Below are 57,671 nucleotides of genomic sequence, written 5' to 3'. Positions count from 1 at the left end.
CGGGGGCTGGGCTACCGCTTCAACGCGGCCGGGCCGGTGACCGACGGCGTGACGCCGCTCGGGTGGGCGTTCGTGCTCGCGCCGTTCGCGTCCGGAGGCCCGCTCGCCGCGCTCGCGGCGGCGAAGGCGCTCGGCGTCCTCGCGTGGACGCTCGCCGCCGGGGCGCTGGCGCTCGCTGTCGATCGGACGTCCGCGCGGCGTGCGCGCTTCGCGGCGCTCCTGCTCCTGCCCGCGTCGGCCCCGCTCGGCGCCTGGAGCGCGGCGGGCATGGAGACGGGCGTCGTCGCGGCGCTCGGCGCGCTCGCCGTCGCGCTGCCTGCGCTCGGCAGGGCCCTCGCCGGCGCCGCCTGCGCCGGGGTCGCGGCGGCGCTCCGGCCCGAGCTGCTGCCGTTCGCGCTGGTGGTGGCGCTCTCGACCCAGGCGGCGCCGCGACGCGAGCGCGAAGAAGGCGGAGGCGAGGCGCCGCCGCGGCTGGCCCGGCCGGCGTGGGGGCGAGCGCTCGCCGCTCTCGCGCTCGCGGGCTTGCCCTTCGTCGCCGTGGCCGCGGCGCGGCTCGCGTTCTTCGGGCGGGCGGCGCCGCTCGCCGCGCTGGCGAAGGCGCCGGACGCGGCGCTCGGGGCCCGGTACGCGCTCGCGTGCTTCCTCCTGACCGGGCCGGCGGCGCTCGTCGCGCCGCTCGCGTGGCGATCGCTCCCGGCGTGGCCGCGCGGGCTGCTCGCGGCGGTCGCGGTGCACTTCCTCGCCGTCGCGGCGGCGGGCGGCGACTGGATGCCGCTGTCGCGGCTCGTGGTGCCGGCGCTCCCCGCCGTGGTGCTCGCGGCGGCCCACGTCGCCTCCGTGGCGGACGCGCGCGCGACGGCGCTGCGGATCGCGCTCGCGCTCGCGGGACAGCTCTTCGTGATGGTCCGGGTCGGGCCCACCGCCGCGCGGGTGGGCGGCGAGCGGCTGCGCGTCGTCGAGGAGCTCCGCGGCGCGCTCGCCGGGGCAGAGGTCGTCGCCGCGCTCGACATCGGCTGGCTCGGGGCCGCGACGGGCGCGACCCTCGTCGACCTCGCGGGGGTCACGGATCCGGCCATCGCCGCGCTGCCCGGCGGGCACACAACGAAGCGGATCCCCGGAGCGCTGCTGGACGCGCGCAAGGTGGACGCGCTGGTGCTGCTGCTCGCCGAGGGACAGGCGCTCGCGTCCCCGTGGACCGCGTCGCGGTTCGCGCGCGGGGTGGAGCAGCACCTCGCGCGCCTGCCCGGCGCCGGCGAGGCGTTCGCTCCGGTGGCGGTGAGCGGCGTCCCCCACCTCCGGTACGTGGTGCTGCGGCGCACAGGCGACGCGCCGCGCTGAGGCGGGCGCCGGCGAGGCGCGGCGTCGTGTGCGCCGCGCTGCTCTGCGGGCGCCGTCGGGCCGTGGCGTCGTGTGCGCCGCGCTGCTCTGCGGGCGCCGTCGGGCCGTGGCGTCGTGTGCGCCGCGCTGCTGCGGGCGCCGTCGAGCCGTGGCGTCGTGTGCGCCGCGCTGCTGCGGGCGCCGTCGAGGTGGGGCGCCGTGCGCCCGCGCCGCGCGGCGTCGGAGCAGGCGACAGTGGACTCCGGATGCGCGCAGCTGGCACGCTGTGTAGAAGCGGCAGAGCGCCCGCCAGGAGCGCGTCAGCTCGATGCAGTCAGGAGAGGTCGTCGACGACCGGTTCGAGATCGAGGAGCACGCCGCCTCGGGCGCGACGGCGCGCGTGTACCGCGCGCGCGATCGGCGCTCCGGCGGGCTCGTCGCGCTCAAGCTCCTGCAGACGGCCGCGACGCCGGCGCTGAGCGCCCTCGCGCGCGAGGCGCTCGCCCTCGCGACGCTCGAGATCCCGGGCACCGCGCGCTACATCGCGCACGGCGCGACCGCGGGAGGCCGGCTCTATCTCGCGACGGAGTGGCTCGACGGCGAGACCCTCTCGGAGCGGCTCGACCGCGCGCCGCTCACGATCGCCGAGAGCGTGACGCTCGCCGCGTGCCTGGCCGAGACGCTCGCCGCCGTCCACCGGCTCGGGTTCGTGCACTGCGACGTGAAGCCGGCGAACCTCATCCTCGAGGGCGGCGATGTGCAGCGCGTCAGGCTCATCGACTTCGGCGTCGCGCGCCTCTCCGGGGACGAGGAGGAGTTCCCGTCGCTCGGCGAGATCCACGGCACGCCGCAGTACATGGCCCCGGAGCAGGCCCGCGGCGAGCCCCACATCGACGCGCGCGCCGACGTGTTCGCGCTCGGCAGCGTGCTCTTCGAGTGCCTGACCGGGCGCACCGCGTTCACCGGAAGCGACCCGCTCTCGGTGCTCATGAAGGTCCTCCTCGAGGAGCCGCCGCGGCTCAGGGAGCTCCGCGACGACGTCCCCGCCGGGCTCGATCGGCTCGTCGCGCGGATGCTGTCGAAGGCGCGGGAGGCCCGGCCGCGCGACGGCGGCGCGGTCGCGGCGGCGCTCGCCTCCGAGGCGTTCGATCCGCGCCTCGACGCGGGCCCGCCGCCGCTGTCGCAGCCCTCGTCGTCCCACCCGCCCTCGCACCGCGCGCGCGAGATCACGGCCAGCGAGCGGAAGGTGATGTGCCTCCTCCTCGCCCGCGAGGGCCACGCCGACGCGGAGGCGACCCTCTGCGCGATCGAGGACGAGGGCCGGTCGCGGGCGATCCGCGAGATCGTCGAGCGCCACCGCGGCCGCGTCGAGCTCGTGGACGCGCGCTGGCTGCTCGTCACGCTCTCGGGCTCCGCCGCGCCCACCGATCTCGCGGCCCAGGCGGCCCGCTGCGCGCTCGCGCTCCGGGAGCTGCTCGGCGGCGCGCGCCTGTCCCTCGTCACCGGCCGCGCCGAGGTCGCGGCGCGGATGCCCGTCGGCGCGGTGATCGATCGGCTGGTGCAGCTCGTCCAGGGCTGCCGCGAGCCGCTGCGCCCGTCGGCGATCCGCATCGACGACACGACCGCGGGCCTGCTCGGCGCGCGCTTCGACGCGACCCGGGACGCGTCGGGGTGCTGGCTCCACGGCGCGCGCGAGGAGCCCGAGACGCCGCCCCCGCTCCTCGGCCGGCCGACGCCGTACGTCGGGCGCGAGCGCGAGTTCGCGCTGATCGAGGCCGAGATCGACGCCTGCCTCCGCGCGAAGGCTCCGGGCGCCGTGCTCGTGACCGGCGCGGTGGGCTCGGGCAAGTCGCGGCTCTGCTACGAGCTCGTCCGCGCGCTCCGCGGGCGGGGCGAGCCCGTCGAGGTGTGGATCGGGCAGGCCGACCCCATCAGCGCGGGCTCCGCCTTCGGCCTCCTCCAGCGCGCGCTCCGCCGTGGGCTCGGCCTGCGCGACGGCGAGCCGATCGCGTCGCGGTGGCGCAAGATCCGCGCGCGCGTCGAGCGCCGCTGCGTCGCCGCGGCGGCCGCGCGCGTCTCGCCCTTCCTCGGCGAGCTGGCGGGCGCGCCGTTCCCGGACGACGACGACGTGCAGCTCAGGGCGGCGCGGCGGCGCCCGATGCTGATGAGCGACCAGCTCCGCCTCGCGTGGGAGGACTTCCTCGACGCCGAGTGCGCCGCGCAGCCGGTGCTCCTCGTGCTCGACGACCTGCACTGGGGCGATCTGCCGACCGTGACGCTGGTCGAGGCCGCGCTGCGCAACCTGAAGGGCAGGCCGTTCGCGGTGCTCGCGCTGGCCCGGCCCGGCGTGCACGACCTCTTCCCGGGGCTCTGGGGGTCGCACCTCCTGAAGGAGGTCCGCCTCTCGCCGCTGCCGCCCGCGGGCGGCGAGCGGCTCGTGCGCGAGGCGCTCGGCGACCGGGTGAGCGCGGAGCTCGTGAGGGCGCTCGTCGAGCGCGCCGACGGCAACGCGCTCTACCTGGAGGAGCAGATCCGCGCCGCGGCCCGCGGCAGGACCGCGGCGCCGCCGGAGACGGTGCTCGCGATGGTGCAGGCAGGGCTCGACGCTCTCGACCCGGAGGCGCGCCGGGTGCTCCGCGCCGCGAGCGTCTTCGGCGAGGCGTTCTCCGAGGCGGGGGTCGCCGCGCTCGTGGGCCGGGCCGAGATCGCGCGCGAGCTCGACGAGCTCGCGCGGCGCGAGATGATCTTGCGGCTCACGCCGCCGGGGGCCGGCGGCGGCGCCGCGTACCGCTTCCGCCACACGCTCATCCGGGAGGCCGCGTACGGCATGCTGACCGAGGGCGACCGGCGGCTCGGCCACGCGCTCGCCGGCGGCTTCCTCGCGCAGCGCGGCGAGGCCGATCCCATGGCGCTCGCCGAGCACTTCGAGCGCGGCGGCGAGCCCGCGCGCGCGGCCACGGCGTACCTCGTGGCGGCGCGGCAAGCGCTCCGGGGCAACGATCTCGGCGCGGTGCTCGCCCGGGCGGCGCGCGGCGTCGCCTGCGATCCGGCGCCCGCGACCGTCGGCGAGCTGCGCCTGCTCGAGAGCCAGGCGCACTTCTGGCGCGGCGATCTCGCGCTCGCCGAGGCGCGGGCGGCGGCCTCGGCGGAGGACCTCGTGCCGGGCTCCGCCGCCTGGTTCTCCGCGCTGACCCAGATCCTCATCGCCGCGGGTGCCACGGGCGGCCACGAGCGCGTCGAGCGCTGGGCCGGCGTCGCGCGCGACACGCCCGCGTCCGTCGAGGAGGGGAGCTCGGCGAAGAGCGTCTGCCTGAGCTCCGCGGCGCTCATGCTGGTCTTCGGCGGGCGCTACGCGCTGGCCGACGCGCTGCTCGAGGGCGCGGAGAGCGCGATCGAGGGCGCCGCGGCGCCGGATCTCGACGCGGTGGCGAACCTGCACGAGGCGCGGGCGATCCGCGCGCACGCGAGCGGCGATCCCGGCGCGAGCCTCGTGGGCATCGAGGCGGCGCTCGCGGCGTTCGAGCGGGCTGGCGACGTGCGGCGTGCCTGCCTGGCGCGGATGAACCTGGGCTATTCCTACGGCCAGGCGGGGCAGCTCGAGGAGGCCGAGGCGGCGCTGCGCCAGGCGCTCGCGGAGTCGGAGCGGATGGAGCTGCGCGGCACCACGGCGTACGTGCTCCAGAACCTCGGCCTGGTCCTGGCGTACCGCGGCCGGCTCGACGAGGCGAGGGCGGTGGAGGAGACCGCGTGCGAGATGCTGGAGCGCCACGGAGACGCGCGCATGGAGGGGTGCGCGCGTATTTACCTCGCGAGCATCCTGGTGCTCGCGGGCGAGCCCGAGGCGGCGGCGCACGAGGCGCGGGCCGCGGAGGCGATCCTCGAGCGGGCCCCGCCGCTGCGCGCCTACGCCGTCGCGGTGCTCGGGCGCGCGCTGCTCCACCTCGGCCGCGCCGGCGACGCGCTCGCCGCCGCGCAGCGGGCCCGCGCGTTGCTCGACGAGGTGGGCGTGGAGGAGGGCGAGTCCGTGGTGCGCCTGGTGCACGCCGAGGCGCTCTGGGCCTGCGGGCACGGCGCCGAGGCCGCGCAGGCGATCGCCGCCGCGCGCGCGCGGCTGCTCGAGCGCGCCGCCAAGATCCGCGACGCCGTGTTCCGGGAGCACTTCCTTGTGCGCGCGGCCGACAACGCGCGCACGCTCGAGCTCGCGCGCGAGTGGCTGGGCGAGGCGGCCGAGTAGGAGCGCTCGCGCGTGCTCCCTGGCGAGGCGCGGCTGGCGAGGCGCGGCCGATCGTCCTGCCGGTGTGCCGTGGCGCGCAGCGCCGCCGGCAGCAGGGGCTTGTTGGGTGGGAGACAGAGACCGAGAAAAGAGAGAGAACACAGGGAGGCGGGGAGGCGGGGAGGAGAGAGAAAGCACAGACAAGAACCACGGATCCCGGGTTTCTCCTCCCGGGTTTCTCCTCCCGGCTCTCTCCTCCCCGCCTCCCCGCCTCCCCGCCTCCCTGTGAATCTCTTCCTCTCCAATCTTCCTCTCCGCCCAAGGAGACGTTCGGCGGCTCGCGCGGGGCGGCAAAATGCCACCTGTCGATGCAAGGCGCGCGGGCCTTGCATCGCTCGAGGTAGGGTCGATAGGCCGGCGCGGAGCCCGAGCTCGATATGCGACAGCTCTCCCTCTTCGAAGGCCGCACGCTCCCCGCGGAGCCGCTCGACGGGGCGGCGGGGCTCGCGCCCGGCGGCGGCGGCGTGCGCGCCGGTCAGCTCGACCTGTTCGCGCAGCGCACGCTGCACCTCTCGCTCGCGGCCGAAGCGATCGCCGCGGGGGAGCTCGGCGAGGCGCGGCGGATGCTCGCGGAGCTCGTGGCGCTCCACCCGTCCGACGCCGAGATCCGCCGCCAGTCCGAGCGGGTCGCTGCGCTGGACCAGAGGCTCGAGCGGGCGAGGGCATCGGACGCGCCGGCGGCCGCGCTGCTCGCGATCGCGCGCGGCCTGGAGCCCGCGAGCGGCGCCTTTGCGTCGCTGCACCGCGTGTTGCTGCGCCGGACGGCGGATGCGCTCCGCGAGGCGGAGGGCGACGACGGCCGGCTCGAGGGGCAGCCTCCGGGCTACTACTGGCTGGCAGCGGGCGACGTGGCCGAGGCCCACGCGTCGCTCGTGGTCGCGGCGCAGGCGCGGCGGAGCGCGCGCACGCTGTTCCTGCTCGCGGACGCCGCGACGTCGCTCGGGGAGCCCGCGGCCCGGCGGCTCTATCTGGAGGCGCTCCTGCGCGATCCGTTCGACGCCGCGCTCGCGTCGGCGCGCGACGAAGCGGTGCGCGCCCTGCCCGACGTGGCGCGCTACGAGCTCGAGATCGAGGACGAGCCGGCGGCGTGGTCGGCGCCCGCGGGCATCGTGACGGGGTTGCTGCCGCTGCCCGTGGGGATCGCGCTCGACGAGGTGAGCTCCGGCGGTGCTGACGTGCCTGGGGGAGCTGCGGTCGAACGCTCGAGATCTGCCGAGCAGGAGGAGGCGCTCGGGCGCGCGCGGAATTTCGTCGCGGCGCTCGCGACGGCGTCGTCGCGCGAGGCGCGCCGGTCCGGAGAGGCGGTGATCGAGGCCCGGCGCGCGATGAAACAGCTCGCGCCGGCGCTGTTCGCGGCGTACATGGCGCGCGGGGTAGGGGCGCTGCAGGGCGGGTAGGTCGTGTGTGTCGTGAGATGGCCGGCGCTGCTCGGCGCGGCGGGCGGGCATGGCGCGACAGGCCCAAGGGCGCGCAAGCCAGGGACGTGGTCGGGATCTACCCGGAGTGCACGCGGAGCCCTTCGATTGCGCGTCGGATGCCGAGGGCCACGTCGGTCCATGCTTCGTCGCGGTCCTGCCAGAGGGTGACCGGCCTTCCGTCCTTCGGCAGCGCCTGGAGCCTGGCAAACGGCGCGCTGTGCCAGTCGGTCTTCCGGAGGATGACCGGGATCACGTGGGCCTGGCCGGCGTCGTGGCGCGCGAGGGCGCGCTTCATCTCCTTGTCGAAGCAGTAATCCGACGCAAGGAAGTCGGCGCTGACCAGGAGGAGGATCACCTCGGCTTCGTCGAGGTTCCTGTCGATCTGGTCGGCCCAGTCGTCGCCGGCGCCGATGCGGCGGTCGTGCCAGCTCTGGAGGAGACCCTCGCGCATGAGCAGGGCGAGATGGGTCTCCAGCTCGTCGCGGAGGGCTTCGTCTTGGTGGGAGTAGCTGAAGAAGAGACGGATGGGCCTCTTCGTAGGAAGGCCCTTCTCTTGAGGTTCAGAGGTTATGAAATACAAATTCCAGAGGTTGCCGTTTGCGTCGCCTGCGCAAAGAAGATGTTGTGATACGGCCACGCTCAGGAATCGGCCGACTCCGCGCACGGTACCGAGGCATTCCCCTGTGGCGATATTCCACACCTTGATCGTCATGTCTTGCGAGGCGGAGACGACGCGCTGGCCATCGGGGCTGAGTGCGCAGGCTTTGACCCAACCGGAGTGGCCCTCGAGGGTGGCAAGGAGGTTGCCGGTCGCGAGGTTCCAGACCTTGAGCGTCCTATCGTTGGAGGCGGAGACGATACGCTGGCCATCGGGGCTGAGCGCGCAGGCATTGACCCCGCCGGCGTGGCCTTCGAGGGAGAAGAGGAGCTTGCCGGTCGCGAGGTCCCAGACTTTGAGTGTTGTGTCACCGGAGGCGGAGACGATGCGCTGACCATCGGTACTGAACGCGCAGGCGTTGACCCAATCGGAGTGGCCTTCGAGGGTGGAGAGGAGGTTGCCGGTCGCGAGATCCCAGACCTTGAGCGTTGTATCGCCGGAGGCGGAGACGACGCGCTGGCCATCGGGGCTGAGCGCGCAGGCAGTGATCCAATCGGAGTGGCCTTCGAGGGTGGCGAGGAGGTTGCCGGTCGCGAGGTCCCAGACCTTGAGCGTTCGATCGTGGGAGGCGGAGACGACGCGCTGGCCATCGGGGCTGAGTGCGCAGGCATTGACCCAATCGGAGTGGCCTTCGAGGGTGGCAAGGAGGTTGCCGGTCGCGAGGTCCCAGACCTTGAGCGTTCGATCGTGGGAGGCGGAGACGACGCGCTGGCCATCGGGGCTGAGTGCGCAGGCATTGACCCAATCGGAGTGGCCTTCGAGGGTGGAGAGGAGCTTGCCGGTCGCGAGGTCCCAGACCTTGAGCGTTCGATCGTGGGAGGCGGAGACGATGCGCTGGCCATCGGGGCTGATCGCGCAGTCAGTGACCCCGCCGGCGTGGATTTCGAGGGTGGAGAGGAGCTTGCCGGCCGCGAGGTCCCAGACCTTGAGCGTTGTATCGTTGGAGGCGGAGACGATGCGCCGGCCGTCGGGGCTGAGCGCGCAGGCGTTGACCCGATCGGAGTGGTCTTCCAGGGTGGAGACGAGCTTGCCGGTTGGGAGGTCCCAGACCCTGAGCGTCCGATCGTTGGAGGCGGAGACGATGCGCCGGCCGTCGGGGCTGGGCGCGCAGGCAGTGACCGAAGCGGAGTGGCCTTCGAGGGTGGAGAGGAGCTTGCCGGTTGGGAGGTCCCAGACCTTGAGCGTTGTATCGTTGGAGGCGGAGACGATGCGCTGGCCATCGGGGCTGAGTGCGCAGGCTTTGACCCAATCGGAGTGGCCTTCGAGGGTGGCAAGGAGGTTGCCGGTCGCGAGGTCCCAGACCTTGAGCGTTGTATCGTTGGAGGCGGAGACGATGCGCTGGCCATCGGGGCTGAGCGCGCAGGCTTTGACCCGATCGGAGTGGCCTTCGAGGGTGGATAGGAGGTTGCCGGTCGCGAGGTCCCAGACCTTGAGCGTTGTATCGTGAGAGGCGGAGACGATGCGCTGGCCGTCGGGGCTGAACGCGCAGGCAGTGACCCAAGCAGAGTGGCCTTTGAGGGTGGAGAGGAGCTTGCCGGTCGCAAGGTCCCAGACCTTGAGCGTTGTGTCGTGGGAGGCGGAGACGATGCGCTGGCCGTCGGGGCTGAACGCGCAGGCATTGACCCAATCGGAGTGGCCTTCGAGGGTGGAGAGGAGCTTGCCGGTCCCGAGGTCCCAGACCTTGAGCGTGCTATCGTCGGAGGCGGAGACGATGCGCTGACCATCAGGGCTGAGCGCGCAGGCATTGACCCAATCGGAGTGGCCCTCGAGGGTGGAGAGGAGCTTGCCGGTCGCGAGGCCCCAGACCTTGAGCGTGCTATCGCCGGAGGCGGAGACGATGCGCTGGCCGTCGGGGCTGAGCGCGCAGGCAGTGACCGAAGCGGAGTGGCCTTCGAGGGTGGAGAGGAGCTTGCCGGTCGCGAGGTCCCAGATCTTGAGCGTTGTATCGTGGGAGGCGGAGACGATGCGCTGGCCGTCGGGGCTGAGCGCACAGGCAGCGACCCGATCGGAGTGGCCGTGCAGCGTGCGCTCCGCTCCGGTCCAAATCCGTACCGGATGCCGCAGCCGGACCTTCGGCAGGCCCCGTGGGAACCGCAGCGTCCGCGCGATGCGCTCCGCCTCCCATCCGGCCGAGCACAGCCGGTTGTAGACCAGCTCCGGCAGCGCCTCCGGCGCCTCGCGGAGCCAGTGCGATTCGGCCCGCACCGCTCGGTGGAGCAGGTCGAGTTCGCCGTCCCCGAGCTCCTTCGCGCCGAGGCGCAGCGCATCCTCGAGCGCCGCCGGCCCATCCTCGCGGCAGAGCGTCTCCAGCAGCTCGAGGTCCCGGCAGAGCCCCCGCACCTTCTCCCGCTCGCCCGCCGCGAGCGCATGCGCGACCGCGTGCCGCACGGCATACCGCCTCCGGAACTCGCTCTCCCCCTCGGCCACCGGCCACCGCGCCGTCGTCTCCAGGAGCCGCCGATGCAGCTCGGCCCTGCGCTTCGGCCCGAGCTTCTCCGCGACGAACGCACGAAACGCCTCGTGGTACGGCCGGTACGCCCGCGCGCCGCGCCACGACGCCGGCTCCTCGAGGAGCAGCGCTCGTGCGGCGCGAAGGAAGTCCTCCCCCGTCTCCACGTCGTTCCACCCCCACGCCGCCTCGATCTCCTCGAGCGGCAGCGCCTCCAGCGCCGCGCAGATCAGCCCGAGCCCGTTCGCGACGAGCCCGAATTGCTCACGCGGCAGGCTCCGGAGCTGCTGCCAGATCTGCTCCAGAAACCCGCTCAGCCCGCGCGGCAAGCGTTCCACACGACGTTGCTCGAGCGGCTGCTCCTCGAGCCATTCCCGCAGCTTCACCGCATAGAGCAGGTTCCCCTCCGCCCGCGCGACCGCCTCCTCGACGAGCTTTGAGTCGAGCCGCGGCGTGAACCGCGGCGCCTGATCGCCCCAGAACGCGCGGCAGGCGTGCTCGTTCGAGCCCGTCCACTCGGGCGCGTCGAGATCGATCCGCCGCACGTTCCCGCGGCTCTCCAGCCATCCGAGGTGCGGGTACTGCGGGCGCGAGGCGCAGAGCGCGTGCACGCGCGGCGGCAGCGCGTAGGGCAGGAAGCCGGGCAGCGGGTTCTGCCCGGCGCCATCGCTCCGCGCCTCGTCGAGGCCGTCCACGACGAGCACCAAGCGCTCTCCGCGGGGGGCGAGCTCGTGCTTCGAGACCTTCGCCAGGAGCTCGATCAACCGGCTCTCCGGCCGCGCCTCGGGGTCCTTCTGCGCCGGGTAGAGCGCCTCGATCTGCGCCGACAGGGAGCGCGCGACCGCCTCGGGGCGGTCCCAGTCCATCACATCGCGCCGAATGAAGTGGTGCGGCGCCCTCTGGCCGCGCTGCTCCTGCACGTCGAGCCATCGCGAGAGGATCGCGCTCTTGCCCATGCCGGGCCCGGCCGTGACGAGCACCCAGCGGCCCGACGTGCCCGCGCTATCGAGGTGGCGATCGATGGCCGAGAGCACGTCCTCTCGACCGAAGAAGTGCTCGTGGCGACCGCGCTCGATGCCGAAATCGATGAGGTCTGCCGGCACGGCGCCAGTCTAACAGACGACCTCCTCGCGCCGTCGCCTGGCCTCCCGAGCCGCGTGACGCCTCGGGCGCTCCCGCCGCTACCGCCCGATGCGCGCGCGGATGGCGGCGCGCGTCTCCGCCGAGAGCGTCTCGAGGTAGGCGTCGGACAGCGCGCGCAGCGCGTCGTCCGGCAATGCGAGCAGCACTTGCTCCGGCGGCAGCCCGGCCACCCGTTGCTCCGGCGGTAGCCCGGCCACCCGTTGCTCCGGCGGCAGCCCCGCAACCCGCTGCTCGGGGGCGTAGGCCGCGAGCACCTGCTCGGGGGTGTAGGCCGCGAGCACCTGCTCGGGGGTGTAGGCCGCGAGCACCTGCTCGGGGGTGTAGGCCGCGAGCACCTGCTCGGGGGGGAGGGTCGCCAAGAGCTTCCGGACGACCTCGTCGAAGCCTTCCAAATCCTGTATCTCCATGGCCATCTCCTCGGCGCCAAGCTGCTGAGCCAGCCACCGGCGGGCCTCGCGCGTCCGGGCCTCGCCGTGACCAAACAAGCGTAGCAGATCGTCGTCCTCGGCCTCTGCCACCGGGTCGATCTCGGCGACGACGAGCGCGAAGGCCGCGCCCCTGAGCCGCCAGTAGCCGTCGCCGAGGTCGTCCCATTCCAGGCCGAGCGCCGCCACGTCCGCGTCGAGCGACCTCGTGCGCGACGGAACGAGCAGCACCCCACACAGGTCGCTCCGCTGCTCGATCCGCTCCGGGTTGTCCGCGAAGTACAGGTGCAGGTAACTGAGCAGCCGGTCGAGGTTACGGCGGCGGTAAGGACGGCCGATGCTCTTGAACTCGACGATCGCCTCGCTGGGCAGGAGGTCCCACAGCCTCCTGAGCGTGCCGGCCGGCTCGCTGGACTCGGCGCTCTTGCGCAAGAGCAGGTAGTCGGCCCGGAGCGGCTCGGCGGACAGCGGCACCTCGCTGCGCACCTCGAACCGGCGCGAGCCGCGCTGGCTCAGCAGCGCCACGAGCAGCACGTGCCACGCCGTCCTCGTCGTGCCCACCGGGCGCTCTCTATCGCCGTGCCGGGACCTGGGACAAAAATCCGCTACGCCGGCGCGTCACTGCCTCCGGCAGCGGGTCGCAGGTCGCGACATCGAGCGTGGTCCCGGCGCGCGGCTCGCCCGACCATGGCCACATCCCGGACCTGGTCCGCCCTGCACCGGTCTTGGACAACGGGCCACGGCGTCTCCGGTCGGAGGGGCTCACCCCGAACATCCGGCGGAAGGTCCGGGTCATGTGCGCCGCGTCCGCGAAGCCGGCCGCGCCGGCTTCGCGCGAGGTCGAAGCGCGCAGGGCGAGAGCGCGCGCTGCGGGCAGACGGGCGGCCGCAGACAGAGGGAGCGCGGTCGCGACGTCCGTCGGTTACCCTCGAGGCCGGTGAGGAGTCGCCCCTTCATTGCGCTGCGCCTGCCCGAGGTCGCGCACCCGGGCGAGACGTTCGACGTCGAGCTCTCGCTCGACAGCGCCTCGGAGACGCCGATCGACTTCGTGCGCGTGAGCTTGCAGTCCACGCAGACGCTCTGGTCGATGGGCCGCGGGGAGATCCTCGCGGTTCGCGAGCGGCTCCTCGCCAGCGAGGAGGTGGCCGGGCGGGGGCGGCTCGGGGAGGGCCTGCACCGCTACCGGGCCTCGTTCCCGCTGCCCGACGACATCCCGCCGACGCACCTGGGGCTCGTCGCCGAGCTCCGGTGCGGGGTCCGCGCGCTCGTGTCGATCCCGTGGTGGCTCGACGCCGAGGAGAGCGGGGACATCGTCGTGCGGCCGCCGATCGGGCCGCGGCCGAGGAGCGAGCCGTTCACCGGCGCGAGCGCGCGGGGGAGCGGCGCGTTCGTCGAGGTGTCGCTGCCGGATCGCACCTTCGCCCCTGGCGACACGCTGACCGGGGCCATCGCCTTCGGCGGGCTCCTCGGGGGCCGCGCCAGCGCCCTCGAGGTGGCGCTGGTCGGCGTCGAGCGGGTCCATGTGGCGGGGCAGAGCGCGTCGAGCGAGGTCCACCGGCTGTCGTTCTTCCGGGACCTCGCGGGGACCCACGAGGGGCGGGAGGTGCCGTTCCGCATCGAGGTGCCGGGCGATCTCGCGCCTGCCTTCAGCGCCGCGCAGGTCTCCCTGGAGTACGCGCTCGAGGCGGTGCTGGAGCACTCGGACGGCCGGGTGGTGCACCGCATCCCCGTGGTCATCGGCGCGTTCGCGCCGCGGAGCGGGGGCGACGGGAAGCGTCCTCGTGTGGGCGTGGCCCGATGGCGGGCGGTCTGGGCGCGCGCGGGGCAGAGGGCTGGTCTCTCGGTGCGCGAGGGGGCGAGCGGGCTGGGGCTCCGCGGCGTCCAGGCTGGCTGCGTCGTGGAGGTGGCTCCTGCCGAGGAGCGCTCGGCGCCCGGCCTGAGCGCGACGGTGCATTTCGCCGAGCCCTGGGGGCTAGATCTCCACGTGCGGCCGAGGCGCGCCCTGGAGCGCATCGGCGTGGTCACCGGCGATGCCCCGTTCGACAGGCACCTGCGTGCATCCGGGCGGGAGGACGCGCAGGTGCTGGGGGCGCTCACGCCTGCCTTGCGGGCGGCGCTGGCGGCGTTCCCCGAGGTGGACCTCGACGACGCGCGGGCGCGGGTGCGGAGCGCCGTGGGGGCGTTCGACGAGTCGGTGCTCGACGTGTTCCTGAGTCAGGTCGAGGCGCTCGCGCGGGCGGTCGCAGAGGCCGGCGCGTCGCTGCCGCCCCCGGCGGCGATGGAGGGGTGGCTGCCCGCGTGGCGCCGCTTCGCGGAGGACAGCGACGGGGCGCTGCAGGTCGGGCCGATGCGGCTCACGGGGACCTTCGAGGGAGCGAAGTTCGAGCTGAGGACGCGGTTCGAGCGGGCCACGCCGGCCGGCGCGCGGCTTGCGTTGCAGCTGGATCCGCCGATCGGGGGCGCTTCTGGGCCGATGAAGGCGTCGGGAGAGGCGCTCGCGGCCGCGATCCTGGCGCAGGCGTCGCGGCTCGGGGAGGTCGCGGAGGGGGCGGTCGCGGTGCAGCCGGGGGAGATCGCCGTGACGATCGTGACGCCGCTCGCGGATCCGGCGGCGGTGCGGGAGGTGCTGCGGTCGATGCTGGCGCTCGCACACGAGCTGCGGGGCGAGCGGCGGGGCGGGCCGTACCGGTGAGGGCGGCGCCGCGCATGGGGTCAGTCGCCTTCGAGATCGAGGTCTTCCCACCAGATGGAGAGCTCGATCTCCACCTCCTCGAAGGGCTCGGCGCGCACCCGTTCCGTCGGGCCGTGAACGCCCAGCTCGAGCCACCTGCCGTCGACGAGACGGCTGACCGCGAGCGATCTCGCCTCGGGGTCCACGTACCAGAGGTGGCTCACCCCGATCTCGGCGTAGAAGCGCCGCTTGACGATGAGGTCATAAGCGCGCGTCCGGGGAGACAGGACCTCGCAGACCCAGTCCGGCACGACGCGGATGGGCTCCTTCACGGGCAGGCGAGGCAGCCGCTCGCGCCGCCACCCCGCGACATCCGGCGAGATCTCCGGGGCGCGAGGGAGCTCGACGCCCGGCTCGGCGAGGATCCACCAGCCGCCTGGACCGTTGCGCCGCTTCTGAAAGGGGCCGTGAAGGTCGGAGGCGATGCTGGTCTCAAGGCTTCCGTGCGGGGCGCGCGGGCGGGGGAAGGCGTAGAGCTCGCCGTCGATGATCTCGCCGCGCATCGTGTCAGGCAGCGCTTCGAGGTCCGCCCTCGTGGCGGGGTGATCCAGCTTCCGGGCAAGGCTCATCGGGATGCTCCAGGTGCCACGGAGCTTACCCCAGCCGCGGCGCGCCGCGCGAACACCAGCACGGCTGCGATGCCGGCCGCGCGCGACTCCCCTGGGAGCTGCGGGCCTGGAGGACGTACGCGCCTCGAACGGGATTGGCCAGGAGCGGTCGATCTCTCTACAACCGGCGCTCAATCCAGACCAAGCGCAGACCGGACCGAGAGTAGCGGCTCGTCGTCCGGGATACGCAGGCCGGGCATGAGCTCGTCGAGCTCACCCGGCTCGAAGCGGCAGAGGTTGGTGGCGTGCCAGAAGCCACCCCCGACGTTGCCACCGAGCTTGTAGCGGCCGTCGGGGCGGAAGGCGACCCAGCCCTCGGGCAGCTTGAGCAGCACGGCGCGGCACGTGCCGGTGCGCGTGTCCCAGAGGCGCATCGTGTCATCGCGAGAGCAAGAAAACAGGGTCGCGCTGTCGGGACTGAACGCCACACGCGTAACTGAATCGGAATGGCCGATCAGAACGCGAACGAAGTCACCGGTCGACGCGTCCCATAGACGGATGCTCTCGTCGGATGAGCCTGACGCGATGAACGCTCCGTCAGGACTGAAGGCAACGCTGGTGACGTGGGCGGAGTGACCCAGCAGCGTGCCTGTCGCTTCGCCAGTCGCGTCTCGCCATAAGAGCACACTATGATCGGAGCCGCCCGATGCCAACGTGGCACCGTCGGCGCTGAAGGCCACGCTCATGACGCTGCTGGCGTGCCCGCTCAGCTCGTGTCTCATTCCCCCGTCCGCCGCTCGCCAGACTCGAACGGTTCCATCTCCCGAGCCAGAGGCCACTGCCGAACCGTCAGGACTGAACGCCACGCTCCTGATGCCGTGCGTATGACCCTGGAGCACATGCAACAGGGTGCCCGTCGTCACCGCCCATAGCCGCACCGTATGGTCCTGGGACCCGGAAGCCAGCGTTGCGCCATCTGGGCTGAATGCGATACTGGACACCAGGTGTGAATGCCCTTGAAACTTGCGCGCCAGCTTGCCCGTCTCAATGTTCCAGAGCTGTACTGTGTTGTCGTGCGCGCCGATAGCCATGCTCGTGCCATCGGGGCTGAAGGCGAGATCCATCAAGTAGTCGCCGTGCCCCGACTGAACGCGTGACACGTTCCCCCTCGACACGCTCCAGAGCTGAATGCTGCCACCGGCGGAGGTGGAAGCGACCGTCGTACCGTCACGGCTCAGAGCCATGCTCATCAAGAGCGGGGATCGACCCTCCAGCACGCGCAGCGTTTCTCCTGTCGACACCCGCCAGAGCCGCACCGTGCCGTCGCGAGCCCCCGTAGCCAGTGTCTCTCCGTCAGGGCTGAACGCCACGCTCAGCACCAGGTCTGAATGGCCCTCCAGCACGCGCAGCGTCCCTCCCGTCGATGCCTGCCAGAGCCGCACCGTGCCGTCGCGGGAACCGGAAGCCAGCGCCACGCCGTCGGAGGAGAACGCCACGCTCATCACCGCATCCGAATGGCCCTCCAGCACGCGTAGCGTTTCTCCTGTCGACACCCGCCAGAGACACACTTTGCCATCCCGGGCGCCGGAAGCGAGCATCGCGCCGTCAGGACTGAACGCCACTCCCGTCAGAAAATCTGAGTGGCCACCGAACTCTCGCAGCAGTCGTCCTGTCGACGCCTGCCAGATGCGCACCGTGGCGTCGCGGGAGCAGGAAGCCAGCGTATCCCCCAAAGGACTGAAGGCCGCAAACGATGTTCCATGCGGCTGGTTTCGCAGCAACCTGGCCTCGGTGAGGGTGATCACCTCCCAGAGACGGACATCCTGATCCGATGAGCCGGAAGCGAGCGTCGCGCCGTCAGGGCTGAACGCCACGCTCATCACGGCGCGCGCGTGCCCTTTCAGCACGCAGAGCGCATTGCCTGTCGAAACATCCCATAGCCGAACGGTGCCATCCTTCGAGCCGGAAGCGAGCGTCGCGCCGTCAGGGCTAAACGCGACGCTCATGACCAGACCGGTGTGCCCCTTCAGCATGCGCAGCGCGCTGCCGGTCGCCAGGTCGTACAAGGCGAGCCCGTCAGCATGGCCGGAAGCGAGCAATTCCCCGTCAGGGCTGATCGTCACAGCATGGCATTCGCCGAAGTGCACCCAGGTCGGCTCGAACCTCGCCGCCTCCGGCATCGCCGCGCCGAACGTGTCGCACCCGTCGAACCGCGCCCCGCGCACGCCTACGAGCTTCGCCCCGCGAAGCTTCACCGCTTCCAGCCTCGCCCCCGTCAGGTCTGCGCCGACAAGCCGCCCCCGCACCGCCGTCGCCCCCGTCAGATCCGCCCCCGAGAGGTCCGCCCCCGAGAGGTCCGCCCCGTCGAGCAGCGCCCCCTCCAGCCGCGCCCCGCTCAGGTTGGCGCGCACGAGCTTCGCCTCCCTCAGATCCGCCCCCCGGAGGTCGCACCCGCTGAGGTCCTTCCCCGAGAGGTCCTGCCCGCGCAGGTCCGCCCCCGCGAGGTTCATCCGCTCGTGCACCCCGAGCCCCATCCGCCCGTCGAGCCGCAGCGCGTTCGCCGCCGCCACCGTGCCCCACGCCCCGCCGAGCGCCCCCTGCGCCCACCTCGCCGCCGCCTCGCGCCCCGCGAGCGCCCCGAAGAAGTCGGCCATCAGGTCGCTCACCTCCCGCTGCGCGAGCGCCGCCGCCTCCCCGGCGCGCTGCACCTCCTCGGCCGCCTCCCGCGCCACGAGCCACTCGAGCACCGACTGGTGGATGAACCGGAAGTTCTCCTGGTCGTCCCACACGAGCAGCGTCCCCGACCCGATCTGGTGCGCCGCCACCCCCACATCGAGCTCGTGCCGCCCGAGCGCCTGCAGCGCCGCGATGAGCTCCGCGGGCAGCTCGCGGATGCTCACGCTCTGCTCGGTCCGCTGCCACAGCCGCGTCGCGAGCTCCGTCACCGCCCGCCACCGCTGCGCCACCGACAGCCCCGGCTGCGCGCCCTTCGGGTGCGCGCGCTCGTACTCCCAGACGAGCCACCGGTCCAGCAGGAGCCGGTACAGCCCCGCCGAGGTGATCTCCCCGTCGCCCGCCTTCGCCTGCCGGAGCTGCGCCTCCTCGATCTCCGCGATGAACCCCAGCATCCGCGGGTTCGCCGACAGACCGAGCAGATCCTTCACGTCCGCGAGCAGCCGCATGCGCGCGTCGGCGGCCTCCTCGCCGCCGAGCCGGTTCACGAGGAACCTGTGGATCTGCGCCTCGGTGAACGGCAAGAGGCGCGCGAGCCGGTAGCCGGGCAGCAAGGCGGCCCTCTCCGCGAGCGCCGACCGCACCTGCTGCTCCGACATGAAGTGCTGGCTCCGGCTCGTGACCACCACCTTCGCCGCCTTGCCCTGCGCCGCCTGGATCAGCGTGTCGAAGTGCTCGACCGCGCGGTCATACGTGACGCGAAAGGCGAGCTCGTCGAAGCCGTCGAACAGGAGCGCGATCCGCCCCTCGGCGAGCATGTGCCGGAACGCGGGCAGATCGATCTTGCCGAGCCCCGCGAGCGCGAGGTGCTGCGCGATGAGCGCGTTCAGGTCGCGCGCCTTCTCCAGCGCGCGCATCTCGATGAGGACCGGCGTCAGCGCGCCGCCGGCCTTGCCCATGCGCCGCGCGAGCTCGTGCAGGAGGAACGTCTTGCCCGTGCCGAAGTCGCCGAGCACCAGCACGAACCGGCTGTGCTCCGAGTCGAGCAGCTCGGTGAGCGCGTCGAGCGCGCGCTCGCGCAGCGATTCCGTCTGGCCCGTCGTGAGCGCGACACGCTGGTCGACGTAGAGCGCCGGCGGATAGGTGGGGTCCCGCTCGAGGCTCGCGCTCTGCCACGCCAGGTAGCCGCGGAAATCGACGAGCCCCTGGTACTCGAGGAACCGCGCGAGGCGCACCCGCCGCGCGCTCGCGTACCGCACGAGCTCCTCCGGCGCGGGCTCGCCGCCGTAGACGAGCGTGGAGACGAGGCCGGGGTCGTCGCGCCGGTAGGAGGCGTCGATGCTCTCCAGGAAGGCGGAGACGGCCTCGGTCGAGATGCCGCTCTCGAGCGCCGCCAGCGGCGCGATCCGGACGATGCCGCCCTCGTTGACCGAGACGCGCAGGTAGCAGCCGAAGGGCAGGGGCGCGTCGAACCACTCGATCTCCACGCCCTCGGGCTCGCGCAGCCTGCACACGCGCTCGACGCGCGAGAGGAAGTCGTCGCTGCGCCCCTCGCCCGGCAGGAGGATGTCGTCGCCGTGCGGCTCCGCGCGGCCGCCCCGCACGCGCGCCGGGAAGCGGCGTGGCGCCCGGCCTCGCCCGGCGGGCTCGGGCGAGAGGTAGCGCCGCAGGAACGCGAACAGGAACTCCGCCGACGCGCGGCACGCGAACGCGCGGAAGCTGTCGTCCTTCTCGTGGTCGCCGTGATCCGAGACCGCCTTCGCGATGATCGACCGCCGCCCGAGGCGCTCCGCGACGTAGCCGATCGCCGCGGCCTCCATCTCGACGCCGAGCACCCTCCGCCCGATCGGCTTCAGCCGCTCGAACAGGCCGGCGTCCTCCTGCACCGCCTTGCCCGTGGCGATCGGGCCGATGTGTACGCGGAACGGCCGGGCCGGCGGCGGGCCGTCGGGGTGGACGACGCGATCCCGGCGGACCTGCGCCACGCCCGCCTCCGTGAGCTCGAGGCCGGCGTCGCCGATGCGGAGCACGCCCTGCGCCTCCAGCTCGCCGATGCGCTCGGTCCAGCCCGGGCACCGCGCGGCGCGCTCCGGCAGCGAGACCGGCGGCGGTCCGCCCTCGACCTGGCTCGCATAGAGCGCGTGCCGGAGCCACCACGCCTGCGACGCCGCAGGCGGCGGCCGCTCGCGCGCGAGGGGCGCCTGCCGCTCGAACTCGCGCGCGAAGAGCGCGGCGTCCATGTTCCACGTGCGCTCGAGGTTGTACGTCTCGATGTCGTGGAAGAACTCGGCGGCGCCGTCGCCGCCGGGCGCGACGCGCTTGCCCTCGTCGTGGCTGTAGACCCGATCCGCGACGATCACGTCGCCGAGCGACACCTCGCCGCGCCTGCCGGCGCAGATGCCGCACATCGCGAGGCACCCCGGGTCGAGCTCCTCGATGAGCCCCTGCGCCCGCGCCGCGGCCGCGCTCTCGCCCATCCGCCCCGACCACGCCGCGGCGACGCGGAGCGGCTGGCCGCGGTCGTTCGGCAGCTCGCGGACGTAGTACGGAAACCCGGCCGGATCCCGCGCTTCCCGCCAGCCGTCCCGGCCGCCCTCGCCGAGCGCGAGCACCGCCTCGAGCTCGTCCTGCAGCGCGGTCACGACCAGCGCGTCGACGCGCCCTGTGAGGATGTCCGCCGGCACCGGGCCACTCTAACAAACCGAGCCCCGGCCTCCAGGTCCCCGTCCGGGCGGCGACCTGGCCGATTTTCTTGGACGACCGCCCTCCGCCGGGGCTTTCATCCGGCCCATGGCGAGGCTCGTCGAGGCGCTGAACCGGTTCTTCGGGCGGGTCGAGATCCTCGCGCTCGGCCTCGAGAACGAGCGCAGCGCCGCCGAGGTCGCGCTCGCGAAGGGCATGCCGCTCGAGGCCCGCGAGCACGCGCGCTCCATCCTCTCGGTCCTGCCCGACTCGGCCGTCGGGCTCGCGCTCTGGGCCGACGCCGCGGAGGATGCCTGGCTCGACGAGGAGGTGGTCACCGCGCTCGCGGACCTCACGAAGCGCGTGCCGTGGCGCGCCGACGTGTGGCTCCGCCTCGGGCGCGCGGGGCAGCGCATCGGCTGGGACGGCGCGCGGGGCGCGCTCGAGCGGGCCGCGTCGGCGCCGGAGGAGCGCGACGCCGCGCGCCTGGCGCTGCTCGACCTGTGCGACCTCGACCTCGCCGCCGGCGACCCGGCCCGCGCGCAGCGCTGGCTCGACCGCATCCCGGCGCCGCTCTCGACCGCGCCCGATCGCGACGCCGCCCTCCGCCGCGCCGCGTGCGCGCTCGCGCGCGGCGATCTCGACGGCGCGCGCGCCGCCGCGGAGACCCTGGGCGAGCCCGCCGCCATCGAGGGGCGCGCCGCGCTCGTCCTCGCCCGGCTCGCGCTGGCCGAGGCGAGCGCCGCGGCGGGCGCCTCCGCGGCGGCGCTCCCGCCCGCCGTGGTGGCGCGCGCGCTCGACCTCGGGCTCCGGGCGCTCGTGCTCGACGTCCCCGGCGCGGCGGAGCTCTGCGCCTCGCTCGTCGCCGCCTCCCGCGACGTGCTCGTCGTCGACCGCGTGCGCCGCGTCGTCCGCGCCGCGGGCGCGCTCGACGAGCCGACCTGGGCCGCCGCGTTCGCGTTCGCCGAGGGGCGGCGCGACGACGCGCGGCAGGCGCTCGCGCGCGGGCTCTCCGCCGGCGACCCCGCGGCCGCGGCGGCGCTGCTCAGCATGGCGGTCGAGACGCGCGACCTCGGCGCGCTCGACGCGCTCGCCGCGCGTGCGAAGGAGCGCGGCGCGGCGGCGCCGCTGCTCTCGCCCGACCTCCTCCGGCTGCGCGACGCCGCGGCGATGGCGGCCGAGGGGCAGGGGATCAAGGCGCTCGACGCGCTCGACGCCGTGACGGGCGAGGGCGCGGCGTGGGCCGAGGACATCCGCCGCTCGATCGCGCGCGGGTGGCTCCCCGCCGCGGAGGGCGGCGCCGCGCCGCGCCCCGCCGCCTGGAGCGACGTGCTGCGCGAGCTCGCGCGCACGGCCAAGCTCCTCGATCGGCTCGACCTGCTCGCGGCGACCGAGGCCCTCGCCGTCGAGCGGGAGCGCCCGCTCCGGGCCGCCGTGGTCGGCGAGTTCAACGCGGGCAAGAGCACGTTCCTGAACGCGCTGCTCGGCGAGGACGTCGCGCCGACCGGCGTGCTGCCGACGACCGCGACGCTCCACTGGGTCGCCTGGGCGCCCGACCCGTTCGCGCGCATCGTCGTGCGCGGCGGCCAGGACCGCGTCGTGCCGCACGCGGCGCTGAAGGACACGCTGCGCGCGCTCGCGGCCGACGGCAGCAAGGTCTCGCGGGTCTTCATCTACGCGCCCATCGAGCGGCTCAAGCGCGTCGAGATCCTCGACACGCCCGGCTTCAACGCGCCGGACCCCGACCACATCGCGGAGGCGCGGCGGGCGTTCGACGAGGCCCACGTCGCCATCTGGCTGCTCGACGCGCCCCAGGCGATGAAGGAGTCGGAGCGGCGGGTGCTCTCCGAGATCAGCGCCCTCGGCGTGCCGGTGCAGATCCTCGCGAACAAGGCCGATCGGCTGAAGCCGGACGCCCTGGAGACGGTGCTCGCGCACGTGCGCGACAGCCTCGCGGCGAGCGCCATCACGTCGCTGACGCCGCCGATCGCCTTCTCCGCGCGGCTCTCGCTCCGGGGGCGGCTCGGCGACGAGGCGGCGCTCGCGGCCTCGGGGTGGGCCGAGGTCGAGGCGCTCTTCGCCGAGCAGATCGTCGACGCGAGCGACGCGCTGCGCGAGCGCGCGCTCCGGCGCAAGGCGGGTCGCATCGCGGTCGAGCTCGCCCACGCGGCGTCCGCGCGCGCCGCGGAGGACCGCGAGGCAGGGCGCCGGGCGCGCGCCGAGGCCGATCGGCTCCGCGCGAGCGCGGCGTACCTGCGGCGCGAGCGGCGGACGATCGCCGCGGCGATCGACAAGGCGCTCGAGCCCGCGCGCCGCGAGCTCGCGGCCGACCTGCGCCCGATCGCGGCGCTGCCCGAGGAGCGCAAGCGCACCGACGCGAGCGTCCGCGCCTACGTGCAGGAGCGGCTCGTGACGCGGCTGAGCTGGCCTCTCTCGGTCGAGATCGCGAGGGCGGCCCACGCCGGCGGCGAGACGGGCGCTCGCGGCGCGCGCGTGGCCGAAGGCGCCGAGGAAGCGAGCGCCGCGCGCGGGGCGCCCGGCGCCGAGCCGTCGCCGCGGGCGGCGGCCCACGTGCGCGCGGTGCTGATGGGCATGGTGGCGGTGCACGACGCCCCCGACGAGCTCGCGGCGCGCTCGATCGAGGGCGTGGTCGAGGCCGCGATCGACGCCTTCGCGATGGCGCTGTCGGCCGAGGCGGAGGTGCCGGTGCCGCCGCCGGCCTCGGCGGCGGTCGAGCAGCGCGCGCAGGCGCTCCGGGCCGCGCTCGAGGCGCCCGCGACGCCCGCCGGCGCCTGAGCGCCCCGCGGGGACCTCGGCGCGCGTCAGACACGACGACCGGCGTTCCGGCTGGCCGATCCTTCGGCCTCGCTGGTGCTCTCGCGCGCCGGCGGCCGCGGCGCGGAGACCGCGAGGGTCAGCGGCTCAGGAAGAACGCGAGCACGCCGAGCGCCAGCCCGATCAGGAGCGCCAGCGGCACGACGAGCCGGACGAGCCACATGTCCGTGGTGCGCGCGGGGGGCCGGCGGTCCCGCCGGACCCGGAACGACGCACCGGTGATCTCGCCGACGACCGTGGGCAGCCCCGGAGGCCGCGGCAGCGCGGCGGCGCCTTGCGGCGCGGAGGCGTGCGGCGCGGCGGCGTGCGGCGCGGCGGCGTGCGGCGCGGCGGCGTGCGGCGCCGCCGGTCGGGGGGACGGCGCGCGCGCGCCCGTGGGGGAGAAGAGCGGCCCGAAGTCCTTGCGATCGTGGATCACGATGTCGCTCGACGGCGGGTCGCTGGACGGCATGCTGAGCCGCGCCTGCGGGAGCGTGCGCGAGAGGTCCTCCGACGTCGGCCCGGCGAGCGCGCCGCCGGGCAGCGTCGCGGCGCGCGACGAGATCGCGCTCGACGGCGGCCCCTCCGTCAGCACGCCCTCGCGGAACATCGCCTTCGCCAGCACCTCGCCGCGCTGCGCCGGCGGCGGCGGCGGCACGTCGATCTCGCGCAGCGGCGGCGCGGCCGTCATCGTGCTCCGGATCGACACCGGCATCGCCGACTCGATGGTCGGCGCGTCCTCGGGCGCGCTCGCCGACGCGGCGGGGAACAGCGCCTCCGACAGGTGCGGCAGGAGCCGCTCGAGCTCGTCGCGCAGCTCGCGCGCGGTCTGCTGCCGCTGGCCCGGCAGCTTCGCGAGCGCCGTGAGGATGATCGCCTCGAGGCCGGGGTGGATCTGCGGCACGAACAGGCTCGGCGCGGGCGGCCGCTTCCGGACGTGATCCATCGCCACCTCCCACACGACGGACGTGGGCGGGAAGGGGAGCCGGCCCGTGACCAGCAGGAAGAGGAGGATCCCGCACGCGTACACGTCGCTGCGCCCGTCGATGGCGTCACCCCGGCACTGCTCCGGGGACATGTACGCCGGCGTGCCGACGACGACGCCCACCGTGGTGACCGAGCCCCAGACGCTGATCGGCGCGCTGTTCGGTCCGTCGTCGCCGGCCCGGGTGCCGCCCTCGACCATCTTCGCGATGCCGAAGTCGAGCACCTTCACGCGCTCGACCGACGGATCCGCGGGATCCCGCAGGATCATGACGTTCTCGGGCTTGAGGTCGCGGTGCACGATGCCGCGGTCGTGCGCGGCGGCGAGCGCGTCGGTGATGCCGATCAGGATCCGCGCGGCGCGGGCCTCGGAGAGCCGGCGCTCGGCGAGGAGGAGCTCGAACAGGTCCTGCCCGGAGACGAGCTCCATCACGATGTACGGCAGGTGCCCTTCCACGCCGGAGTCGACGATCTGCACCGTGTTCGGGTGGCGGAGGCGGGACGCGGCCTTCGCCTCCCGCTCGAAGCGCGTCACGAACGTCGCGTCGCCGAGGAGCTGCGGGTGCATGATCTTGATCGCGACGTCGCGCGGCTCCGCGTCCTGCGCGCCGCGGTAGACCGCCGCCATCGCGCCCTCGCCGATGAAGCCCGTGATCTGGAAGCGCCCTGCGATCGTTCGGCCGATGAGTTGCGGGCCCGCGCTCATGAGCGAGACTTCACCATAGATAGAGTCCTCTGGGAGAGCTACCCCCGGCCTTCGCGATCTACGGCCTCGCCGGCGCGGGCCGTGGCTCCGTCTTCGTCCCGAGGATCGCCTCCAGGATCGGCCGCGACCCCTGCACCGCGGTGCGCTGCGAGTAGAAATGGAGCCCGCGCAGCCCGCCGAGCTCCTCGCCGCCGCCGGCGCGGCCCGGGCCGCCGTGGATCGTCTGCGGGAGGACGGTGCCGGGGCCGGGCGCCTGGTCGGCGATCCGCTCGCTGCCGAGCACGACGCGGCCGTGGTAGGGCGCGACGCCGAGCAGCACCTCCGCCGTGAAGCCGCGGTCGTCGCTGTAGACCGCGCAGACGAGGCTCCCGCGCCCGCGGCGCAGCAGCGTGACCGCGTGCGCCGCGCCGCCGTCGTAAGGGAAGAGCGTCGCGACCGGGCCGAAGACCTCGTGCTCGTGCGCGGCGGCCGCGCCGTCGGGGCCGCTCGCGACGAGCAGCGTCGGCGGCACGAAGTACCCCTTTCCGTCAGGCACCCCGAGCCTCTCGAACGGCCCGGTGCCGCCGAGCGCCACCGCCGCGTCCGCCGCGAGGCGCTCGATGCCCGCGCGCACGCCGCGGAGCTGGTCGGCTGTGGTGAGCGGACCTACCGTGACGCCGTCCTGCGCCGGGTCGCCGACGCGCGCGTCGCGGAGGCGGTCGACGAGGTCGTCGCGCACCGTCTCGATGACCGACGCGGGCACGAAGATGCGCCGGATCGCCGTGCACTTCTGGCCGGCCTTCTGGGTCATGTCGCGGACGACGTCGCGGAGGAACATCGCGTACGTCTCGGAGCCGGGGTCGACGTCGGGGCCGAGGACCGCGCCGTTCAGGCTGTCGGCCTCGACGTTCACGCGGACGCTCTCGCGCGCGAGGGCCGGCAGGAGCCGGAGCGCCGCCCCGGTGGTGCTGGAGCCGGTGAAGGCGAGGACGTCCTCGCCGCCGAGGTGGTCGAGGAGATCGCCCGGCGGGCCGGCGACGAACGAGAGCGCGCCGCGCGGCAGCGGGGCGCGCTCGGTGAAGATCTTCATCAGCCGGAGCGCGACGAGCGCCGTGCTCGTCGCCGGCTTCGTGATGACGGGCATGCCCGCGAGGAGCGCGCACGCGGCCTTCTCGGCGAGCCCCCACGCGGGGAAGTTGAAGGCGTTGATGTGCACCGCGACGCCGGGGCGCGGCACCAGGATGTGCTGGCCGAAGAAGCGAGGCGAGCGCCCGAGCTGCACGCCGTCGCCGTCGGCGAGCAGCCGCGCGTCGCCGAGCTGGGCGCCGAGGTCGGCGTAGTAGGCGAGCGTGCCGATCGCGCCGTCGATGTCGAACTTGGCGTCGCCGCGCGTGTTGCCGCCGTTCTGGATGGCGACCTCGATGAGCGCGTCGCGGTGCGCGTGCGCGGCGCGCGACATCGCGCGCAGCAGCTCGCCGCGCTCGGCGAACGTGAGCGCGCGGAGCGAGGGGCCGCCCTCCGCCCGCGCGAACGCCACGGCGGCCGCGAGGTCGAGCCCGTCCGTGCTCGTCTCGGCGAGCGGCTCCTCCGTCGCGGGGTTGACCAGCGCGTGCGGGGCGCCCTGACCGGCGCTCCACTGCCCTGCGACGTAGCTCTCGAGCCGCTCCATGGGCGCGTAGCCTACTCGCGCGGTCGCTCGGCACAACCCCCACGCGGGCGGCGCGCGGCGCTCTTCGCTCGCCCGTCCATTGCTCGAGCGTCGCGCGACGCGCCGCGACTTGCCGCGCCCGTCACCGTGCCCGTCACCGTATGTATTACTTGCACGAGGCGGACGCGAGCAGCGCCGTGATCTTCGCCCTGACCACCTCGAACTCCCGCACCGCGAGATCGATCTCGGCCTCGCGCTGCCTGCGGCCGGACTCGACAAGATCGAAGCTCGTCACGGTGCCGGCCTCGAACGCGACCTGCGTGAGGCGCGCTGTCTCGCGCGCGAGGTCTCGCGCCTGCTCGGCGACGGCGCGTGCCTGCTCGGCGACCGCGACGCCCCGCACCGCCTGCGACGTGTCGAGCTCGGCCGCGCGCTCCGCCAGGCCGATGCGCGCCCGCTGCTGCTCGACCAGCGCCCGGTTCACCCGGAGATCGCCGTAGCGCGCGCCGCCGTCCCAGATGGGGACGGTGAGCACGGCGCTGATCGACCACTCCCACGACCGCGTGCTGATGCCCTGATCGTTCCCGAACGCGGTCTGCCCCTGCAGCGTGCTCGACAGCTCCGCGTACGGGGCGAACGCGAGCTTCGCGTCGGTGAGGTTGCGCTCGGCGATCTCCAGCTCGGCCCGGGCCGCGCGGACGTCGGCGCGCTGATCCGAGCGCCCCTGGGAGCACTGCGACTGCATCTCCGCCGCGATCCCGTTGAGCGAGAAGGTCTGCGGGACGCCGACCTCGCCGCGCTCGCCCAGCACGGCCCCGAGCGCCTCGCGCGACCTGCGCAGCGACTCGTCGCCGGTGACGAGCGTCGCGCGGGCGAGCGCGACGTCCTGCTCCGCGCGCACGACGTCGAGCTTCGTGCCGGTGCCGAGGCGCTCGCGCCGCCGCGTGAGCTCCAGCCGCTCCAGCGCGCTGCGCAGCCCGACGCGGTTGACCTCGCTGACCCGCTCGGCCGTGATGATCGAGACGACGGCGTCCGCGACCGCGCCGATCGTGACGCGGCGGCGATCCTCCAGGCTCAGCTTGGCGACCTCGACCGACAGGTTGGCGGTGCCGATGCCGTACCACGCGCGCGGGGCGAGGATCGGCTGGCTGAGCGTCAGGGACGCCGAGGCGCTCGTCGGAAAGAGATCGGAACGCGAGGTGCTCGGGGCCGTCGGATCCGGGTCCGCCGGCACCCCCACCGTGGTCTGGTCGCCCGCCAGGCGGTGGGTCAGGCTGCCCCTTGCGTCGAGGCTCGGCAGCGCCGCGGCGAGCGCCCGCCGCGCGATGCCCTCGGCGCGGGCGACCTCCTGCACGGCGATGACGAGATCGACCGAGCGCTGGTCGATGATCGCGCGCGCGTCGTTCCAGTTCGCGAGCGTGCGCGCCGGCGGCGGGACGGGCGCGAGCGCCGGGTCGTTCACCTCGATGCGCTGCAGCGCCGGCGTCGCGGCCGGCGCCGGCGCCGCTGCCGGGGCCGCCGCGGGGGGCTGCTGCCCGGCCCGCCCCTGAGGCTGCTGGCCCGGCTGCCCCCGGGGAGGCGCCGGCTGGGCGAGGGCGACCCCTTGATGCAGGGCGAGGAAGGCGAGAGTGCGGACAGCGACCATGCGGAGCCGGCGACGAGGCATGCGCGACTCGATGCGCCGTCCGGCGCGCGACGACAAGCCCGAAGCCGACGGGGCACGGTCCGGGCCTGCGCGCGTGTGAGAAACCGTGGGCGGGGCGACGGCGCGGCGGGCCGCCGGGAGGGGCCAAGTCATGGCGACGAAACGCGGATGCGGCACTATTCTGGACCACCGATGCCAAGCCGGTTGCCCCCGAATGACATCTGCCTCGGCTGCGGAAGGCGGCGGCGATGCGGCGCCGCGGATCCCTGCGCGCGCTGCGGCGAGCCCCCTCACCGCGCCGCGTGGCGCCGGTCCGAGCAGCACGGGGCGCCGCCGAAGATCGAGCTGTTCCTGAGCGCGATCACGAGCGGCCTGCTGCTCGCGTACACGGCGCTCTACGTGCTCCTCCTGACAGGCTTGGCCGAGTCCGCGGACAGCTCCTTCCCGGCCGCGGCGCTGTTCGCCGTGATCCTGGCGCTCGGCGTGCGGCTCTCGCGGTGGATCGTGCGCTCGCTGTTCGAGCTCTGGGGCACCACGTGGGCGTACCGCTCCGCGGACGGCGCGCGCTGGGGCACCGTGAGCACGCTCTTCGGGTGGTACGGCGCCGGCGAGGGCGTGAGCCTCACGGCGTTCCACCCCACGAGCGCGGGCTCGACGCTCTTCTGCTCCTCGGACGCGATCGACGCGGGGCTCCCCGTCGTCGCCGCGAACCTCTCGCGCATCGTGGGCGCGAGGGGCAGAGACGCCTTCTCGCCTTTCGAGGTGCTGATGCTCAGCGCCTTCACGGGCCTCGTCGCGCGCGGCGAGGCGACCATCAGCAAGGCCACGGCGGTGCGCTGGCGCAAGGACTGGCTCGGCGGCGCGCGGCGCGGCGCGCCGCACACGGCCTTCACGATCGAGCGCGCGAGCGATCGCGAGGAGGGCAGCGCGATCGAGCGCGAGATCCTCTCGGCGCTGCAGGCCAAGGCGGACGGCCTCGCGCCCCTCGCGGAGCCCGCGCGGCCAGGGGGCTACCGCGACGCCGCGTGGCGGCCGCCGCCCGTGCGGCTGCGCATCGAGGAGGTGCTGCGCCCGCGCGCGCTCGCGCTGGCGGCCAGGGCGCTCCGGCGGGAGCCCCGCGGCGGCGCGCCCGTCGCGGTCGCCGCGGCGCTCGACGAGTTCGGCAAGCGCGATCCTGCGCGGATGAGCCACCTCCGCGCGCTCCTCGCGGAGCACCGCCGCGGCGCGCTCTCGGCGTGAGCGGCGGCGCGCCGCTCAGTGCCAGACGCCGATGCCGGCGCTCACGCTGTCGTAGCGGGGCGCGAAGTCCATGGACGCCTGCAGCGTGTACGCGACCTCGGGCAGCAGGCCCCAGAAGGTCGTCGACAGCACGCGGATGTCCGCGCCGAACGTGAAGTGCTGCCGGCCCACGCGCCCGCTCCCCAGCCGCCCGAAGCGGTTCGGCTCGTAGTAGCTGCCGAACCGCGTGTGCACGCGGCCAGGGATCGGCTCCGTCTCGATCCCGAACCGCGGCGAGAAGCTCACGTGCGCGCCCGAGGTGCCCACCGCCGAGGCGCCTTGATCGCTGCCGGGCTGGTTCTGCGCCAGGAACCGCTCCAGGCTGACGCCGTTCGACACGGCGCCCGTCACGAGGAGCTCCGCGGTGATGAGCAGGTGCTCGCGGGGCCAGTTCCAGTAGCGGGCGCGCCGCTCCCGCTCGAGGACGGCCGGGCCCGCCGCGAGCTCGCGCTCGTCGGCGGCGCGCTCGCGCGCCCGCTCCACCGCGAAGGCGCGCTCGCGCTCGGCGCGCGCCGCCGGCTCCTCGATCGCGCCGAGCTCGAGCTCCCGCCGCGCCTCCCGCTCGGCGCGCCGGCGCGCGATCATCGCGCGGAGCTCCCGCTCCTGATCGTGCGGGTTGATCCACGCCGGGTTGAGCGGGCGCGGGCCGACCTGCACGGCGAGCCCGACCTCGAGCTCCCAGGGGAGGACGACCTCGTTGGGGAGGATCAGGCCGCCGGCGCGCCGGACGCGTCCGTCCGTGATCACGCCCTCGCCGAGCAGCCTCCCTCCGTTCACCGGCAGCCGGAGCGTGGCGCCGAGCCGGTACGACGCCCAGTCGGGGCGGATGAGCAGCCCGAGCTCCGGGGAGATGCCCGCGATCGTCAGGTTGGTCTGCTCGGCGTCGAGCCCGAGCGTCACCGCGCGGGCGCCGGCGCCCAGCACGAGCGTGTCGCCGAGCAGGCGGACCCCGCCGAGGAAGTGGTACTTGCCGATCACGACCGTCGTCTCGGCGCCGGCGGCGTCCGTGAGCGAGTACCGCTGCAGCTCGGCGTTGACGCCGACGCCGAAGTCGCCCGCCTGCAGCTGGCCGCCGAGCGTCAGGTAGACGAAATTCGAGTAGTCGAGGTCGATGTCGCCGCTGTTGTCGAAATCGTTGTTCTCGAAGAGCTCGATCGGTATCGAGATCGACGCGGCGACGTCGCCCTCCAGCCAGCTGTGGCTGAAGGGCTCGCGGAGCGCGGGCGCCGCGGCGTTGGCCACCATGCCGGCGATCCCCTCGGCGTACCCGGCGTACGCGCCGGCGATCCCGGTGACACGGAGCGGCGCGAGGATGGGCCCCTGGAAGAGGTCGATGGCGTAGGCGTTGTCCTGGAGCGGCTGGGCCGACGCGGCAGGCGGCAGGCCGGCGGCGAGCGCCAGCGCGGCGAGCGCGGCGGCGGAGCGGCGGGCGGCGTGGAGGGCCGCGGTTCTCTCGCTCACCTCGCGCTGCTCCGGTCCAACAGCATCTCGTCGCGCCCGCGGCGAGGTGATAGCACTGCCCCGCACGGAAGGGACCGCGGAAGCGGAGCCCCGACCCGCGGCGGCTGGGCCCACGGCTTCAGGGCTCCCCGGCTCACAAGAAAAAAGAGGGGCCCGCCCGCCGCGCACCACCGCCCGCCCAAGGAATCGCCGCGCTCATGCCTGCCCCCGCCCCCGCGCCCACCGCCCCTGCCTCGGCCTCGCCAGGGACCGACGCGCGAGCGCGCCGCCCGGCGACGGCGCGGCGCCCCGGCGGGCCCCGCGCGCGCGGCCGCCGCATCGCCCTGGTCGTCTATTACAGCGTCGCCGCGCTCATCATCGTCGCGTGCACCCTCCAGCTGATCCGGCAGGTCTTCTTCCTGCCGGCGGCGCCGTCCCCCTACGGGAGCTGCCAGGAGGGCCTGCTGGCCCTCGTCCGGGCCGTCGAGCGCGCCAGGGACGCCGCCCCCGGGACCGACGGGGAGGACGCCGCCCTCGCCCGGTTCCGGAGCAAGCTCGCCCCGGAGTGGACGTACCGGGACGGGGTCGCCGCGTCCTGCCTGGGCTCCGCCGAGGACGAGCGCGCTCTCGACGCCATCGAGCGGCTCCGCTATGCGGAGGAGCACGCAGCGCGGCGCGAGGCAGGCGATCTGGCTCCGCTACGGCGCCGGGTCCGGGCGATTGTCGATGGCCAGCTTGGGCCCGCATCCCCGAGATAATCCCCCGACGCGGCGATCACGCAGGACGATATGACCGACATGACCGTTCCTTCTCCCCCTGCCGCAGTGGCGGGTGAAGCGCAGACCGGCGAAAAGCCCCAGCCGCTGCCCACCTTCGATGTGCTGCCCCTGTCGTCCGAGCTGCGCGAGACGCTCGCGGAGATTGGCTACGTCCACCCGACGCCGGTGCAGCTCGCCGTGTGGGAGCCGGTCACGCGCGGGCGCGACGCGGTGGTGCAGGCGCGCACCGGCACCGGCAAGACGGCGGCCTTCGGGCTGCCGATCGTCGACCACGCCGTGAAGCGCTCGCTCGCGCAGGCGCAGGTGCTCGCGCTGTGCCCGACGCGAGAGCTCGCGCTCCAGGTCTCCGCGGAGGTCGAGCGCCTCGGCAAGCGCAAGGGCGTCAAGGTCGTCGCCGTGTACGGCGGCGCGCCGATGCAGCGGCAGATCGACGCGCTCGCCGCGGGCGCGCAGGTCATCGTCGGCACGCCGGGCCGCGTGCTCGACCACCTGCGCCGCGGGACGATCGTCGCCAAGCACATCCGGCTGCTCGTGCTCGACGAGTGCGACGAGATGCTCTCGATGGGGTTCGAGCGCGAGCTCACCGCGATCCTCGCCGAGCTCCCGCCGGAGCGGCAGACGCTCCTGTTCTCGGCGACGCTCCCGCCCGACATCGAGCGCATCGCGCGCAGCAAGCTGCGCTCCCCCGAGTTCATCACCCTCTCGGGCGACGCCGTCGGCGCGCTCCAGATCCAGCACTTCGTCTACCTCGTCACGGGCGACAAGCACGCCGCGCTCATCCGCATCATCGAGGTCGAGAACCCCGAGAACGCGGTCGTCTTCTGCAACACCAAGGACGAGACGGAGGCGGTCGCCGCGGCGCTGAAGCGCCAGGGCTACGACGCCGACTGGCTGAACGGCGATCTGCCGCAGTCCGACCGCGAGAAGGTGATGAGCGCGACGCGCGAGGGGCGCCTGCGCTTCCTCGTCGCCACCGACGTGGCCGCGCGCGGCATCGACATCTCGCACCTCACGCACGTCATCAACTACGACTTCCCGCAGGACGCCGAGGCGTACGTGCACCGCACCGGCCGCACCGGCCGCGCGGGGCGCACCGGTACGGCGATCGCGCTGATCACGCCGCAGGACGTCGGCCCGCTCTACATCCTCCGGCTGACGTACAAGATCCGGCCGCTGGAGAAGCAGCTCCCCTCGGAGGGGGAGCTCAAGACGCGCGCCGAGGCCGATCTCGTCGCGCTGCTCGCCGAGGCGTTCCTGCCGAAGGGCACGCACCCCGACGATCTCTCGCTCGCGCGCCGGCTGCTCACGCACGACCAGTCGGAGGCGATCGTGGCGGGCCTCCTGCGCGACCACCTCGGCGCGCGGCCGACGGCGCAAGAGGAGGCGAGCGCCGCGCGCCGCGCCCAGCAGCCGCAGCGCGCGACGGCGCGCGAGGGCGCCGAGCGCCCAGCGGGCCCGTCGACCAGGCCCGAGCCCGCCGCGCGCGGAGGGGGCGAGCGCGGCGAGGGCCGCGCCTCGCGCGGAGGGAGCGAGCGGGAAGCGATCCCGCGCGCGGCCGACTCCGCCGATCCGCGCTCGCCGGAGACGGAGCGCAGCAGCGAGCGCGAGATCGCGCGCGAGGCCGAGCGCGACCGCGGGCGGGAGCGCGATCGGCGATCGCTGCGCCTGCGGCGGGACGACGGGCGGCGCGCGCCTCGCGGCGCAGACGCGCCGCCGGGGGACGAGCCGCGGGTCGAGCCGCGCGCCCGTGGCGGCGGCCACGCGCGCGACGAGGGGCCCGTCTCGGTCGAGCCGCTCACGCGCCCGGAGCCGCTGATGCGGATCGAGCCGCCGCGCGGCGAGGGCGTGACCGGCCGCGGCCCGGCGGAGCGCCTGCGCGAGCGGCCGGGCGCCGCGACGCTGCTGTCGGCGCGCCGCGGCCCTGCCGCCGCTGGCGTCGCCGGCGCGCCGGGCAGGCCTCAGGGCGGCGCGCCCGGACAGCCGTTCTCGCGCCACGCAGACTTCACCATGTGGCAGCCGCCGGAGGAGGAGGGCGACGACGAGCCGATCCTCGGCGAGCCGCCTTCTCCGCCGCCCGGCTCGCCCGTGTCGCGCGGCGGCGGCGATCGCGAGCGCGTGAGCAGCGCGGCCCCGTCCACCCCCGGCGAGCCCGCGGTCGAGATCGAGAGCGTCGAGCCGGGTGAGGCGCCGCGCGCCGAGCCCCCGCGCGACGAGCCCGAGGGCGAGTTCGTCGAGGTCTTCATCAACCTCGGGCGGCGCGACGGCGCGCGCGCGGCCGATTTCCAGCGCGTGCTCGTCGAGCGGGCGGGGCTGGCCAAGGGTGATATCCGGCGCATCCGGGTGCGCGAGCGCAACGCGTTCGTCAGCGTCCCGAAGGCCGAGCTCGCGCGGGTCGTGTCGGTGCTGAACGGCGCGACGATCGCGGGCAAGGAGGCGCGCGCGGAGCAGGCTCGGGAGCGCACGTCAAGCGCCGAAGAGGTGACCGAGGACGCCTGACGCGGGGCGCTCCGCCGGAGCGCCCGTCCTGCCGCCGGGCAGCGCCGTCCTGCCGCCGGGCAACAGGTAACGACAGAGCAGGCTCCGCGTGGACGTTCGATGCTGCTGCCCGCGCGCGCCAGACACCGCCCGCCGGCGTACGTCGGTGGGCGCTCGCGTGCGACGCCGTCCAGGCGGCGCCTCCCGGCGCGCAACGCGCTAGCCAAGCCAGCCCACTGGTCGTATCACGGAAGGGATGGCGCGCAGTGGAGCGGAGGATATCGACCGGCTTCGACGGGACATCGATCGAGCGCTTGCTGACAAGCTCGACGCAGAGAGGGTTCTCCCGCTGCTCGCGCGCCTGGCCCGCGCGACGGCCCCGGGCAGCGAGCCATGGCTCTACGCGCACCGCCACCTCGCGGAGATGGGCGTCGAGCACGACCCGTGGCGCGCCGCGCTCTTCGCGCGCCGCGTGCTGCAGTTCCACGAGGAAGACGACGGCGCCTGGGCGGTGCTCGGCCTGGCGCAGTCGCTGCTCGGCAACTACCGCTACGCCGCGCGCGCGTACGAGCGCGCGCTGGCCATCGCGCCCGACAACCCGTGGTATGCCCATAACCTGGGTCACCTCTACGACGTCGCCCTGAACCGCCCGCAGGACGCCTTGCCGCTCCTCGCGCAGGCCACCGAGGCGCAAACGGGCGAGGCCGACATCGCCGCGAGCTACGCCCACGCGCTCGCCCGCTGCGGCAAGCTGGTGCTCGCCAAGAAGATCTTGAAGCGCGCCATCCGCCACGGGGCCACGGCCGACCAGATGGCGCTGTGGCGCTGGCTCGACGCGGGCGCGCCGACGACCGGCGAGAGCGGGCCAGACCCTCAGCGGCCGGCCGACTCGAAGCGCAAGACCAAGCGACGGCGCGCCCGCGAGCGCCAGAGTCTCGGCGACTGATCGAGCCGTTCGCTCGCTCGCCTCGAGAGCTCCTGCTCGCACCCACTCCGAGCGTACCAGGTGAGGAGGCACGTGCGCTCGCTCGCCCTCCGCAAGTCCCAGTCCGACGAGCCCGGCGGCCGGCCGGCCGGGCTCAACCGCGCTGCGGCGCGGCAGCGCGGGAGTCGTCGTTCGTGACGCAAGGCACAGGAGAGGTTGTGCGGACACGGGCTACCTCGGCTGGGCGCCTGCGGATGCTGGCGCCACAAGCGACATGCACGACCGACGCGAAGCTTGACGGTGGGTTGCCCGGTTGGCGATAAGCTGTGTTTCTCGACTGGTGCTGGACACGGTCCCCGTCGTCGGGACAGGGCACCCCGCGAGGAGAAAACATGAGCGTCACGAGCTTGCAAAGGACGGACAGGACGGCGGAGCGCGATGCGCTCTCCGCGACCGTCTCGCGCGGCTCGCGCGTCTCATCCTCCCGGCGCGCAGAGCTCGGGCGAGCTGCCACGGCGGCTCGCCGCGCCGCGCGCCGGAGAGACGTGCTGCCCGGCGCTCCGCGACGCGAGCGCGGGCTTACGACGGAGAGTTCGCGATGAGCGAAGAAGCTCTGCGGCAAGAGATAGCGAGGCTCACGGAGCGCGTCGCGACGCTCGAGCAGCAGATCGAGGAGCACGAGCGCGCGGCGAAGGAGCAGGCCGCGCAGCTCGACCGCGCGACGAGCGAGGCGCGCGAGCGCGGCGAGCAGCTGGCCCGCTCGGAGGAAGAGCTGCGTCGCCAGGCGGGCATCTTCAAGCTCGTGCTCGACAGCATGGCAGACGGCGTCGCTGTCGTGGACGACAGGGGCGAGCTCCTGATGCGCAACCCGGCCGCCGAGCACATGCTCGGCCGCGCGCCGCTCGACCTCGCCTCGGGCGACGGCCCTGGGCCCGGGGACGCGACGCTGTTCTTCCCGGATCAGGCGACGCCGTGGCCCGCCTCCGAGCACCCCCTGGCGCGCGCGCTGCGCGGCGAGACGGTCGATCAGGTGGAGCTCTTCGCGAGGAAGTCGGCCGAGCAGGACGCGCGGCTCGCCCGCCGGGCTCAGGGCGCGGCGGGCAACGCCATGCCGACCCTCGCCCCCGCGTCGGGGACGCAGGGCGACGATGTCGAGCCGCGGTCAGTCCGCGCGCCGTCCGTGTTCGCCGACGCGCGCATCGACCCTGGCCCTGCGTCGGGCCTGTTCCTGACGGTCAGCGCCAGCCCGATGCGGGGCAAGGACGGGTCGATCTCCGGCGCCGTCGCGGTCTTCCGCGACGCGACGGAGAAGAAGCGCCTCATCGAGGATCTCGAGGGGAAGAACCGCGACCTCGTGGAGAGCGAGAGCGCCAAGAGCGAGCTCGTCGAGCGGCTCCGCTACGCCATCGACGAGATCTCGACGCCCATCCTCGAGCTCTGGGACGATGTCCTCGCGCTGCCGATCATCGGCGTCGTCGACTCGCGCCGGAGCGCGCAGATCATGGAGCGGCTGCTCGACGAGATCGTCCGCCGCCAGTCGCGCTACGTCATCATCGACGTGACGGGCGTCGAGGTCATCGACACGCGCACGGCCGACCATTTCATGAAGCTGATGAAGGCGGTCGAGCTGCTCGGCGCGCGGTGCCGCATCACCGGTGTCCGCCCGGCGGTCGCGCAGACGATGGTGGAGCTCGGCATCAACCTCGGCACCGTGCGCGCCTCGCGCAACCTCAAGCACGCCCTTCGCGAGAGCCTGGCGTTCGCCGGGCAGAAGCCGACGCTCACGTCGCTCATGGGCGCCCGCCGCGGCGCGGCCAAGGGCAACGACAAGCAGGCAGGACAGCCATTCACCCCAGGCGGCCCAGAGGCCGCGTTCGACCCGTCGGGCAGCGGTCCCATGCTCACGACACAGCTGCAGCTCAGCGCGAGGAAGGAGACGTCCACTTGATGCAAGCGGGTAGGGTCCCCATTGTGGGCCTCTTCGGGAATTTAATCGTCTCGGTGCAGGGCGGGCTCACCGACGGACAGGTCGAGCAGCTGCGCGACGACGTGACGGGGTCGATCGAAGCGCGCTCGCCCCGCGGTCTCATCGTCGACCTCTCCGGTGTCGAGATTCTCGACAGCTATCTCACCCGCGCCATCCGTGACATCGCGCTCACGGCCCGGCTGATGGGCGTCCGGACGGCGGTCTGTGGCTTGCGCCCCGCGGTCGCGATCGCCCTCGTCGAGATGGACCTCGAGATCCCCGGCGTCGTGACGGCGCTCAACCTGGAGCGCGCGGTCGAGATGCTCGCGCCCTCCGCAGATGACGACATGATGCCGCCGGAGCTCACGAACGAGGTGTCGCATGAAGATCCCTCCTCGTGACGGACCGCCCTCCAGTGGCGGCGCCACGGGGCCGCCGTCGAGCCGGTCCGGTGGACCGGTGTCGACGCGCATGCCTGGCTCGCCGCAGTCGGCGCGCGGCCCTGTGCCGTCGTCTCCGCAGATCGTCGGCCGCTCGATCACCGATCAGATCGAGACGGTGCTGGCGCAGTTCCTCTCGCCCGCGGTGAGGAAGAGCGTCATCGACTGCGGCATTCGACAGGCGAAGGTCGACCCGCTCTACGCGCGCGAGGGCGATCTCCGGCGCTTGCTCGTCGAGGTCAAGCGCGGCGTGAAGCTGTTCGTGCGCGACCAGGCGCAGCTCGATCGGTGCATCACCGAGCTCGGCGAGCTCGATCACGCCGCGCCTGCGCCGCGCGAGATCACGATCGAGGTGCGCAACGAGGAGGACGTGCTGCGCGCGCGGTCTGCGGGCCGCGAGCTCTGCATCGAGCACCTCGTGAGCGACGTCCTGCAGACGAAGATCGTCACGGCGATCTCCGAGCTCGGGCGCAACATCGTGAGGTACGCGGGCAACGGGCAGATCATCGTCCGGTCGCTCACCTCGCCGATGCGGGCGATCGAGATCATCGCGACGGATCACGGGCCGGGGATCTCGAACCTGCAGGAGATCCTGAGCGGGAAGTACCGCTCGCGGCACGGCATGGGCGCGGGCCTCCGCGGTACGAAGGCGCTCATGGATGCGTTTGATGTCAAGACGGCGCCCGGGGCAGGGACGACCGTGACGGTCAGGAAATATCTCGGATGACAGTCGCGATCGGGACTGCGTGCTGCGTCGCCGCCGGCGAGGAGGTCGCCGGCGACGAGGTGGTGGTGGTCCGGCATTCTCCCTGGGTGCTGATCGGCCTCGCGGACGGGCTCGGGCACGGTCCTCACGCAGCGCAGGCGGCTTCGGCCTTCTGTCGCTACGTGGAGGACCACGCATCGATGCCGCTCGAGGATCTCCTGACCGGAGCGGGAGAGCACATCGCGTCGACGCGCGGGGCGGCCGCGGCGCTCCTGCGCATCGACGAGAGCGCGGGGGAGCTCGAGTTCTCCGGCGTCGGTAACATCGCGATGAAGGCGATCACGCGGACGGCGATGCCGATCTTCTGCTCCGCCGGGATCCTCGGGCGGCGCGTGCGGCGGCTCCGGAGCTTCCGCTTTCCCATCTCGCCTGGCGACGTCGTCATGCTGCACTCCGACGGCATCTCCAGCGGGTTCGATCTCGCGGCGTTCCGCGATCTCGATCCCGAGGAGATGGCGCGCCGGATCGTCGACGCCCACAAGAAGTCGTTCGACGACGCGACGTGCGTCGTCGCCGTGCTCCGCGACAGGGTCCTGGCGTGACGCAGCGGACCCCGCCTGCCTTCAACATCCCCGTCACGCGCGAGGAGGATCGCTTCGCCTGCGCCGCGGAGGGCGCGCAGATCGCGCGCTGGGCGGGGCTCTCGGACCGCGCGCAGCACGAGCTCGCGATCGCGATCGCCGAGCTCGTGTCGAACGCCGTCCGCCACGGCGGCGGCGGCAGCATCAGCATCCGCGCGATCCACGACGGCGCGCAGGCGGGGGGCGGCCGGTGGGGCGTCGAGGTGATCGTGCGCGACTCCGGCCCCGGCCTGGATCCGAGGCTGGTGATGGCGGAGGAGGTCGGCCCGAAGAGCGATCGCAGCCCGTCGTCGTCCAGCTCCCCGCGCCTCACGCCGAGGATGCCCGGTCAGGGGCTCGGCGTCGGGCTCGGCGCCGTGCACCGGCTGATGAGCTCCGTCGTCATCCGCTCGTCGCCCGGCGTCAGCACCGAGATCACCGCCATCAAGTGGAAGTAGGCAGCCCCTCGCGCTTGCGCGCGCGCGCCGATCCATCGCTGCCCGCCGCGCGCGAAGGTCGCCTCTCCGATCGGCCCAAGGACCCTCCGGCGACGCGCGCCCGTCAGTCGGCGTCGGGCGCGCGTCGGGTGGGCGTCGTTGGGCGTCGATTGACCGTCAGTTCAGCTCTTTCTCGGTCCGCTCGTTCTGCTCGGCCTCGAGGAACGTCGCGGTGATCTCGCGCTCCAGCGCGAGGTTGATCTCGCGATCGAGCGCCTCGATGCTGCCCGCGAGGCGCGCGACGTTGAGCGCGTAGACGAAGACCCGCGCGCACGGGTGGACCTCGGCGTTGCCGCGGAGCCCCCGCTCGCGCTCGTCGGCGTTGAGGCCGTCCAGCAGCACCAGCGCGCGGGGATCGACCCCTTCGGCCACGAGCTCCATGCCGGGCACGTCGGAGATGTAGAGCTCCGCCCCCTCGACGTAGCGCCGGAGCACGGGGTTCAGCGCGGCGACCGTCTTCTGGGCGAGCGTCATGAAGCCGTCCCGGCTCGGCGCCCAGGGCGGCATGCCGAGCTCGACGTCGAGCTCGCGCGAGCGCAGGAAGGCCTGCGTCGCGCCGCGGACGTCGCCCCGCTCGTCGCGGATGAGCCCGAGGTAGTAGTGGGCCTCGGCGTGCCGCGGGTCCTTGAGCGCCGCCTCCTCGATGAGCGCCGCGGCCTTGTCGGCCTGGCCGATCTCGTAGAAGGCGCGGCCCACGAGGAAGGTGTGGTTCGGATTGTCGTAGGGTCCCTCGGGTATCCTGGCGGCGACCTGCGCGGCCTCGTCGAGATCGCCCTTGCCGAGGAGCGCGTCGAACTTGAGGAGGAGCGCGTCGATGATCTCCTCGTCGACCTCGGCCAGATCGAGCGCCTGGTCGCACATCTCGATCGCCTGGTCGAAGTCGCCGAGCGGGTGGATGTACACCTCGGCGGCGTTGAGCATCGCCTCCAGGTACGTGTCGTCGAGGGCGATCGCCTGGCGGTACGCCTCGATGGCCTCCTCGCCCTCGCCCTCGAGCGCCGCGACGAAGCCGAGCAGGTTGTGAGCCTCCGGCGAGTTCGGATCGAGCTCGAGGGCCCGCCGGGCCGACGCCTCTGCTCCGCGCGTGTCCCCGCGCTGGACGAGATCCCACCCGCGGTCGAGGTGCGCCGAGAACTGGTCCATGGCGGCTCCACAAGTGTGCGAAGGGGGGCTCCGAGTCAAGAGGGAGCCCTGTCAAACCGACCGCTCAAGCTGTTCTGAACACGACCGGCCCGAATTTCCAGCGCTCGCCGCGCGTCTCGGGCAGGGAGGCAGGCGGCGGGGCGGCAGGCGGCCGGGCGGCCTCCGGAGCGCTCGGGCGAGGCGACCGGCGGCCCTTGCTCACTCCTTGCTCACTCGTGGATGGACACGAGCGTGCCGCGGTTCTCCGGCGTGGCCCAGACCCCGTGCCAGCCGCGCGGCAGCCGGGGCTCGCTCCAGAAGAAGACCTTCTTCGCGTCGAGCGGCGAGAGGTTCACGCAGCCGTGGCTCATCTCCCGGCCGAAGTTCGAGTGCCAGAAGGCGCCGTGGAGCGCGTACGACCCGTCGTAGTACGCGACGAACGGCACGTCCTCGATGCTGTACGGCAGGTCGCCCGCGACCGTCCCGTCGCCGTCCATCGTCGTCGCGATGTGCTTCTCGCGGATGCGGAACACCCCTGTGTGCGTCGGGTGATCCTTCTTCTTGTCCTTCGAGCGCCTGCCCGGCGAGATGAGCGCCGCGAACACGGGCCTGTCGCCCTCGATCGCGACCAGCGTCTTGCGCGTCAGGTTCACGTCGATCCACTTCTCGCCCGGCGCGACGTCCGGCGGCGGGGAGCCGATATCGGTGTACGTGCCGTCGGCGCCCTTCATCCACCAGCCCTCGGTGGTCCGGCGGTAGACGGTCGATTTGTGGGTGTGCGCCTCGCCCGTGAGGCCGAACGCCGCGAAGCGCTCGAGCGAGCCGGCCACGGAGACGGACTTCAGCTCGGCGTCGAACTGGTACTTGTTCGCCGTCTTCGCGAGGATGAAGCCGACCGACTTCGCGCCCTCGGGGAAGTCGATGCCCTGCGAGGCCGGCGGCTTGATGATGTACATGCGGTCGCTCGGCGCGACGAGGCCCGCGGTCGTCTTGTACCAGCTGCGGCCGTTCCAGCCGAAGGTCTTGTCGACCGCGACGAAGAAGCCCTTCACCATCCGCTTCGCGACCGTCGCGTCGGCGTCCTTGTCGAGATCGGCGAGCGTGACGTTGAGCGGCCTGCCCTTGTCGTCGACGTTCTCCCACCAGGGCTTCTCGGGCTCCTCCTCGACGGGCGCGGGGGTGACGATGCCGAGCGACGCGGCCGCGGCGACGGCCGCCGCCTTGTCCTCGGCCGCGGAGCCCTCCGCGGCGACCGCGGTCACGGCCGGCGCAGGGCTCCCCTCCGTCTCGCTGCTCGCCGAGGGGCGCGGGGCGGCGGCCGCGGCGGCGACCTCCTTCTCCGTCTCCTCGTAGAGCTCCTCGGCGCGCTGCCGCTCCTCTTCCTTCTTCTTGCGCTTCGAGGACTCGAGGTACGGCTCGTAGCGCGCCATCTCGTCCTTCGACGGGACGGAGCGGTAGAGCGGCGTGCCGTGCGTCGTGTTGAAGGCGTACTTGTACGGGAGGACGTCGTCGAGGTTCGGCGGCGTGATGCCGAGGCGGACCTGCGGGTTCGACATGTCCGTCGTCGCCGACCGCCCGCAGACGTAGCCGCCGTCGAGGAGGCGGTACCAGCCCTTGGCGCAGCTCCCGCCCTTGATCGGCTTCGGATCGACGGGCACCTTGCCGCCGAGCCGGATGTAGCCGAGCCGCTGCTTGGAGAACTCCATCGTCGGGTAGACCGCGGCCTGCGGCACGATCGAGCCGAGCAGCGGCCCCGTGTACGGCTTGTCGGGCGCGGGCGGCTCCGGGGCGTCGGAGGGCGCGGCGCTCGGGGCCGCCTTGGGGCCCTCGGCGGGGGCGGCCGCGCGCGCCGAGGACGTCGGCGCCGGGCGGGGGAGGGACGTCGTCCGCTCGCGCGGCGGGTGGCCCTCGGTGGAGGGGCCCGGGGGCGCCTCGCCCTGGCAGCCGCTCGCCCACGCCGCGGCGCCGGCGAGGGCGGCCGCGGCGACGAACCCGAGCGCGCTGGAGACCAGCGAGGTGCGCGCGACGCTGCCCTCGGGGCGTCCGGCGTCCGGCGCAGGTTGCGGCTTGCTCGCGTCGCGGGTGCGGACGTTTCCGCTGCCCTGCGGTCGTGCGAGGTCCTTCTGCCCGCGGGGGCGGGGGGCCTGAGAGCGGTTCATCGCATCCACAGCGTTGGGCGAGGGCCGGCGTTCCCGATCCTCGCGGTCTGATGATCGACCCGTAGGGTCGGGTCGGCTCGGCGGTCTTAGTACCTGGTCACTCACGTGTCGATCCACTTCTCTGCGGAGCGCGCGCCCTCCCGGGCTCGCGAGGGCGGACGCTGCAGCAGCCACGTCGCTTCGTCGTAAGAGCCAAGGACATGCCACGCAGCCGCGCGCTGCGGCGCGGCCGCGCCCGCGGCGCGGATGCCGTTCGGACGTCTGCTGCTAGGGTACCGCCGTGGCGGAACGGACCCCGGGGCGTGGCTCGAACAACACGACGTCGGCCCGGCGCGCGGGCCGGGGCGCCGCGGTCGCCCCGTTCATCCGCGCGGCCTCGAGGCGCGCGCTGGCGACCGCGGCGGCGGTCGCGCTGCTCCTCCACCTGCCCCTCCTGCCGACCCCGCTGTTCTCGTGGCTCGAGGCGATTTTCTCGCTGCGCGGCGAGCTGACCGACTACGACGCGGGCGAGACGATCGTCCCGATCGACCTCGATCTGCTCGCGGACGACCCCAGCGCTGTCGCGGCGGCGCCCTCTGCGACCGGGGGCGAGGGGCAACCCTCCGGGGCAGGCGCCGCGGCGCCCGCCACGCCGCCGCCCGCGCCGCCCCCTCCCACCGCGTCGGCGAGCGCCGCGCCCGAGGCGCCCGACGCGGGCGCTCCCGCGCCGCCGCGCCGCAAGCCGCCGGGCGACGCCGGCCCGGACGCGGCGGGCGACGCGGGCACGGAGGACGAGGCCGATCACCCGAACCTGCGCACCCCGCTCAGCGCCGCGGGCGCGCCGGGCAAGCTCGCGTCGAAGGACCCGAACGTGCAGGTCCTCATCGCCGGCGACCGGCTGCGCAGCCACGAGCTCGGCGAGTGGTTCGGCCGGATCCTGACGACCATCCCCCAGTGGCAGTCCTTTTTCAGCGACACCTCCGTCGACCCCATCCGGGACATCGACCACCTCCTCATCGCCGGGCCGCAGCTGCGCGACTCCAGCAAGGTCGTCGCCGTCATGGACTACCGCGCGCCCGAGCAGGTCATGCGCGCCGCGGTCGACGTCATCGTGCAGCGGTCGAACGGCGCGTGGATCGAGGACGCGCCCGTCCCCGCGGCCCGCGCCACGGCCGAGCGCAGCGAGCGCATCTTCGCGATGGTCCCGGAGAAGCGGCTGCTCGTGGTCCTTCCTGCTGAGGAAGAGGCTCAGCTATCCAAGTTGAAGTCCATGAAAGGCTTCAACAAATCGTCGTCGGCCGGCATCGTCATCTCGATGCTCACGCCCGCGAACGCCTTCCGCGGGGTCCAGGCGCTGCCGCGCAGCCTCGCGTGGATGCGGCTCACCGTCACGCCGACGAAGGACGGCGGCGCCGACCTGGCGCTCACCGCGGGGGACGAATCCGCTGAAGAAGCGCTGGCTCACGCGCGAGAGCTCACGAGGACCTTGAACGCGCTCCGGACCATCAACCTCGGGATCACCCGGATCGACGTGGTGGACGAGGTCACCTTCAACACCGACGGGAAGGTCATCTGGTCGAAGCTCCACGTCACGAACCGGCAGCTCAAGCTGATCATGGGGTTCGTGGAGCAGGCGCTGCGGGACCAGGCCGCCGCCCGGAAGAAGTAGCGCGAGGGCGCGCGGGGTGGGTGGAGGAGCGCTCGGGGAGGCTGAGGGCGGCCGCGGCAGGGGCGGAGCGCCGTCGGGCCGCTCGGAACACTAGCCAAAGGGGCGGCGTTCAGTTAATCCGACCAGCCCGCGCCGATGACGCCCGAACACTCTCCGCACGCCGTGCTCGATGAGCTTGCCGGTCACCCTCATGGCGACGACCTCGCGCGGGTCGTGCACACGGCCGCCTTTGCCGCCGCGGACGAGCGTCGGACGACCCTGGAGGGCGGCCTCGCGGAGCTCGTGGACCGGGCGGGCCTGTCGGCCGCCGACGCGGAGACCCGGTTCGGCAACGTGATCCGGGCGCTCGAGCGCGGCACCAGCGAGGGCGCGGGGAGCGCGACCCGGGTGCTCCTCGCCACGCTCCTCGCGCGCGGGGTCGCGCTCTCGCCGCCCGACGGGCCGGAGGCCGAGGGGCGCGTCGCCGAGGCGCTCGTCTGGCTGGCCACGTACACGTCGGTCGACGCGCTGACCGCGCTCGACGCGGCGCTGGGCGAGCGCGCCGCCGGGCTCTGGCGATCGGTCGCCGCGCTGGTCCGGCGCGCCGACCAGGGCGCGCTGCCGCAGCTCGGCCGGGCGGGCGCGATCATCGCCGCGGCGGCGCTGCGCGGGAGCGCCTCGCCGGCCGCGCGCGCCGAGGCCGCGGCGCTCGTGGACGAGGTGCGCGATCCGATCGTGCGCTCGCTGCTGCGCGACGCGGTGTCGCCCGGTCGGCGGCCGAGCCGCGCGCCGGGCCCCCCGGCCGGGGACGGCGAGGCGGCGCCAGCCGGCGCGGACGAGGCCTGGGCGGCCGGCGCGCCCGAGCTCGAGGGCCGGGATCCGGCGCGGCTCGCGGGCGAGCTCTCGCCGCCGCCGCGCGGGCCGGTGGCCCTCGTGCTGCTGGCGGCGACAGGGATCTTGCTGCTGATGCACGCGGGCCGGCTCGCGGGGCGGTTCCTCCTGCGGTACCGCCGGCCCGCGGCGCTGGAGGTCAGCCCGAGGGGCGTGACCGTCCGGAGCCGGACCGAGCTGTTCGGCCGGGCGGTGCGGGAGCAGGAGACGTACATCCCGGTCGAGGCGCTGCTCCGGGCGACGCGCGAGGTGCGCTACCCGCGGCTCGGCCTCTATGCGGGGCTGGTCGCGCTGGGGCTCGGGACGTACCTCGGCGTGTCGCTGCTCGTCGACGGCGCGCGGGCCGGCTCCCCGGAGCTGCTCGGCATGGGCGCGCTCGTCTTCGCCGTCGGCGCGGCGCTCGACTTCGGGCTGTCGCACGTGGAGACGGCGACCCGCGGCCGCTGCCGCGTGGTGCTCGTCCCGCGGAAGGGCCCCGCCGTCGCGCTCGCGGGCATCGAGCGCGCGGCCGCGGACCTCGCGCTGGGCAGGCTGCCGCGCGCCTGAAACTTGGCCGGGTCGCGCCGCTCCCGCTAGGCCGATCGGGCGAGGTGATGGCGATGCGCTCGAAGACCGAGAGGATGGCGAGGCTCAGGGGGATGCTGCACGACCTGCTGATCGCGCGGGAGAGCGGGGAGAGCGCTCCCCGCCTGGCGCGCGCGCAGGCGCACGTGGACGGCGCGATGCGCGTGCTGCTCGACAGCGGGCAGGCGACCCTGCGGGAGCTCCTCGAAATCGTGGCCGCCGAGCGCGCGCGCGTGAGCGGCCCGGCGACCGCGGAGATCGGCGCGGCGTCCCTGAGCGCCTGAGCGGCGCCGCGGGGCCGCTCACTGCTGCGGGCAGGCCTGCTGCGCGCCGAAGTCCCAGCACGCGCCGCTCACGCCCGCCGCGCCGTTGCTCTCGGTGGGGCCGCCGAGGCCGGCGATGCCCCCGCTACCGGCCGTGCCTTGTTCCACGACGCTCAGCGCCGGCGCCTGGCTCGGCGTGGCCGCATAGGCGATGCCCAGCGCGTGGCCGCCTCGGCCGCCGCCGCCGGGGCCGCCGTCGCCGCCCACGCCGCCCACGCCGCCGGTGCAGCCCTGCTTGGAGCCGACCTTGCCAGAGGGCTCACCGCCGGCAGCGCCCATGCCTCCGAGGCCACCGGGCTTGCCGTCCCCGCCCACGCCCCCGTTGCCGGCCTTGCCCACGGTGACGGTCACCTCGGTGAGCGCCAGCTTGTTCCCCAGGCTGACGATCCCGATGCTCGACCCGCCCGCCTTGCCGCCGGTCCCTGCTCTCCCGCCGCAGCCGCCGGCGCCGCCGCCGCCGCCGCTGGCGCCCACGCCCTCCACCGTGTTCGCCCCGGCCGGGCAGAAGAGCCCTCCCTTCGTACCGCCGCCGCCGCCGCCGCCCTGACCTCGCGTCCCGCTCGTGCCGCTGCGGCCGTTGCCTCCGACAGGGCCCGCCAGCGTCAGCGCCGTGTCGCTGTCGTTGCCCGGCAAGCCGGGAGAGCCCGCCGCGCCGGCCGCGCCGTCCTCCCCGCGCGCGCAGTTGGACTGCGTGGCCAGCTGGCCGGCGCCGCCGAGCCCCGTGCCGTCCGGGTTCTCTGCCGGGAGCGGCGTGCCGTCCTGGCCGTTCTGCCCGTTGCCCTCGTCCATCCCCGGTATCCCGCCGAGCCCGCCGAGCCCGCCGCGCGACTCGCCGTCGTCGCACTCCGTCACGCCCGCCTCGCCGCCGAAGACCGCCGCGGGGCCGACGCACGCGTTCGAGACCACCGTCGGCGCGCTCGTCCCGTTCAGCGCCGCCTCCGGCGTCCCGCCCGTCGCGCCGTCCATCCCGTTGCCCGCGGTGACACCGACCTTCGTGAGCGTCGCCTCGATGTCCGCGATCGCCACGCCGATCGACGACCCGCCCGGTGCGGTCGCGTCCACCGCGCGGATCGCGAAGCCCTGCACGCGCGTGCCGCCCGCGTCGTCCGTCAGCGTGAGCGCCACCCTGTCCGCGGGGGCCTCGATCATGCTCCGCGCTTCAGCGCTCCACGACCACCCCGCGTTGCAGTCGAAGCCGCCGAGCACCTCGGAGGCGACCCCGATCGTGACGCTCTCCTTGAACGTGCCGCCCGAGCTGAACGCGTCGCTCGAGCACGCCAGAACCGGCTTCTTGCCGGCGGCCTTCTCGATCGCCTCCGCGAGCGACGAGTACGGCCTCGCCTTGGTCCCGTCGCCTCCGGAGGGCGCGCTCGCGCTCGCGAACACGACGCACCGGTCCGTCACGATGTTCGCGTCCTGGGTCGGATCCCCCGAGCACTCGGGGCCTGGGTCGACGGTGCCGCCGGCGGTCCCCGCGGGGGAGCAATACCTGGAATCGTCCTCGCAGCGCTCGGAGTACGACAGCGGCCAGCACCCGGCGAGGTGCAGCGCCGCGACAGCCGACGCGGCGGGGATCGCCCACGATGAGAGCTGGAACCAGGCCCGCCGCCGGCGCGCGGCGCCCCGCGCCGGCGCGCCGCCCGCGCCTCCCCCGTCCCGCACCCCACCGATGAGGAGAGGGGATGCTTTGCCCACCGCCTTGCTGCTCATTCGTCCCGTCGCTTTCATGGTCTGGTCCCAAGCCTTTCCTGTGACGCTTCGCTCTCCCTGCAGACCGCTGCAGAAGGCGCACGCGCGCGGCGCGTCGCCCCGAGCATACTCAGCCGATCGATCGCCCGATCAAGGGCGATCCACCGACCGCACGGGTCCGGAGGGGCGCCGTCGCGCGGCGCCCCTCTTCCACGCGCGTCCGTCCGGAGCTCAGGGGGCGACGAGCGCCACGTCGCCCTTCGTGGTCTGCCCGCCGACGCGCCACCAGTTCGCGATGAGCAGCCGCCCGTCCACCTCGACGATGCGCGAGAAGGCGCCCGCGAACCCCTGCTGATCGATCGCCCGCACGAACCAGCTGTGGCCGTCGCCGCTCTTCGTCCCGATCGCGAGCCGCAGCGTCCCGCTCGTCGCGTCCTGGTAGCTGATGCGCACCTCCCCGGCCGCGGTGACGAACACGTTCGCGTCGTCGCCGACGAGGTGCTGCCCGTCCTCGAAGGGGACACCCTCGATCCCGAGCCCGTCGTCCGCCACCTCGGAGGGCTCGACGTCGGTGCCGCCCTTCACCCGCGCGTACCGCAGCCCCTCCGAGCGGCCGTCGGCGTACGCGAGGTGCCAGTCCCCCGCGCGGTCGATGAACAGCGAGGTCCCCATGCCCACGTCGCCCGTGTCGGTCCCGTCCGGCGCCGCCCCGTCCACGATCCGGGTCTCCCACGCGCCCGTCGAGCGCGACGCGATCACCACGTCGCCGTGGATGCGATCGTAGAACGCGAGGCCGAACCCGCCCGCGGCGTCCGGCGCCATCGCGATGTAGTCGCCGATCGCCTCGGGGTACGTTTCCGTGCGGCTCCCGTCGGAGATCGCGGCGCACACCGGCGAGCCGCCCTCGTCGATGCACGCCTGCCCGGAGCCGCACGCCGGGTCGCAGTCGCCGCCCGCGAGGGGCTTCGCGCAGAGCCCCGTGGTCCGGATGCACTTCATCCCCCCGCCGCAGAGGAACTCACGGCACGGCGTCGCCTCGTCCCGGGCCACGTCCTCGAACCGCCACGCGCGCTCCTCTGGCGTGGCGCTCTCGCCGGTCGCGAGCCGGACGCTCGACGTGACCGCGCCGTCCTCGCCCGGCTCCATCGCCAGGTAGGCGATGACCGGCAGCCCCTTCACGAAGAGGAGCTTCGCGTAGCGCCCGATGTCGCTGTTCGACGCCTGCTGCACGGAGCTCACGGCCCACGTGTCGCCCTGCTTCTGCGCGAACTTGAGCCCGCGGTTCGTCCGGTCGTAGTAGGCCACCGCCGGCTCGCCGTCCGGACCGATGGCGATCGAGGTCCAGAGGCCGACGTCGTCGCCGGGGTCGGTCTGGCCCGCGCGGAACCCGCGCACGTCGAACCGCTCCGGGTCGACCGGGGGATCCGCGGGCACCCCGTCGATCGCTTCCCACGCGACCGCCTTGCCGTCCCACGTGCCGACGACGAGGTCGCCCCACTGGAAGGCGTTTTGCCAGTCGGCCTCGGCGTAGCCCGCGACCCAGACCGTGCGCTTGTCCGCGGCGACCGCGACCGACGTGTAGGCCCCGACCAGCCCGGGCTGGAGCGTCATGCAGTCGGGCGCGACGCACTCGTCTTTCGCCTCCACGGACGGCTCCTCGCTGCACGAGCACCCGGCGTGCGAGCCGAGGAGCGCGGTGACGGCGACGCCAGCCAGCGCGCCCCGCAGGCCGCGCGCGCGCCGCGCGTGCTGCCCGGCGCCGCGCGGGGCCGACGCGCGGCGTCCAGCGTCGCGCGCGCTCGACGCGCCCCCGCGCCGCGCGAGCCGCACGGCCGCCGCGGCGACGGCAAGGCCGAGCCAGAGGCCTCCGGACGGACCCTCGCCGGGGCCGCCGGCCACGACGCAGCCGCAGCCGGCGGTCGGATCGATGGGCATGCGGCCGCGGAGGATCGGCTGCCGCGCCGTGCCGAGGTTGCCCTCCTCGTCGACCGCCTCGACCTCGATGTCCGCGGCGTCTCCGACGTCGACGGTCCTCATCTCCGCCGCCGTCGCCCAGGGCGACCACGCCCCTTCGTCGAGCCGCACGCGCACCTTCGCGCGCTCCGCGTCCGAGACCATGTCGCGCACCTCGAGCGGCACGTGGCCGTCCACCGCCGCGCCGACCGAGATGACCGGCGGCTCGACGTCGACCACCATCTCCACGGTCGCCGGCGTGGGATCGAGCGACAGCGGATCTCCCGCGATCCGCGACCGCACCGAGATCACGTGCCGCCCCGGGAGCCGCAGCCAGTCATCGCGCAGGTCGACGATGCGGTCCCGCGTGAACGGGCGCCACACGCCGCTGTCGACCCGGTACGAGTACTCGACGGTCCGGGTGCCGTCATCGAGCGGCGAGCTCATCAAAAGCCGGGCGGTGGGCCCGTTGTCGCGGGTCATCGTCGGCAGGCGGAGCCCCTCGGCCCGCACTTCCTTGCGGCTCAGCTCGGCCTGCGTCTCGCTCTGCATCGCGCGCTGCTGCGCCGGCAGGCCGAACGCCGCGAAGATGCCGAGGTAGCTGTCCTGCCCCTTCGTGAGCTTCCGCAGGCCGGGGGAGCCGGCGCCGTCGACCGACTCCGGGAGCACCAGCGAGAGCCCGAGCCCTGAAAGCGGCCCGTTGAGGTCGATCGCCGGCAGGCCGCCGCCGATGAGCTGGCCGACCTGGCTGCTGAGGAGCCCGCCGAGCGCCTCGGCGATGGACTCGGGATCTTCCCGAAGCAGCCCGTTGTTCGTCACCTTGCCGTTCTCGACCCCGATCGTCTCGATCACCGGCGTGAGCCCCTCGGGCGTGACCGCGAGGTTCATGGGCACGTCGAGATCGAACGTCGCGGTCATGAACCGGATGAACCGATCGAGCGACCAGATATAGAAATCGAAGCTCGCCCGCTCGAGCTTGATGCGGATCAGCGGATCGTCGCTGAAGTTCGTACCGTTGCCGAACGTGACGCGCGGCGGCACCTGCGGGCGAATGACGAGCGCGACCTGCTGCGACTCGCGCTGCAGCGCGAGGTCCTTGGCCGACGCAGCCAGCAGCCCCAGCGTGCCGGAGTTGAGGAGAGGCACGGTCTCCGTGGAAATCCCGAGGCAGAGCAGCCCACTGTTGTAGAGACCGTTCAAGGCGTAATTCGCGAATCGCTCGGAGATCGCGAGACCGAGGTGCGGGCCGGGGAGATCGGCGGGCCAGCCGGAGACCGTATTGGCGACGAGCTCATCGGGAATCGGGATGCCCGCGGGCAGCGCCATGTCCGACAGCGGCACACACTTCGAGATCGGCAGCGGTTCGGCGCCGCCGTAGAGGCCGAGGGTGAGCCCGTTGCCGACGGGGTTGAGGTCGCCCCAGGCGAGATCGGAGTTGTCGTCGCGCTCGCTCGTGCCGCCGCCGGCGAGCAGGAGGTCGAACCCGCCCTGGGTGCCGGGGGAGATCCCGGCGAGCAGGCGGCCGAGGTCGAGGTGGCCCTCGACGCCGAGGAGGATCGAGGCGCACTCATCGGTCGCCTGCGTGCCGTAGCGGCAGACGCCGTTGATGTCGTTCGTGCCGTCAGGGCAGGCCGGGTCCAGCGCCGGATCGGCCTTCAGACAGAGCTGCTGGTCGAGCTGGCTCTTCAGCGCGTTGGACATCGATCCCATGAAGCTCGTGATGATCGGCTTCACGAAGTCCAGGGCATCGCCTACCCACGTGCCGCCGCAGTCGAGGTGCAGGCTCGACTCGAGCTGATCTTCGTCGATCGAGAGCCGGGTGACCTTGACGCGCGAGTACCCCTGGCGCGAGTGCTGCGGGTTGACGTCGATCTCGACCGAGAGCTCCACCTCGACATCGATGTTCGTGAAGGTCTGCTCGTCGGGCGGGCACGCGTCGTTGCCGTTGAGGGTGACGTACTGGGTGCTCTCGCCGAGGACGCCGCCGTCCAGGAAGATGGGCAGGCTCTGCATTCGCACCGGCAGCGGCCCCTGGATGACGAGGTTGTGCGGCGTCCTGGGCTGGATTTGCAGCGCCGCGCGCCCCACGTCGATCTCGGCCGTGCACGTCGGGGGGGTCGCCCCCGGATCGGCCCCGTCGGGACAGAGCGTGTAATCGATGATGCCGCCGAGGACCGAGCCCGGTGACCTGGGGACGGAGAAGGTGATCACGCCGCTGTCCCCGCCGCCGAGCAGCGCGCGCCCGAGGACGCCCAGGTTCTGCTCGAGGAACTCGAGGCCCGACTGCGTGAGCCGGGCCGAGCCGGCGTTCTCGATGCGGTCCGCAGGCTTGAAGCCGGCGGGGAGGGGGGTCATTCCACAGCCGGCGCACCCGCCGCCCGAAGCGGCACATCCGGCGATGACAAGCAGGACAAGGATGGAAGAGAGATGCTTGATGACGCGGGGCATAAGGAACCCTCCGGGGAGCGCGACCCGCAGCGCCGGGCCCGCTGGGCGCGGGCCTCAGGACGCCACGACAGATCGTACGCTCCCGGGAGAGGCACCCGCAAGCGCTACTGTGGACAGAGCCCCGTGATCTTGACGGCGCTCGCGGCATAGTCGGCGCCAAGCGCATAGGCGTCTGCGCAGTCGTCCGTCGCCGCCGAGTTTGTCGCGCTGCACCAGTCCCCCTTGAGCACGATCTGGCCGTTCTCGTCGCGCTTGCAGGTATTGGGCGTCTCACCCGTGCCGTATTCTCCGATGTCGCCCGAGAGCACGACACAGAGGCTCTGGTTGACCTCGGGGACGATGACCCGGTCGACCTCCTCCAGCGTGATGAAGGCGGAGAGCTTGCCGCCATTGATGAACGCGGGCGGGTCGCCGTCCTGGCCGGGGAGGCAGGCGTTGAGCGGGTCGAGCGCCTCGCTGTTGCGCCGCCCGATGCAGTTGTTGTCCGCGGACACCTGCGCGTCGGTGAGCTTCACCTGGTGCAGGGGCAAGATGATCGGGTCCGGGCTCGTTTCCAGGAAGATCGGGACGTTGAGGGCCTCGGCCTCGCCGCTCCAGGCGCCGTCGGTCAGGGGCGCGTCGATCTCCGTCGGCGCGATCTCGAACTCGCCGGCGGTCATGTTGGCGAAGCAGTAGCCGTCGAGCGGGTCCTCCGTGGGCATCGCGCCGCCGGTGCGCAGCTTGCCGGTCATCGTGTCGAACTCGAGGAGCCAGGAGAAGGTGCCCGTGCCGTTCAGGTAACACAGGGGCAAATTCATCGTTAACCCCTGGGCGACGAGGCGGGCGATATAGCCGGTCGCGAGCACGTCGGGCTTCGTGATCGTCAGCTGCGCCATGCGCAGCCCGAACGTCGTCGCCCCCTGGTTGTCGTGGACGGCGATGCAGTCCGACTTCACAGCGGTACAGACCGGGTGGCGCAGCGTGCAGTCGCCGGTGGGCCCGCCGCCGGTCCCCCCGGCCGAATTCGAGCTCGCCCCGCCGTCGTCGTCGCCCCCGCACCCCGCCACCGCGGCCGCGCCCGTCAGCGCGGACACACCTAGTACATAAACCACCTTCAAGAAACGCATCTCGTGCCTCCTCTGGAGTCGAAAGGTGCCGAGTATAGGCGACGGCAATGCGATGACCACGGAGGGGAGGCGACGGCGCACCGCGTCGCCTCGGCGTCAGACGCTCGGGGGAGGCGACGTCAGTCGGCGCGCGATGAGGGCGCGGGAGGTTGTCTAGCGGCGCTCGTAGCGGTCGCCGAGGCGGTCGCCCACGGGGAGCGCGCGCAGGAGGCGAATCATCGTCCACACGGTGCCGGCCAGCTTGCGCAGCTTCGAGGCGCCGACGCGGTCGTTGTAGTCGATGGGCATCTCCACCACGCGATAGCCGCACTTGGCCGGGAAGAGCAGCGTGTCGATGGGCAACGCGTCGCCCTCGCCGTCGAAATCGAACGCGCGGATCACCGAGCAGCGGTAGGCGCGCATACCGCTGTGGACGTCCGAGGTGGGGATGCCGTGCATCGCGTGCGCCATGGCCGCAAAGGCGCGGTTGGCGAGGTAGTTCGGGACCGGCATGGCCGCGGGCCGCGTGCGGGTGCGGGCGCAGTTCACCACGTCGGCGCCCTCCTCCTCGACGAGCCGCCGGAGCACCGGGATGTTCTCGACGGGGTAGGTGAAGTCGCAGTCGAGGTAGATGAGCAGCTCGCTCCGGGCAGCGGCGCTGTACATGAGGAGCTCCATGGCCGGGCCGTGCCCGCGCGGCGGCACCTGCCGGAGCACGCGCGCCCCGAGGCCGGCCGCGATCTCCGGGGTGCGGTCCCTCGTGGAGCTGTCGACGCAGAGGATCTCCGCGTCGGGCGCGACCTTCCTGATCTCGCCGATCAAGGCGCCGACGCTCTCCTCTTCGTCCATCGTCAGCATGCCGACCGTGAGCCGCATCCGGCGCGGGCGCGGCGGCTTCCTGGCCACGATCACATGCTGGAACGCGAGGAGGCCGGGCGCGCGATCGGCGACGACGTCCTCCAGCGGGCGGACGAGCGCCTGGTAGGCCTTGTAAGGGAGCGAGCGGGCGAGATAGGTCGGGTCCTCGCCCGCGCCGAGGCCGCTCAGGATGAGCCCCTTGGCGGCGCGGACGAGCATCGGGTTCTGCTCGACGCGCAGCACCTCGAGCCCGGCGCGCTCGACGAGCCGGAGCGCCGAGGCGCGGGTGAAGAAGCGCAGGTGCGAGTCGTCCAGGATGCCGCTCGGCTCGTACTCGAAGCGCCCGGCGAGCAGGCCGAGGCGCACCGGCCACGCCGCCACGTTGGGGAGCGAGACGATGACGTGCCCGTCCTCCTCGAGGTGCGGCAGGAAGCGGCAGAGCACGGCGAGCGGGTCGGCCGTGTGCTCGAGGACGTCGGCGAACAGGAGCAGGTCGAAGCGCCGATCGCCGAGCGCCTCGCGCACGGCGGCGTCGCTCGTGATGTCGGCGGCGAGGACCTCGTCGAGCACCGCCCGGGCGCGCGCGAGCGACCCGTGCGCGATCTCGATGCCGGTCACGCGCGCGCCCGTGCGCTTGATGGCGGCGCCGTTGGTGCCGATCCCGCAGCCGACGTCGAGCACCGTCCGCGGCCGGCCGGCGGCGGCGACGAGGGCGCGGTTCACCTCCTCGACCGCGTACTTGCGCTTGGCGGGGGTCTCGGGCGGGGTCTCGGGCGCGGCCTCGGGCGTGGGGAGCGGCGGCGAGTAGCGGGCCGTGTCGCCCTCGTCCTCGGGAGGGCGCGGCCCTCGAGCTTCCCCTTCTCCTCGCGCGCGGCCGGGCTCGGCGTTCACGCGCGGCTACTTAGCACGCTTCTCCCAGGCGGCGTTGAATTCGCGGATCGTCTCCTCGGTCTTCGGGTTGTGGAGCATCTTCCGCAAGATGGCGGGCGGCACGGTCACGATGTGCGCGCCGGCGTCGAGCGCCTCGTTCACGTCCATGAGGTGGCGGATCGAGCCGACGATGATCTCGGCGCGCAGCCGCTCGCGCTCGAGCCTCGCGCGCGTGCGCTCGATGACCGGGGTCGCGGCGTAGCCCATGTCGCGGATGCGCCCGCTGAAGATCGACACGTACGCGCCGCCGGCGAGCGCCGCGAGGTACGCCTGGTTGAAGCTCATCACGCACGTGACGTTGGTGAGCACGCCGCGCCGCGCGAGCGCGTGCGTCACCTTGAGGCCGACGTCGCTGAACGGCACCTTGATGCAGATCCGCTCGGGCGCCCACGCGTGGTAGGCGCGCGCCTCGTCGAGCATCTCCGCCTCGGTCTCGCGCGTGAGCTCGACCGACACGGGCCCCGCCGACGCCGCGAGCACCTCGCGGATGCGCCGCTCGAGATCGACGCAGTCCGCGTCGCGCGAGAGGATGAGTGGGTTCGTGGTGACGCCGGCGAGGACGCCCCAGGAGAACATCTCCTTGATCTCGGCCGGGTTCGAGCTGTCGAGGAAGAACATGGCGCTCCTCGGGGCTCGCCCCGAGCCCCGGCGGCGAGGGTCTAGGCCAGTTCGAGGGGACGGAGAAGGAGAAAACCGTCCGCGCTGGGCGGCGGACGGGGCGCCCCGCCGCCAGGGCTTCGCTGCCGCCGGTGTGAACGGCGTTGCGGGGGAGGTGAGTCCGCGCTTCAGTTCTGGTTGTCGGGGATCTCCCTTCGACTGAACGGTCTTGCACGGACGGTGCGCCGATGAGCAGCGGACGATCATCGACGATGACGGCGAGAGACTCGGTGGATCCCAGCCCGCTGCTCGCGGCCGGCTCGCCCGCGGGCCTTTACGTCGCCTCGCCGGACGGCCGCCTCGTCGACTGCAATGACGAGCTCGCCCGGCTGCTCGGCTACGGCTCGCGCGAGGAGGCGCTCGCGTCGGCCGAGCTCCTCCTCGGCGGGTGCCTGGCGAGCGGGGCGGGCGGGGCGGCGGGCGCGAGGGCCCCATCGACCAGCGCGAACGAGGGCTTCCTCACGCGCCGCGACGGCTCGGCGGTCCGGGTGATGAGGACCGAGACCCTCACCGAGGCGCGCGGGGAGCGGCTCGTCGTCGGCGCGATCGTCGACCTCTCCTCGTCGCGCTGCACCGAGGACCGCCGGCGCGAGCTCTCGGAAGAGCTGCGCCAGGCGCAGAAGATGGAGGCGGTGGGGCGGCTCGCGGGCGGGATCGCCCACGACTACAACAACCTGCTCGCGATCATCCTGAACTACACGAGCCTCGTCATGGAGGAGCTCGACGAGCGGAGCCCTGTGCAGAAGGACCTCGCCGAGATCAAGCGCGCCGCGCAGCGGGCGGCGTCGCTGACGCGGCAGCTGCTCACCGTCAGCCGGCGGGGGCTCGCGCAGCCGGTCGTGCTCGACCTCCGGGACGTCGTGCGGGGGATGGATGGCGCGCTCCGCGCCGCTGTCGGCGGCGCGGTCGAGCTCGCGATCGCGCTCGGCCCCTCGGGCTGCCGCGTGCTGGCGGACGCGGGGCAGCTCGAGCAGGTGGTCATGAACCTCGCGCTCAACGCGCGCGACGCGATGCAGGACGGCGGCCGTCTGTCGATCGAGGCGCGCGCGGTCCGCGTCGGCGCCGCGGGGGGCCTGCACGACGCGCACCCCGCGATCCCGCCCGGGAGGTACGCGCGCCTCGTGGTGAGCGACACGGGCAGCGGGATGAGCGACGACGTGCGGACGCGCGCCTTCGAGCCGTTCTTCACGACGAAGCCGCGAGGGAAGGGGACGGGCCTCGGGCTCGCCACCGTGTACGGGATCGTCAAGCAGTGGCGCGGCTACATCGAGCTCGCCTCGCAGCCCGGAGAGGGCACGCGCGTCGAGATCTACCTGCCGCTCGCGGCGCGGCCGGCGGCCTCGCGGCGCGGGCGCGCGGCCCACGCCGCGCCGCGCCTCGGCGAGGGCGGGACGGTGCTCGTCACCGACGACGAGGAAGCGGTGGTCACGCTCGCGAGCCGGCTCCTCGCGCAGGGCGGCTACACCACGCTCACGGCGCGCGGGCCGCTCGAGGCGGTGCGCGTCTGCGAGGCGCAGCGCGGGCGCATCGATCTCCTGCTCACCGACGTGCTGATGCCCGAGATGTCCGGCTGCGAGCTCGCCGAGCGGCTCGTGAAGCTCAGGCCGGACATGAAGGTGCTCTTCATGTCCGGCTACACGGGGGACGTGCTCGACGGCAAGCTCGCCGCCCGGCCGGGCGCCGCGCTGCTGGGCAAGCCGTTCACGGCCGAGTCGCTCCTCCGCGCCGTCCGCAAGGCGCTGGAGGGCGCCGCGTGAGCGGCTCGCCGGCCTCGGGGTGAGAGAGCGCGCGGGTCCTCGCGCGGGCGGCTGGCCGACCTCACTGTCAGAGGGCGCGCGCGCGGGCTACGGCGCCTCGCCCCGCTTGATGCCGTAGCCGCGGATCTTCTTGTGCAGGTTCGTGCGCTCGACGCCGAGCACCACGGCCGCGCGCGAGATGTTCCAGTCCAGGCTGGCCAGCACCTCGATGATGTACCCGCGCTCGGCACGGTCGCGGAACTCGCGCAGCGTGAGGCGAGGGCGCTCCGGCTCGTGGCGGGCCGCGCCCGCGGGCGGCTCGGCCGCGCCGGGGGGAGGCGGCGCGATCGAGCCCTCCCCGGCGGCGCCCTGCGCGTCGTCCTCGAACGGGTTCTCGTGCGGATCCTCCG

The 57,671-nt window shown here is 73.8% G+C and carries 35 protein-coding genes (2 of these 35 cut by a window edge); 18 read left to right on the top strand and 17 right to left on the bottom strand.

The features are described 5' to 3' along the window. The 3 genes from WME85_RS22340 to WME85_RS22330 all read left to right on the top strand — a co-directional run. Positions 1-1,338, top strand: the 3' portion of a protein-coding gene (locus WME85_RS22340; RefSeq protein WP_437840782.1) for a hypothetical protein. 132 nt of this gene lie to the left of the window's left edge; only the last 1,338 of its 1,470 coding nucleotides appear in the window; its start codon lies beyond the left edge, outside the window; it ends in the stop codon at positions 1,336-1,338. A gap of 307 nt (positions 1,339-1,645) precedes the next feature. Further along, complete coding sequence (locus WME85_RS22335) at positions 1,646-5,551, top strand: serine/threonine-protein kinase (protein WP_437840780.1); 3,906 nt, start codon at positions 1,646-1,648, stop codon at positions 5,549-5,551. Positions 5,552-5,967: 416 nt separating this feature from the next. Beyond that, entirely contained in the window at positions 5,968-6,987 is a 1,020-nt protein-coding gene (locus WME85_RS22330) for a hypothetical protein (RefSeq protein WP_437840778.1), read from the top strand. 97 nt (positions 6,988-7,084) lie between these two features. Here WME85_RS22330 and WME85_RS22325 read toward each other — a convergent pair whose 3' ends face one another. From WME85_RS22325 to WME85_RS22315, 3 genes are all read right to left on the bottom strand, one after another. Next, the gene (locus WME85_RS22325) at positions 7,085-11,218 is read right to left on the bottom strand and encodes a TIR domain-containing protein (RefSeq protein ID WP_437840776.1); all 4,134 of its coding nucleotides are present in this window, start codon (positions 11,216-11,218) and stop codon (positions 7,085-7,087) included. A gap of 78 nt (positions 11,219-11,296) precedes the next feature. Further along, positions 11,297-12,244 carry a hypothetical protein gene (locus WME85_RS22320; RefSeq protein WP_437840775.1) on the bottom strand — a complete coding sequence of 316 codons (948 nt, stop codon included), beginning with the start codon at positions 12,242-12,244 and terminating at the stop codon, positions 11,297-11,299. A 10-nt stretch (positions 12,245-12,254) separates the two neighbouring features. Beyond that, the gene (locus WME85_RS22315; RefSeq protein ID WP_437842343.1) at positions 12,255-12,560 is read right to left on the bottom strand and encodes a hypothetical protein; all 306 of its coding nucleotides are present in this window, start codon (positions 12,558-12,560) and stop codon (positions 12,255-12,257) included. Between the two features lie 60 nt (positions 12,561-12,620). Here WME85_RS22315 and WME85_RS22310 point away from each other — a divergent pair, with 60 nt between their 5' ends. Continuing rightward, positions 12,621-14,375 carry a hypothetical protein gene (locus WME85_RS22310; RefSeq protein ID WP_437840773.1) on the top strand — a complete coding sequence of 585 codons (1,755 nt, stop codon included), beginning with the start codon at positions 12,621-12,623 and terminating at the stop codon, positions 14,373-14,375. Positions 14,376-14,395: 20 nt separating this feature from the next. Here the strand turns inward: WME85_RS22310 and WME85_RS22305 are convergent, their stop codons facing one another. Continuing rightward, positions 14,396-14,983 carry a Uma2 family endonuclease gene (locus WME85_RS22305; protein WP_437516739.1) on the bottom strand — a complete coding sequence of 196 codons (588 nt, stop codon included), beginning with the start codon at positions 14,981-14,983 and terminating at the stop codon, positions 14,396-14,398. Positions 14,984-15,153: 170 nt separating this feature from the next. Further along, on the bottom strand, positions 15,154-20,319 hold the full coding sequence (locus tag WME85_RS22300) for a pentapeptide repeat-containing protein (RefSeq protein ID WP_437840771.1): 5,166 nt from the start codon (positions 20,317-20,319) through the stop codon (positions 15,154-15,156). Between the two features lie 106 nt (positions 20,320-20,425). On the opposite strand from WME85_RS22300, the gene WME85_RS22295 reads away from it, so the two are divergent. Then, on the top strand, positions 20,426-23,113 hold the full coding sequence (locus WME85_RS22295) for a dynamin family protein (protein WP_437840770.1): 2,688 nt from the start codon (positions 20,426-20,428) through the stop codon (positions 23,111-23,113). A 118-nt stretch (positions 23,114-23,231) separates the two neighbouring features. Here WME85_RS22295 and WME85_RS22290 read toward each other — a convergent pair whose 3' ends face one another. The 3 genes from WME85_RS22290 to WME85_RS22280 form a co-directional block, all read right to left on the bottom strand. Further along, positions 23,232-24,821, bottom strand: coding sequence for a protein kinase domain-containing protein (locus WME85_RS22290; protein ID WP_437840769.1), 1,590 nt, complete (start codon positions 24,819-24,821; stop codon positions 23,232-23,234). 58 nt (positions 24,822-24,879) lie between these two features. Continuing rightward, positions 24,880-26,469, bottom strand: coding sequence for a 3,4-dehydroadipyl-CoA semialdehyde dehydrogenase (locus WME85_RS22285; protein WP_437840767.1), 1,590 nt, complete (start codon positions 26,467-26,469; stop codon positions 24,880-24,882). 145 nt (positions 26,470-26,614) lie between these two features. Continuing rightward, positions 26,615-28,114, bottom strand: coding sequence for a TolC family protein (locus tag WME85_RS22280; RefSeq protein ID WP_437840765.1), 1,500 nt, complete (start codon positions 28,112-28,114; stop codon positions 26,615-26,617). A gap of 183 nt (positions 28,115-28,297) precedes the next feature. Here WME85_RS22280 and WME85_RS22275 point away from each other — a divergent pair, with 183 nt between their 5' ends. Beyond that, positions 28,298-29,332, top strand: a complete 1,035-nt coding sequence (locus WME85_RS22275; protein WP_437840764.1) for a hypothetical protein — start codon at positions 28,298-28,300, stop codon at positions 29,330-29,332. 15 nt (positions 29,333-29,347) lie between these two features. Here WME85_RS22275 and WME85_RS22270 read toward each other — a convergent pair whose 3' ends face one another. After that, positions 29,348-30,832 (bottom strand): hypothetical protein, encoded by a 1,485-nt coding sequence (locus WME85_RS22270; protein ID WP_437840762.1) that lies wholly within the window; start codon positions 30,830-30,832, stop codon positions 29,348-29,350. A gap of 197 nt (positions 30,833-31,029) precedes the next feature. Between WME85_RS22270 and WME85_RS22265 the strand changes: the two genes are divergently transcribed. From WME85_RS22265 to WME85_RS22230, 8 genes are all read left to right on the top strand, one after another. Then, positions 31,030-31,569: a hypothetical protein gene (locus WME85_RS22265; RefSeq protein WP_437840760.1), complete on the top strand. Its 540-nt coding sequence runs from the start codon at positions 31,030-31,032 to the stop codon at positions 31,567-31,569. A 39-nt stretch (positions 31,570-31,608) separates the two neighbouring features. Then, complete coding sequence (locus WME85_RS22260) at positions 31,609-34,086, top strand: DEAD/DEAH box helicase (RefSeq protein WP_437840759.1); 2,478 nt, start codon at positions 31,609-31,611, stop codon at positions 34,084-34,086. 235 nt (positions 34,087-34,321) lie between these two features. After that, complete coding sequence (locus WME85_RS22255) at positions 34,322-35,011, top strand: tetratricopeptide repeat protein (RefSeq protein WP_061619779.1); 690 nt, start codon at positions 34,322-34,324, stop codon at positions 35,009-35,011. A 577-nt stretch (positions 35,012-35,588) separates the two neighbouring features. Beyond that, positions 35,589-36,938, top strand: coding sequence for an STAS domain-containing protein (locus WME85_RS22250; RefSeq protein ID WP_437840757.1), 1,350 nt, complete (start codon positions 35,589-35,591; stop codon positions 36,936-36,938). Beyond that, positions 36,938-37,357: an STAS domain-containing protein gene (locus tag WME85_RS22245; RefSeq protein WP_437840755.1), complete on the top strand. Its 420-nt coding sequence runs from the start codon at positions 36,938-36,940 to the stop codon at positions 37,355-37,357. The genes WME85_RS22250 and WME85_RS22245 overlap by 1 nt, the downstream gene beginning before the upstream one ends. Further along, complete coding sequence (locus tag WME85_RS22240) at positions 37,338-38,123, top strand: anti-sigma regulatory factor (protein ID WP_436618552.1); 786 nt, start codon at positions 37,338-37,340, stop codon at positions 38,121-38,123. The genes WME85_RS22245 and WME85_RS22240 overlap by 20 nt, the downstream gene beginning before the upstream one ends. Then, positions 38,120-38,704 (top strand): SpoIIE family protein phosphatase, encoded by a 585-nt coding sequence (locus WME85_RS22235; RefSeq protein ID WP_436618551.1) that lies wholly within the window; start codon positions 38,120-38,122, stop codon positions 38,702-38,704. Before WME85_RS22240 ends, WME85_RS22235 begins: the two co-directional genes overlap by 4 nt. Continuing rightward, on the top strand, positions 38,701-39,180 hold the full coding sequence (locus WME85_RS22230; protein ID WP_437840753.1) for an ATP-binding protein: 480 nt from the start codon (positions 38,701-38,703) through the stop codon (positions 39,178-39,180). The genes WME85_RS22235 and WME85_RS22230 overlap by 4 nt, the downstream gene beginning before the upstream one ends. A gap of 156 nt (positions 39,181-39,336) precedes the next feature. Here the strand turns inward: WME85_RS22230 and WME85_RS22225 are convergent, their stop codons facing one another. Both WME85_RS22225 and WME85_RS22220 read right to left on the bottom strand, forming a co-directional pair. Then, positions 39,337-40,362 carry a tetratricopeptide repeat protein gene (locus WME85_RS22225; protein ID WP_436618549.1) on the bottom strand — a complete coding sequence of 342 codons (1,026 nt, stop codon included), beginning with the start codon at positions 40,360-40,362 and terminating at the stop codon, positions 39,337-39,339. Positions 40,363-40,571: 209 nt separating this feature from the next. Further along, positions 40,572-42,500 (bottom strand): L,D-transpeptidase family protein, encoded by a 1,929-nt coding sequence (locus WME85_RS22220; RefSeq protein WP_437840752.1) that lies wholly within the window; start codon positions 42,498-42,500, stop codon positions 40,572-40,574. A 280-nt stretch (positions 42,501-42,780) separates the two neighbouring features. Between WME85_RS22220 and WME85_RS22215 the strand changes: the two genes are divergently transcribed. From WME85_RS22215 to WME85_RS22205, 3 genes are all read left to right on the top strand, one after another. Then, the gene (locus tag WME85_RS22215; RefSeq protein WP_437840750.1) at positions 42,781-44,148 is read left to right on the top strand and encodes a hypothetical protein; all 1,368 of its coding nucleotides are present in this window, start codon (positions 42,781-42,783) and stop codon (positions 44,146-44,148) included. 135 nt (positions 44,149-44,283) lie between these two features. Next, the gene (locus tag WME85_RS22210; RefSeq protein WP_437840748.1) at positions 44,284-45,564 is read left to right on the top strand and encodes a hypothetical protein; all 1,281 of its coding nucleotides are present in this window, start codon (positions 44,284-44,286) and stop codon (positions 45,562-45,564) included. 53 nt (positions 45,565-45,617) lie between these two features. Further along, on the top strand, positions 45,618-45,866 hold the full coding sequence (locus WME85_RS22205; RefSeq protein WP_437840747.1) for a hypothetical protein: 249 nt from the start codon (positions 45,618-45,620) through the stop codon (positions 45,864-45,866). Between the two features lie 18 nt (positions 45,867-45,884). Here WME85_RS22205 and WME85_RS22200 read toward each other — a convergent pair whose 3' ends face one another. The 5 genes from WME85_RS22200 to WME85_RS22180 form a co-directional block, all read right to left on the bottom strand. Next, positions 45,885-47,615, bottom strand: coding sequence for a hypothetical protein (locus WME85_RS22200; RefSeq protein ID WP_437840745.1), 1,731 nt, complete (start codon positions 47,613-47,615; stop codon positions 45,885-45,887). 210 nt (positions 47,616-47,825) lie between these two features. After that, positions 47,826-51,902 carry a hypothetical protein gene (locus WME85_RS22195; RefSeq protein WP_437840744.1) on the bottom strand — a complete coding sequence of 1,359 codons (4,077 nt, stop codon included), beginning with the start codon at positions 51,900-51,902 and terminating at the stop codon, positions 47,826-47,828. A 197-nt stretch (positions 51,903-52,099) separates the two neighbouring features. Beyond that, complete coding sequence (locus tag WME85_RS22190) at positions 52,100-53,101, bottom strand: hypothetical protein (RefSeq protein WP_437840743.1); 1,002 nt, start codon at positions 53,099-53,101, stop codon at positions 52,100-52,102. 153 nt (positions 53,102-53,254) lie between these two features. Next, entirely contained in the window at positions 53,255-54,829 is a 1,575-nt protein-coding gene (locus WME85_RS22185; protein WP_437840742.1) for a methyltransferase domain-containing protein, read from the bottom strand. Between the two features lie 6 nt (positions 54,830-54,835). Then, positions 54,836-55,486 carry a transaldolase family protein gene (locus tag WME85_RS22180; protein WP_437840740.1) on the bottom strand — a complete coding sequence of 217 codons (651 nt, stop codon included), beginning with the start codon at positions 55,484-55,486 and terminating at the stop codon, positions 54,836-54,838. Between the two features lie 251 nt (positions 55,487-55,737). On the opposite strand from WME85_RS22180, the gene WME85_RS22175 reads away from it, so the two are divergent. Further along, positions 55,738-57,282: an ATP-binding protein gene (locus WME85_RS22175; protein ID WP_437840739.1), complete on the top strand. Its 1,545-nt coding sequence runs from the start codon at positions 55,738-55,740 to the stop codon at positions 57,280-57,282. An 87-nt stretch (positions 57,283-57,369) separates the two neighbouring features. Here the strand turns inward: WME85_RS22175 and WME85_RS22170 are convergent, their stop codons facing one another. After that, a protein-coding gene (locus tag WME85_RS22170; protein ID WP_437840737.1) for a sigma-54-dependent transcriptional regulator crosses the window boundary here: on the bottom strand, positions 57,370-57,671 show its 3' end. It continues 1,219 nt past the right edge of the window; the window shows 302 of its 1,521 coding nt (coding positions 1,220-1,521); the start codon falls outside the window, past its right edge; its stop codon occupies positions 57,370-57,372.

The organism is Sorangium sp. So ce1153 (assembly GCF_051521595.1).
Lineage (GTDB): Bacteria > Myxococcota_A > Polyangia > Polyangiales > Polyangiaceae > Sorangium.
This window is presented reverse-complemented; position numbering and strand designations above follow the sequence as displayed.

Coding starts and splice junctions, on each gene's coding strand:
- WME85_RS22250 (WP_437840757.1), top strand. CDS start 35,589: ATGAGCGAAGAAGCTCTGCGGCAAGAGATAGCGAGGCTCACGGAGCGC.
- WME85_RS22280 (WP_437840765.1), bottom strand. CDS start 28,114: ATGCCTCGTCGCCGGCTCCGCATGGTCGCTGTCCGCACTCTCGCCTTC.
- WME85_RS22190 (WP_437840743.1), bottom strand. CDS start 53,101: ATGCGTTTCTTGAAGGTGGTTTATGTACTAGGTGTGTCCGCGCTGACG.
- WME85_RS22225 (WP_436618549.1), bottom strand. CDS start 40,362: ATGGACCAGTTCTCGGCGCACCTCGACCGCGGGTGGGATCTCGTCCAG.
- WME85_RS22245 (WP_437840755.1), top strand. CDS start 36,938: ATGCAAGCGGGTAGGGTCCCCATTGTGGGCCTCTTCGGGAATTTAATC.
- WME85_RS22260 (WP_437840759.1), top strand. CDS start 31,609: ATGACCGTTCCTTCTCCCCCTGCCGCAGTGGCGGGTGAAGCGCAGACC.
- WME85_RS22195 (WP_437840744.1), bottom strand. CDS start 51,902: ATGACCCCCCTCCCCGCCGGCTTCAAGCCTGCGGACCGCATCGAGAAC.
- WME85_RS22335 (WP_437840780.1), top strand. CDS start 1,646: ATGCAGTCAGGAGAGGTCGTCGACGACCGGTTCGAGATCGAGGAGCAC.
- WME85_RS22210 (WP_437840748.1), top strand. CDS start 44,284: ATGACGCCCGAACACTCTCCGCACGCCGTGCTCGATGAGCTTGCCGGT.
- WME85_RS22175 (WP_437840739.1), top strand. CDS start 55,738: ATGACGGCGAGAGACTCGGTGGATCCCAGCCCGCTGCTCGCGGCCGGC.
- WME85_RS22235 (WP_436618551.1), top strand. CDS start 38,120: ATGACAGTCGCGATCGGGACTGCGTGCTGCGTCGCCGCCGGCGAGGAG.
- WME85_RS22205 (WP_437840747.1), top strand. CDS start 45,618: ATGCGCTCGAAGACCGAGAGGATGGCGAGGCTCAGGGGGATGCTGCAC.
- WME85_RS22285 (WP_437840767.1), bottom strand. CDS start 26,469: ATGGAGCGGCTCGAGAGCTACGTCGCAGGGCAGTGGAGCGCCGGTCAG.
- WME85_RS22255 (WP_061619779.1), top strand. CDS start 34,322: ATGGCGCGCAGTGGAGCGGAGGATATCGACCGGCTTCGACGGGACATC.
- WME85_RS22330 (WP_437840778.1), top strand. CDS start 5,968: ATGCGACAGCTCTCCCTCTTCGAAGGCCGCACGCTCCCCGCGGAGCCG.
- WME85_RS22265 (WP_437840760.1), top strand. CDS start 31,030: ATGCCTGCCCCCGCCCCCGCGCCCACCGCCCCTGCCTCGGCCTCGCCA.
- WME85_RS22305 (WP_437516739.1), bottom strand. CDS start 14,983: ATGAGCCTTGCCCGGAAGCTGGATCACCCCGCCACGAGGGCGGACCTC.
- WME85_RS22295 (WP_437840770.1), top strand. CDS start 20,426: ATGGCGAGGCTCGTCGAGGCGCTGAACCGGTTCTTCGGGCGGGTCGAG.
- WME85_RS22290 (WP_437840769.1), bottom strand. CDS start 24,821: ATGAGCGCGGGCCCGCAACTCATCGGCCGAACGATCGCAGGGCGCTTC.
- WME85_RS22180 (WP_437840740.1), bottom strand. CDS start 55,486: ATGTTCTTCCTCGACAGCTCGAACCCGGCCGAGATCAAGGAGATGTTC.
- WME85_RS22220 (WP_437840752.1), bottom strand. CDS start 42,500: ATGAACCGCTCTCAGGCCCCCCGCCCCCGCGGGCAGAAGGACCTCGCA.
- WME85_RS22240 (WP_436618552.1), top strand. CDS start 37,338: ATGAAGATCCCTCCTCGTGACGGACCGCCCTCCAGTGGCGGCGCCACG.
- WME85_RS22200 (WP_437840745.1), bottom strand. CDS start 47,615: ATGAGCAGCAAGGCGGTGGGCAAAGCATCCCCTCTCCTCATCGGTGGG.